At 35.6% G+C, this 57671-nt stretch carries 38 protein-coding genes, 2 tRNA genes and 1 rRNA gene (1 of these 41 running past the window's edge); 21 read left to right on the top strand and 20 right to left on the bottom strand.

Annotated elements, in window-relative coordinates; all coding sequences use genetic code 11:
• The 4 genes from RQM59_RS04215 to RQM59_RS04200 all read left to right on the top strand — a co-directional run.
• A protein-coding gene (locus tag RQM59_RS04215; RefSeq protein WP_349240829.1) for a SusE domain-containing protein crosses the window boundary here: on the top strand, window positions 1-1642 show its 3' portion. It extends 41 nt beyond the left edge of the window; the window shows 1642 of its 1683 coding nt (coding positions 42-1683); the start codon falls outside the window, past its left edge; its stop codon occupies window positions 1640-1642.
• A 61-nt stretch (window positions 1643-1703) separates the two neighbouring features.
• On the top strand, window positions 1704-4493 hold the full coding sequence (locus tag RQM59_RS04210; RefSeq protein WP_349240828.1) for an alpha-amylase family glycosyl hydrolase: 2790 nt from the start codon (window positions 1704-1706) through the stop codon (window positions 4491-4493).
• Between the two features lie 179 nt (window positions 4494-4672).
• Window positions 4673-13693, top strand: a complete 9021-nt coding sequence (locus RQM59_RS04205) for a DUF8202 domain-containing protein (protein WP_349240827.1) — start codon at window positions 4673-4675, stop codon at window positions 13691-13693.
• Window positions 13694-13843: 150 nt separating this feature from the next.
• A complete protein-coding gene (locus tag RQM59_RS04200; protein WP_349240826.1) occupies window positions 13844-22609 on the top strand; it encodes a DUF8202 domain-containing protein in 8766 nt (2921 codons plus the stop codon).
• A gap of 38 nt (window positions 22610-22647) precedes the next feature.
• On the opposite strand, the gene RQM59_RS04195 is transcribed toward RQM59_RS04200, so the two are convergent.
• Window positions 22648-23781: a cysteine desulfurase family protein gene (locus RQM59_RS04195; protein WP_349240825.1), complete on the bottom strand. Its 1134-nt coding sequence runs from the start codon at window positions 23779-23781 to the stop codon at window positions 22648-22650.
• A gap of 20 nt (window positions 23782-23801) precedes the next feature.
• Entirely contained in the window at window positions 23802-24350 is a 549-nt protein-coding gene (locus RQM59_RS04190; RefSeq protein WP_349240824.1) for a DUF8465 domain-containing protein, read from the bottom strand.
• Window positions 24351-24409: 59 nt separating this feature from the next.
• On the opposite strand from RQM59_RS04190, the gene RQM59_RS04185 reads away from it, so the two are divergent.
• A complete protein-coding gene (locus tag RQM59_RS04185) occupies window positions 24410-25045 on the top strand; it encodes a low molecular weight phosphatase family protein (RefSeq protein ID WP_349240823.1) in 636 nt (211 codons plus the stop codon).
• On the opposite strand, the gene ppk2 (RQM59_RS04180) is transcribed toward RQM59_RS04185, so the two are convergent.
• A complete protein-coding gene (gene ppk2 / locus RQM59_RS04180; RefSeq protein ID WP_349240822.1) occupies window positions 25042-25827 on the bottom strand; it encodes a polyphosphate kinase 2 in 786 nt (261 codons plus the stop codon). The two genes, RQM59_RS04185 and ppk2 (RQM59_RS04180), sit on opposite strands and share 4 nt — an antisense overlap.
• A gap of 2 nt (window positions 25828-25829) precedes the next feature.
• On the bottom strand, window positions 25830-26687 hold the full coding sequence (gene ppk2, locus RQM59_RS04175; RefSeq protein WP_349240821.1) for a polyphosphate kinase 2: 858 nt from the start codon (window positions 26685-26687) through the stop codon (window positions 25830-25832).
• A 95-nt stretch (window positions 26688-26782) separates the two neighbouring features.
• On the opposite strand from ppk2 (RQM59_RS04175), the gene RQM59_RS04170 reads away from it, so the two are divergent.
• Complete coding sequence (locus tag RQM59_RS04170) at window positions 26783-27733, top strand: lipid A deacylase LpxR family protein (protein ID WP_349240820.1); 951 nt, start codon at window positions 26783-26785, stop codon at window positions 27731-27733.
• Between the two features lie 7 nt (window positions 27734-27740).
• Here the strand turns inward: RQM59_RS04170 and RQM59_RS04165 are convergent, their stop codons facing one another.
• Window positions 27741-29165, bottom strand: a complete 1425-nt coding sequence (locus RQM59_RS04165) for an ATP-dependent DNA helicase (RefSeq protein ID WP_349240819.1) — start codon at window positions 29163-29165, stop codon at window positions 27741-27743.
• 105 nt (window positions 29166-29270) lie between these two features.
• On the opposite strand from RQM59_RS04165, the gene RQM59_RS04160 reads away from it, so the two are divergent.
• From RQM59_RS04160 to RQM59_RS04150, 3 genes are read left to right on the top strand one after another with little or no spacing between them, the layout of a single operon-like run.
• The gene (locus tag RQM59_RS04160) at window positions 29271-30020 is read left to right on the top strand and encodes a hypothetical protein (RefSeq protein ID WP_349240818.1); all 750 of its coding nucleotides are present in this window, start codon (window positions 29271-29273) and stop codon (window positions 30018-30020) included.
• On the top strand, window positions 29983-30807 hold the full coding sequence (locus RQM59_RS04155) for a DUF3822 family protein (RefSeq protein ID WP_349240817.1): 825 nt from the start codon (window positions 29983-29985) through the stop codon (window positions 30805-30807). The genes RQM59_RS04160 and RQM59_RS04155 overlap by 38 nt, the downstream gene beginning before the upstream one ends.
• 1 nt (window position 30808) lies before the next feature.
• Entirely contained in the window at window positions 30809-31357 is a 549-nt protein-coding gene (locus tag RQM59_RS04150; protein WP_349240816.1) for an RsmD family RNA methyltransferase, read from the top strand.
• Here the strand turns inward: RQM59_RS04150 and RQM59_RS04145 are convergent.
• From RQM59_RS04145 to RQM59_RS04125, 5 genes are read right to left on the bottom strand one after another with little or no spacing between them, the layout of a single operon-like run.
• Window positions 31349-32302 carry an AAA family ATPase gene (locus RQM59_RS04145; protein ID WP_349240815.1) on the bottom strand — a complete coding sequence of 318 codons (954 nt, stop codon included), beginning with the start codon at window positions 32300-32302 and terminating at the stop codon, window positions 31349-31351. The genes RQM59_RS04150 and RQM59_RS04145 overlap by 9 nt on opposite strands.
• A complete protein-coding gene (locus tag RQM59_RS04140; RefSeq protein ID WP_349240814.1) occupies window positions 32302-33681 on the bottom strand; it encodes a peptidylprolyl isomerase in 1380 nt (459 codons plus the stop codon). Before RQM59_RS04140 ends, RQM59_RS04145 begins: the two co-directional genes overlap by 1 nt.
• Window positions 33647-34495: a hypothetical protein gene (locus tag RQM59_RS04135; protein WP_349240813.1), complete on the bottom strand. Its 849-nt coding sequence runs from the start codon at window positions 34493-34495 to the stop codon at window positions 33647-33649. Before RQM59_RS04135 ends, RQM59_RS04140 begins: the two co-directional genes overlap by 35 nt.
• The gene (locus tag RQM59_RS04130; RefSeq protein WP_349240812.1) at window positions 34492-36111 is read right to left on the bottom strand and encodes a peptidylprolyl isomerase; all 1620 of its coding nucleotides are present in this window, start codon (window positions 36109-36111) and stop codon (window positions 34492-34494) included. The genes RQM59_RS04135 and RQM59_RS04130 overlap by 4 nt, the downstream gene beginning before the upstream one ends.
• Window positions 36112-36122: 11 nt before the next feature.
• Window positions 36123-36407, bottom strand: a complete 285-nt coding sequence (locus RQM59_RS04125) for a DUF493 family protein (protein WP_349240811.1) — start codon at window positions 36405-36407, stop codon at window positions 36123-36125.
• An 85-nt stretch (window positions 36408-36492) separates the two neighbouring features.
• On the opposite strand from RQM59_RS04125, the gene RQM59_RS04120 reads away from it, so the two are divergent.
• The 5 genes from RQM59_RS04120 (at window position 36493) to RQM59_RS04100 (ending at window position 40974) form a co-directional block, all read left to right on the top strand.
• Window positions 36493-37035, top strand: a complete 543-nt coding sequence (locus RQM59_RS04120) for an AAA family ATPase (protein ID WP_349240810.1) — start codon at window positions 36493-36495, stop codon at window positions 37033-37035.
• A complete protein-coding gene (locus RQM59_RS04115; RefSeq protein ID WP_349240809.1) occupies window positions 37032-38918 on the top strand; it encodes a RecQ family ATP-dependent DNA helicase in 1887 nt (628 codons plus the stop codon). The genes RQM59_RS04120 and RQM59_RS04115 overlap by 4 nt, the downstream gene beginning before the upstream one ends.
• Window positions 38915-39859, top strand: coding sequence for a methionyl-tRNA formyltransferase (gene fmt, locus RQM59_RS04110; RefSeq protein WP_349240808.1), 945 nt, complete (start codon window positions 38915-38917; stop codon window positions 39857-39859). Before RQM59_RS04115 ends, fmt begins: the two co-directional genes overlap by 4 nt.
• A 187-nt stretch (window positions 39860-40046) precedes the next feature.
• On the top strand, window positions 40047-40319 hold the full coding sequence (locus tag RQM59_RS04105; RefSeq protein WP_349240807.1) for an HU family DNA-binding protein: 273 nt from the start codon (window positions 40047-40049) through the stop codon (window positions 40317-40319).
• A 97-nt stretch (window positions 40320-40416) separates the two neighbouring features.
• Entirely contained in the window at window positions 40417-40974 is a 558-nt protein-coding gene (locus RQM59_RS04100; protein WP_349240806.1) for a YqgE/AlgH family protein, read from the top strand.
• On the opposite strand, the gene RQM59_RS04095 is transcribed toward RQM59_RS04100, so the two are convergent.
• Together RQM59_RS04095 and RQM59_RS04090 are read right to left on the bottom strand one after the other, a co-directional pair.
• A complete protein-coding gene (locus tag RQM59_RS04095; protein WP_349241455.1) occupies window positions 40971-41807 on the bottom strand; it encodes an aminotransferase class IV in 837 nt (278 codons plus the stop codon). The two genes, RQM59_RS04100 and RQM59_RS04095, sit on opposite strands and share 4 nt — an antisense overlap.
• 102 nt (window positions 41808-41909) lie before the next feature.
• Window positions 41910-42290 (bottom strand): START-like domain-containing protein, encoded by a 381-nt coding sequence (locus RQM59_RS04090; protein WP_349240805.1) that lies wholly within the window; start codon window positions 42288-42290, stop codon window positions 41910-41912.
• Window positions 42291-42431: 141 nt separating this feature from the next.
• Between RQM59_RS04090 and RQM59_RS04085 the strand changes: the two genes are divergently transcribed.
• Window positions 42432-42505: transfer RNA gene (locus RQM59_RS04085), tRNA-Met, on the top strand.
• Between the two features lie 61 nt (window positions 42506-42566).
• On the opposite strand, the gene RQM59_RS04080 is transcribed toward RQM59_RS04085, so the two are convergent.
• Window positions 42567-43457, bottom strand: a complete 891-nt coding sequence (locus RQM59_RS04080) for an MBL fold metallo-hydrolase (RefSeq protein WP_349240804.1) — start codon at window positions 43455-43457, stop codon at window positions 42567-42569.
• A 175-nt stretch (window positions 43458-43632) separates the two neighbouring features.
• Here RQM59_RS04080 and RQM59_RS04075 point away from each other — a divergent pair.
• A tRNA-Gly gene (locus RQM59_RS04075) sits at window positions 43633-43705 on the top strand.
• 33 nt (window positions 43706-43738) lie between these two features.
• Here RQM59_RS04075 and RQM59_RS04070 read toward each other — a convergent pair.
• Entirely contained in the window at window positions 43739-44392 is a 654-nt protein-coding gene (locus RQM59_RS04070) for a rhomboid family intramembrane serine protease (RefSeq protein ID WP_349240803.1), read from the bottom strand.
• A gap of 72 nt (window positions 44393-44464) precedes the next feature.
• Between RQM59_RS04070 and RQM59_RS04065 the strand changes: the two genes are divergently transcribed.
• On the top strand, window positions 44465-45355 hold the full coding sequence (locus RQM59_RS04065) for a lysophospholipid acyltransferase family protein (protein WP_349240802.1): 891 nt from the start codon (window positions 44465-44467) through the stop codon (window positions 45353-45355).
• Here the strand turns inward: RQM59_RS04065 and RQM59_RS04060 are convergent, their stop codons facing one another.
• Both RQM59_RS04060 and glmM read right to left on the bottom strand, forming a co-directional pair.
• A complete protein-coding gene (locus RQM59_RS04060) occupies window positions 45356-46825 on the bottom strand; it encodes an aminotransferase class V-fold PLP-dependent enzyme (RefSeq protein ID WP_349240801.1) in 1470 nt (489 codons plus the stop codon).
• A 1-nt stretch (window position 46826) separates the two neighbouring features.
• Window positions 46827-48218, bottom strand: a complete 1392-nt coding sequence (glmM, locus tag RQM59_RS04055; protein WP_349240800.1) for a phosphoglucosamine mutase — start codon at window positions 48216-48218, stop codon at window positions 46827-46829.
• 161 nt (window positions 48219-48379) lie between these two features.
• On the opposite strand from glmM, the gene RQM59_RS04050 reads away from it, so the two are divergent.
• Complete coding sequence (locus RQM59_RS04050; protein ID WP_349240799.1) at window positions 48380-51643, top strand: S41 family peptidase; 3264 nt, start codon at window positions 48380-48382, stop codon at window positions 51641-51643.
• Window positions 51644-51769: 126 nt separating this feature from the next.
• Window positions 51770-52549, top strand: a complete 780-nt coding sequence (locus RQM59_RS04045; protein ID WP_349240798.1) for a DUF6090 family protein — start codon at window positions 51770-51772, stop codon at window positions 52547-52549.
• Between the two features lie 64 nt (window positions 52550-52613).
• Here RQM59_RS04045 and rpsA read toward each other — a convergent pair whose 3' ends face one another.
• Window positions 52614-54431, bottom strand: coding sequence for a 30S ribosomal protein S1 (gene rpsA, locus RQM59_RS04040; protein WP_349240797.1), 1818 nt, complete (start codon window positions 54429-54431; stop codon window positions 52614-52616).
• A 211-nt stretch (window positions 54432-54642) separates the two neighbouring features.
• Here rpsA and RQM59_RS04035 point away from each other — a divergent pair, with 211 nt between their 5' ends.
• Together RQM59_RS04035 and RQM59_RS04030 are read left to right on the top strand one after the other, a co-directional pair.
• Window positions 54643-55101 carry a RidA family protein gene (locus tag RQM59_RS04035; protein ID WP_349240796.1) on the top strand — a complete coding sequence of 153 codons (459 nt, stop codon included), beginning with the start codon at window positions 54643-54645 and terminating at the stop codon, window positions 55099-55101.
• The gene (locus tag RQM59_RS04030; protein WP_349240795.1) at window positions 55098-55727 is read left to right on the top strand and encodes a 7-carboxy-7-deazaguanine synthase QueE; all 630 of its coding nucleotides are present in this window, start codon (window positions 55098-55100) and stop codon (window positions 55725-55727) included. The genes RQM59_RS04035 and RQM59_RS04030 overlap by 4 nt, the downstream gene beginning before the upstream one ends.
• 31 nt (window positions 55728-55758) lie before the next feature.
• On the opposite strand, the gene cmk is transcribed toward RQM59_RS04030, so the two are convergent.
• The 3 genes from cmk to rrf form a co-directional block, all read right to left on the bottom strand.
• Entirely contained in the window at window positions 55759-56448 is a 690-nt protein-coding gene (gene cmk, locus RQM59_RS04025) for a (d)CMP kinase (RefSeq protein WP_349240794.1), read from the bottom strand.
• Window positions 56448-57470 (bottom strand): type IX secretion system protein PorQ, encoded by a 1023-nt coding sequence (porQ, locus tag RQM59_RS04020; RefSeq protein ID WP_349240793.1) that lies wholly within the window; start codon window positions 57468-57470, stop codon window positions 56448-56450. The genes cmk and porQ overlap by 1 nt, the downstream gene beginning before the upstream one ends.
• Before the next feature lie 112 nt (window positions 57471-57582).
• Window positions 57583-57671, bottom strand: a 5S ribosomal RNA gene (gene rrf / locus RQM59_RS04015); the annotation flags it as partial.

The raw sequence follows: 57671 nt of genomic DNA, 5'->3' as shown, positions 1-57671 counted from the left end.
ACTCACCTTACTTATGGGTGCATGTCAGCCAGAAGAGACACTGATCATAACGCCTCCAAATGCAGAGTTTACATTGGACGCACCTGGTATTAGCAATGTGTACTTAAACTTCGCTTTACCAAATAATCCAGCGTTTACCATCACATGGAAAGATGATATTACTGGGAGTTCTGACTATACCGTAGAAATGTCAACAGATGATGCTTTTACATCACCAGTTACGCTAGGGACATCTACTACCGATAATTTTTCGATGACAGTTTCAGACTTCAATGATGCTATTGTAAGCACAGGAGTTACAAACTTTAGTGATATAGCCGTATACATGAGAGTAAATGGTGGGGGTACGTATACAAATAGTATTCTTTTTTTAGTAACAAGCTACCCTGTTAATGCTCCCACTTTTGGAGCTGGTGGAGCTGCGAATGGAGATTCATTCTCTTTATCGCTTGCAAATAATGATCAGATAGCAATTACTATCGCATGGGAAGATCCTATTTTGGCTTCTAACCTTGTTGACGTAGATTATTATGTTGAGGGAGCGGCACCAAGCACGAACTTTATTACACCGATAGAGGCAGCAATGGTAACGAATCAAACTTCGGTTACCCTTACCAATGCAGAGTTAAATGCTTTAGCAATTGAAAGTGGTATTGCTGTTGATGCAACAGGCGATTTAGAAATTCGTGTGCGATCTGTTATTACAGATGCTGCATCAGGTAGTGTTTTAGAAAGAATCTCTACATCCATCACTATTTCAGTAACCACGTATCTTACGGTGTTAGATTTATCAACAACATGGGGAGTGGTAGGTTCTGCTGCAAATAACTGGGGAGCAACTCCAGACTTACCCTTCTACAAAACAGATGTAGATGGTGTAATAGCAGCGTACGTGACATTAACAGACGGTGAAATCAAGTTTAGAGAGAACAACGATTGGGCCAATAACTATGGAAGTAATAGCTCTACTGGTGGTGCTTTAGTAGCTGGTGGTGGAAACCTAACAGTGAGTGCAGGTGCTTATAAAATCGTTATGGATTTGAATAATCTAACCTATACCATTGAAAGCTTCTCTCTTGGTATTGTGGGAAGTTCTTATAACAATTGGGGTGCAACTCCAGATTTTATGTTAGAATATGATCCTTATTCGGATGTGTTTAGAGGTATTGCTACATTACTTACTGGTGAAATGAAGTTCAGAATGAACAATGACTGGACGGTGAATTATGGCGACAATGGTAACGATGGAACTTTAGACGCAGGTGGTGCTAATATTGTTACAACGGCAGGAATTTATATTGTTACTGTGAATATGAACGATATGACCTACACTTTAGAGCCCATAGACTACGTGTGGGGATTAGTGGGAAGTGCATATAATAACTGGGGAGCAACTCCAGATGCGCAATTCACCAGAGATTGGTCACAACCTTTTGGCGATGTTTGGATATTAAGAGATGTAGATCTTTTAGCAGGTGAATATAAATTTAGAGCAAATAACGATTGGGCCGTAAACTATGGAGATAATGGATCAAATGGTACATTAGAAGCAGGTGGAGCGAATATTGTTTCTACAGCTGGCACGTATACCATTACACTGGATTTTACCGATCCAGCGAATCCAACATATACTGTTAACTAGCAATCTATTAAATATAAAAAAGGCTGATGTTATATCAGCCTTTTTTCAATAAACATATACTATGAAAAAACGAGTACTCTTCTTATTTATGGTGATGATAAGCCTTCTTGGTTTTTCTCAGGTGCAGGATGTTACCTATACCATTAGTCCTAATACATTTGAAGAAGATGATTCTATTACCATAACGGTAGACGGAACCACCTTAAATGAGGCATCTTGGGGTATTACAGACAACGCGCTATATATTTGGTCTTGGTCATATGATCTAAATGACGAAAATTCTATGGATTGTCCAACCAATGGAAGTTGGACAAATTCAAATGAAGCAAATAAATTAAGCTACAATAGTACGAACGATGAATATAGCATCACCTTTACTCCTTCTACTTTTTATGCCAGAACTGACATTGGAAGAATCGGTTTTTTGTTTAAGGCAAAAGATGGATCAGGAGACAAAAAAACACCCGATTATTATGCAGAAGTAGGTTCTTTTCAATTAACAAGAACGGCGCCTACAGACCAAACAACAATTATTACATCGGGACAAGTAGTTCCAATAACCGCAACTACCACATTAGCTGCTGATTTTGTTTTAAAAGCAAATGGTAATGTAGTGAACAGCTCTAGCAGTAGTTCTACTTCCTATAGCTATTCACCTACCCTTACAGAAAGTACCTTTTATGAACTAGAAGCAACAAATGGAAGTACTACATTAACCTCTTCATTTCAAATAATTGTAACCCCAACAGTCACTGAAGCCCCGGTTCCTGCCAATATGAAAGATGGTATAAACTATGACACAGGAGATAATACAAAAGCAACATTAGTTTTGTACGCACCTGCTAAGAACTATATTCATATAATAAGTAGTTTGAACAATTGGTTGGTAAACGACAACTATCTACTAAAAAAAGATAGTACTAAAGATCGTTTTTGGATTGAACTAACGGGGCTAACTCCTCAAACAGATATTACTTTTCAATACCTTATTGATGGAACCCTGAGAGTAGCAGATCCTTATTCTACAACAGTACTAACAGAATCGAACGATCAATTTATAGATAGTACCACCTATCCCAATCTACCCGCTTACCCTACAGGACAGACAAATCATTCTGTTAGTCTTATAAGAACCGGAGAAATTCCGTACAACTGGCAAATAACTAATTTTACACCTCCTGCAAAGGAAGATCTAGTAATCTATGAATTGTTAGTTAGAGATTTTGATGCATTACATAGCTTCGATGCAGTAAAAGCGAGATTAGATTACCTGCAAGACTTGGGTATTAACGCTATTGAATTGATGCCTGTTAGTGAATTTGATGGAAATAGCTCATGGGGATACAACCCATCCTTCCACATGGCGTTAGACAAATATTATGGAACCACAAATGCATTTAAACAATTGATTGATGAATGTCATTCAAGAGGAATTGCAGTAATTATAGATGTGGTATATAATCACGGTACAGGACAGCATCCTTTCTATAGGATGTGGAATACCGACAACGGTGGTTATGGCGGTCAAGCTAGCGTAGACTCGCCATTCTTTAATGCAGTAGCAACCCATCCTTTCAATGTTTTCAATGACTTCAATCATGAAAATCAAGCTACTAAAGATTACGTAAAACGAACCGTGCAATATTGGATAGAAGAATATAAAATAGATGGTATGAGATGGGACCTTTCAAAAGGTTTTACACAAGTATCTACAACAGATGTAGGTGTTTGGAGTTCTTATCAGGCGGGTAGAATTGCCATTTTAAAAGAATATGCAGATTATCAATGGGAAGTAGATGCTGATTCTTATGTAATTCTAGAGCATTTTGCTGACAACTCAGAAGAAACAGAATTAATTAACTATCGCGTTGGAGAAGGCTCCAAAGGTATGATGGTATGGGGTAACCACAATCATACTTATAATGAGGCAACCATGGGGTATCATGAAAATGGTAAATCTGACTTCTCTTGGATATCCTACAAAAACCGAGGCTGGACCGTTCCCGCTAACGTAAGTTTTATGGAAAGTCATGATGAACAACGTCTCATGTATAAGAATCTACAGTTTGGAAATTCAAACAGTGGTTACGATATTACAAATCTAGCGACGGCATTAGACAGAGAGGAATTGGCTGGAGCATTCTATTTTACCATCCCAGGCCCGAAAATGATCTGGCAGTTCGGAGAACTAGGATATGACATTGATATTAATTTCAATGGAAGAACAGGAGAAAAACCGATACTTTGGAATTATTTCAACGAAACAGATCGAAAGGACATTTACGATACCTGGGCTACCTTGATAGCACTTAAGAAAGAATACGACGTATTCAGAACAAATGACTTTACATTAGATGTTGCCAACACAAATGGATTAAAAACCATTCATTTGACAGACCCGAATGGAAGTTCTAGCTTAAAGTATGTAACAATTATTGGAAACTTTGGCGTTACTACACAAGACATCACTCCTGCATTTCAACAAGTAGGTACCTGGTATGATCTATTGGATAATAATACTACCATAAATGTGACAAATGTGAATAGTGTAATATCGCTACAACCTGGAGAGTATAAAGTATACGGAAGCAGCCCTTCAACATTGAGTACCGAAGATAATTCTATTTCTAGGTTTACAGTATATCCAAATCCATCAAGAGATTATATACACATAAATGTAAACGTAACAGAAATGATTATTTATAATATGCTTGGTAAGAAAGTGTTAGCCTATAAAGGAAACTATAGGCCTGACCATCCTTTTCATATTGGTTCTTTACCAAAAGGAATGTATATATTGAAAATGAAAGAAGCACATAAAACGACAACAACAAAACTGATTATAAATTAATATTGTTTTTCATTGATTTATTAAGGTCATGCTGTAAGGTGTGGCCTTTTTGTTGATTTAGAATTTCCGCAACAAAGTTTATCTTGATAATTCACTATAAATCAACTATATTTGCGAGACATAAAAAAATAAGGGTTTTAATGGGGGTTATAAACTTTATTTTTTATCTGTTTGGGGGAATGGGTAAAAAAACTACACGTACAAGAATATTTACATGTTTAATTTTAATGGTGTTTATTGCTGTTAATAGTAATAAGCTTTCTGCGCAAGAAACAATTCCTAGCACGGGTTCTGAAGCTACCACTTGTGGTAATTGTGCTCCAACCGGCTGGTTAGATAATGGAGGTACACCTGATATCTCTAATAGAGATAGCGCAGGTGGACAAGGAAGCTTGGGAGGTGGAGATACTTGGGTTAATGCACCGCTTGCATTGCCTCCAACAGGAGATTTAACATGGATTACCATGAGAGATATTGGAGACTATAACGCTTCTCCAGTTGAGTCTGTTCGAACAACTATGGGTGGTCTTGTCAGTGGTAACGTATACATTCTTAACATGTATATAAATACATCCATTAGTAATGGAGATGGAGGGGATTATTACTCAGGACAATATATAGATCGCTTTTTATATCAGATCTATAAAGATGGAGACACTCCTGTAGATCAGACGATTATAGTAACTTCAGATGCTCATGACAAATGGACAAAGGTTTCAGTTATCTTTATTGGAGATCCAAATGGTTCTGGCGAAATGAACCTAGCACTTTCTCCCGATGACAACGCTGTAACAAGTGGAGACGATCAAAACTTTGAAAGCATTAACATTGCTGTAGAATTAAATGATCTTTCAAAACTGGATACGGATGGAGACGGTGTTCCTGATAAAGACGATATCGACGATGATAATGATGGTATATTAGATACAGTAGAAGCGACATTAAGTGGTACAGCTTATGCACCAATTGGCGATGAGGATGGTGATGGTTTACCAAATTACCTGGATGTTTTTGATAATAATTTAGCAGGAGGCGATAGTTCAAATACAAGTTATGTAGATGCCAACTCGGACGGAATACCTGATGTCTTTGATTTTGATAATGATGGTATTCCGAATCATCTAGACCTAGACAGTGATAATGACGGGATTCCAGATAATATAGAAGCACAAACCACAGCGGGGTATATTGCTCCTGCTGCTGACAATGCCGCTACATATACCACAAATAATGGTTTAAACTCTGCCTATGTAGGTCAAGCTTTTATTTCTTCACCTACCAATACTGACGGTACGGACGAGGCAGACTATAGAGATCTTAATTCAGATAACGATGCTACAAGTGATACCACAGAGGCAAATTTGATACTTAATGGTACTGTAGGTGATAATGGACTAGATAATAGTTATGACAATGGAGATGATTACACCGATGTCAATGGTGTTTTTGACAATACTCAAACGGATAACTTCCCTGATACTGGACCAGGGTCCGATGTGAATTGGAGAGATTCAGGGATAGATGGTACTTTAGACACAGATGGCGACGGTGTGCCAAATGATGTGGACATTGATGATGATAATGATGGTATTTTAGATGTAGATGAACAATCTGTATGCGCAGGTACGTTGTCTTATGAATTCTATGATGCAAATTATGCTCCTTCTGTAGACAATATTCCTACAACAGGAGCTTTAGCTACAGGTGTGGTAAGTGCTTTTGATGTAGACGCATTGTATTTGTTACATACACCGGCAGATGAGGAAACTTTTGGAATTCGTTACACAGGATACATCAACATAGAAACCTCAGAGACCTATACTTTTTATACCAATTCAGATGACGGATCAAAATTATTTATTAATGGTATTCAAGTAGTCGATAATGATGGAGATCATGGTCCACAGGAACGATCTGGAACCATACCATTAACTCCAGGAGCCTACCCTATTACCGTACTTTTTTATGAAAACGGTGGAGGAGAAAGTTTATCTGTCGAATACTCAAGTCCATTAATTACAAGAACTACACTTCCTTTTACTCCTTTATTCTGTACAATTGATGAACAAAGAGATACGGATGGAGACGGTATTCCAAATCATTTAGATCTAGATTCAGACGGAGATGGAATTCCTGATAACATAGAAGCACAATCTACAACAGGATATACGGCACCAAGTGGAGCAGTTGGTGCTGGATTTACAGATTTTGATGGAGATGGTTTAGATGATAACTATGACCCAGTTGTTGTAGGTGGTACAGCTGGTGGGGCTATTACCTTAATAGATACAGACGGAGATGGCACTGACGACTACCTGGATACAGATTCTGATGACGATGGTGCTGATGATAGAGTTGAAGCAAATTCTTCATTAACTGGATTTGTTGGGATAAACGGTTTGGATAGTAGTCGTGATAATGGAGATAATTACACTGATGTTAACGGAACTTTTGATACCACACAAACAGATAATTTTCCAGACGCAGACGGAGATGTAAACTCAGGAGGAAATGTAGACTATAGGGATGCCGATTCTGTATTCATTGATAATGACAACGATGGTGTTCCAGATGAAACAGACCTCGATGATGATAATGATGGGATTCTGGATTCCGTAGAAACAGCAGTATGTGTAAACGGACTAACCTACCAATTCTTTAATAGTACACCTTCTGGAGATACAGTGGCAAACATACCTACTACGGGAGCAGATTTCACTGGAACTGCAACAGATTTTGATGTCAATGGATTGGCAAATACCTTAACAGGAGATACAGAAACCTATAGTATTCGATATAATGGAACCATCAATATTAACACTGCAGAAACGTATACATTTTACATAAACTCTGATGACGGATCTAGATTGTATATTGACGGTCAACAAGTAGTTGATTATGATGGACTGCATGGAGCTAGTGGTCACCAAAGTGGAAGTGTAGCCTTAGCGATAGGAGTGCATTCCATAGAGATTTTATTCTTCGAAAACACAGGAGGAGATTCATTAGACGTAGAATATTCGAGCACAAGTGTTACAAGACAAGATTTACCTTTTTCAGTACTGTCTGCGGTATGTGATTCAGATAATGATGGTATCCCTGATTATAAAGATTTAGATTCTGACAACGATGGTATTCCAGATAATATTGAAGCACAACCAACCGCTGGTTACGATGTCCCAGATGGAGTCTATGATGCAAATGGTGTTGATACTGCATATACTGGCGGAATTACACCTCAAGATACCGATATTGATCTAACACCAGATTACTTGGATACGGATTCTGATGACGATGGTGTACTAGATAATACCGAAGCTGGTGTAACGCTAACAGGAGTTTACGGAAATAACGGATTAGATAATGCATATGATAATGGTGATAGTTATGTAGATGTCAATGGTAGTTTTGATAATTCTCAAACAGATAATTTCCCAGATGCCGATGGAGATGTCTTCAATGGTGGAGATGTAGATTATAGAGATGACACCTTTACCGTAGATACCGATGGCGATAGTGTAAATGATGAAGTGGATTTAGATGATGACAACGATGGTATTTTAGATAGTGTAGAAATGGGAACCTGTACACCAGGAGCATCCACCTTAGATTGGGATAGCCAATTTAGTATCAATGATGATCCTACAGATAGTCCGGCAAATGCATTTACCATTGATCATGTTGGATTTACTATTACGAGAACTTCGAACGTGAGTTCAGGTAGTACCTATCAGATCAATAGCAATACCGCTACAGGAGCATATAACTTATTACAGTTAGCAACTCAGAATGCTGTTTCAAGACAGATATTAAACTTCGACACCCCAATTTATGGAATGAGTTTTACCCTTGCCGATATAGATCAGGATACGGGGACTGCTACGGATAATATTCAGATAATCATTACCAAACAAGATGGAACTTCATACAGCTTAGTCGCTGGAGTAGACTATACAGTACCTGCTGGAATTACCGATTTAACAAATAACACCTTTCAAGGAAACAATGGTAACGATGGATCAAATCTTACCATTAACGCTATTCCAGAATTTATTACACAAATTCAGATCGTATATTCAAACACGGGGACAGGTAGCTTAACTGGTACACAGGTTGTAGCGTTAGGAGATTTATCTTTCTGTACGCCATTAGATACTGACGGTGATGGAGTATTTGATTTTAGAGATTTGGATGCCGATAATGATGGTATTCCAGATAATATAGAAGCACAAACAACAGGAGGTTACATCCCTCCTACTGGAAACTATAATGTATTTGGTATCGACTTAGCCTATGGATCGGGTCTTACAGCAGTGAATACCGATGAATTTGCTACCGTTGGAGCGGATACCATTCCGGACTATTTAGATCCAGATTCTGATGGTGATGGCACTAATGATGTCTTGGAGGCCTTAGACACTCCGTTGGCTAATGACGGAACAATGGTTACTGGAACGGTTGGAACAAATGGTTTAATTGATGATGTTGAAACTGGTGATACAGATCAGGGGTATACAGATATCAATGGGGAATATGTAGACCCAGAAACTGATGGTCTTTTAAGCGATATTGATAATGACGTAAATATAGGTGGGGATTTAGAGTATAGAGATATTGTTGTAGGAGTCGACACAGATGGAGACGGTATAGCCAACACTGCTGATATTGATGATGACGGCGATGGAATTCCAGACACTGTGGAGCTAGCAAATTTTGCCAGTACATGTAATATCACCTACGAATTTATAGGTACCATAGACGGTGATAGAGATCGAGGTGCTCCAGATGACTTAAATAAGGATTTTGTATTTGGCGACAATTATACTTTTAGAGTAACTTTTGATTCTGCAATGGCTGTTATTACCGAAACCACCATTGGAGATCAAAGCGTAGCAAGAAATGGTACAGTTACAGTAGATGGTACCGTGAAAAATATTAGTACCAGTGCTGGTAGCTTTCAAACAGTTAGACATACATCTGCAAGTGCTACGGTACATGACATTCTTATTGTAGGTCCAGATATGTCGGTTACTACAATTTCTATATACGATTCGAATAGTAATCTAATTGCTCGATTTGATTTTGGAACATCAACAAGTACTGTAGTGAGCGGATATATTGGTGTGGATAGTTCTTTATCACAAACAATGACAACCTATACCTGTTATCCAACTTCCGCTGATTCAGATGGTGATGGTGTTAATAATAATTTAGACATTGATGCAGATAATGATGGGATTCCAGATAATGTAGAAGCACAAACGACATCAGGTTATGTAGCTCCAACTGCCGTAGATACTGACGGTGATGGTTTGGCTGATGTATACGACCCAGATTGTACAGGTGCAAACTGCAGTGGTGTTACTGGAGTGGATTTATCAACACCAAATGATCATGATGGTACTGGGGAACCAGATTATCTAGATACAGATTCAGATGACGATGGCACACCAGACATTCAGGAAAACGGAGATTCAGATAATACACTTAGCGGGACTGATACCGATGGTGATGGTTTAGATGATAATTTTGAAGGATCAAATAATGACGATGGATATGATGTAAACGACGAGATTAACACACCTTCAACAGATTTACCAGACGAAGATTCAGATCTAGGTGCAGGAGGTGATGTTGATTTTAGAGATGATACAAGCGATCCCGTAACTCCAGGAGTTGCTGGAAATACACTATGGTTAAGAGCAGATTTAGATGTTACTGGAACTACCAACGTAACCTTATGGGAAGATCAAACATCAAGTTTAGATTTTACCGGTAGCGGTTCTCCAGACGCGACTGCAAATTTGTTAAACTTCAATCCGACCATTACGTTCGTTTCTGCAGATTTAGATCATTTTACACATACAGGAAATCTGAATCCAAGAACAATGTATATTGTCTATAATGATACATCAACCGCATCCTGGATTACACCTTTCACCAATAATGATGGGGATGGTATTGGTCATGGGCACACAGATGATACGCAGATATATAACGGAACCTTTACACCTGCCGCAGTAAGAGATGGTAGTGAATATGTGAGTGGGCTAGCTGCTGACTTTTTAACGATAGCAAGGCCAGATAATTTTGAAATGCATTCAAGAGTATTTACTTCTAATATTTCCAATGCTTCTCATATCTATTCTGTTGGTAGAGATCGTACACAAGCCCGATATTTAGATGGCAGTATCGCAGAAGTCATGTTATTTAGTGACGCACATTCCGATGCAGAAAGACAGCGTATAGAAAGCTATTTAGCTGTCAAATATGGATTTACATTAGACCCTACGGATGCTAGCGGTAGTATCATAGAAGGAGATTACTTTTTAGGCGATGGAACCACCAAAGTTTGGGATTATACCTCCAATAGTGCATATCATAATAATGTAGCCGGAATTGGTAGAGATGATGTAATGGCGCTCAATCAAAAACAATCTTCTTCGGTAGAATCTGGTACACTTATAACTATGGGGTTAACGGCTATTGAAACATCTAATGCACTAAACTCAAGTACCTTTGTAACCAATAAGGATTTCTTAATTTGGGGAAACAACGATGGTAGTGTTCTCGTGGGAGATGTTACATCATCTACATTGATTTGTGCTCCCGAAACTACCATGGCCAGAACCTGGAAAGTAATCGAAAATGGCGCAGTAGGTACTGTAGAAGTTGGTGTAGTGCAAGCTACTATTGACGCCGCATTGGTGACTGCCAATACTATTAAAGTATTTAAAGTGGCAGACGATGCTTCTTTTACAACCAATGTTGAATATATTCCTTTATCAACCACACAAACCATCAATGGTGTGGTAAACTATGTATTCGATTATGATTTTAACGGAACCAAATACTTCACCTTTAGTGAGATCAATGGTATCTTCTGGAATGGGGATAGTAACGCTTGGTCGGGGGGAAATAGTTCTGGAGTTACAAACGGACCTAGTACAAACTCTCAGGATCGTGATAAAGTGATGATCATTGACGCCGAAACCTCTTTAACGAATGCTGTTCTAGCAGAAAGTGTGGAAGTAGAATGTGTTTGGGTAAAAGAAAACTCTAAGTTGGTGATCCCAACGGATGCGTATTTAGAATTTGATGAAGACTTTATCTTAGATGGAGAAATTAGATTGGTAGGTGATGCCCAATTAGTGCAAACGCATACTGGACTTTCTAATGTACAAGGGACAGGTAAGATCTATAAAGATCAACAAGCATTAGTACCTAACGTATATAGATATCATTACTGGTCTTCTCCAGTAAGAGAAACTGGATTAGATAGTTATAGAGTAGGACAGGTATTATACGATGGGAATATTCCTACGTCAGAGACCTCTACCCTAACCCCTATTACTTGGACCACGGGGTATGATGGTGCTCCAGGTACTGCTGGAGTTACTCCGATTACGCTTTCCAAATATTGGATTTACACCAACTTAAATGACCCTGGAGATGGTTCTGCATGGGTGCAACAAGAAGACACGGGAGTGATTCAAAGAGGGCAAGGTTTCTCTATGAAAAGTACAGGTGTGGTAGGTCAGAACCTTACTTTTGCAGGAACCCCAAACGATGGATCTTTGGTGTTTAATTTCACTGGAGCAGGCGAGACAAGCTTATTAGGTAACCCATACCCTAGTGCCTTAGACATTACAGATTTCATAAATGCAAATATTAGTTCGATTGACGGTACTTTATACTTCTGGGAGCATACAGGAGAAGATGCCGCCTCAGCAGGATCAGAAGGACATAACCAAGCGGGTTATCAAGGAGGATATTCGCAAAGAAACATTTCCATGGGTGTAGCTGCTAATGGAGTGGCTGCTATAGAAAGTGAAACCTACGATTGGGAGAATAATACCACTCAAAATGCAGCGAGTGTTACACAAGTAGTAACAGAAGCAGCTTCATCTACGGATGTAACCGTTACGTATACTGTATCTAGTGGTGTTGCGAACCTAAATACAAGCTATGGTGATGCAAATGGTACTACTGGGAATGTGTTAAACAATACTGCTGGCCTATCAGTATATACAGTTGATTTAAGCTTTGACGAAAAAATAGATATATCTTCTATATATATTGTAAATGATAACCCATCTGCGGGAGATGTCTTATTTACATTCAATGCCAACAATCAAGGGACCTCCAATAACGCCGAAAGAACAATTACCTTGAATAATGATACAGGGAACACAGTGTCTCTAAATTGGAACGACATAGATTCTTTTATTATTAGTGGTCCGAGTGCAACAAGCATCAACCTAATAATAGATGATATTAACTGGTCTTTAGGAGGTGATATTTCATTAGGACAAGGAACTTATCATGCACCTAGTAGATATATGGCAGTTGGACAAGGTTTCTTTGCTTCTTCTTCAGCAACAGGCGGAACTGTACGTTTCGAAAATAGCATGCGTAATTATCGAAGCAGCTCTGCTTCAAGTGAGGCAACTTTCTTTTTTAGAAATGGAAATAACAGTCGAACAGCAGAAGAAGATGAAGAAGATTTATTACCAATTATCAAACTAGGTTTAGGATACTACAACGAAAATGATTATTCACTACACAGACAAATTGGTATTTCATTTAGAGCTGCGAATAGTTTTGGTTTTGAAAATGGATATGACAGTGAAATGTTTGATGTTGGTGGTACAGATATGTATTGGGAGTTTGACCAAATACCCGATAAAAAATATGTCATTGCCGGGGTACAAGGTATCTCAGAAGATTTAGCAGTTCCATTAACCATTGAAATTAATACAGATAAAACAACGGTAATACGAGTAGATGAGCAATATAATATCAATGTCCCTTTCTATTTAGAAGACCGTGTTACTGGAGTATTTCATGATCTAAGTGATGGAGTACAACTAGATTTACCGAACGGTACATATAAGGATAGATTCTTCCTAAGCTTTAGTAATACAGCTTTATCTACGGATGAAAACGATATACTAAATAAAGATGTACACCTTTTCGTTGATCAAAATACAAATGAGATCGTTATCAAAAACTTTACAAACCTGAATATCGAAAAAGTGGAACTTTATGATATTTTAGGACAAAAAATTAAAACTTGGAAATCTTTGGATAGTTCCCCAGAAAATAGACTTAAAACTACGAGCTTATCAGCAGGTGTATACATTGTTAATGTAATATCGGAAAAAGGTAAGTCCTCCAAGAAAATCGTATTTGACTAATATTTTCTACTAGACAAAGTGCCAAAAAGAGCTGCTGCACAGCAGCTCTTTTATTTTTTACTTGTACGCCTATATAGTATCTGAACACTTCATTTTGACTAATTGCCTAAAAATCACTACATTTGTGCTTTACTAAAAAATTAAGTTTAAATGGGGGATATAAACTTTAATTTTCATCTGTTTGGGGAAACAGGTAAAATTACTACGTACAAAAAATTATATACTATTTTTTTTGCAATACTATGTTTTGCTATAAGCAATACGGAATTGTATGCACAAACTATTCCTAGCACGGGTTCAGAATCTACTACGTGTGGTAACTGTACACCTACTGGCTGGACAGATAATGGAGGAACACCCGATATTTCTAATAGAGATAGTGCTGGGGGTCAAGGAAGTGTTGGTGGAGGCGCTACCTGGGTATCGCAATTACCAATACCTCCAACTGGAGATATCACTTGGATTACCATGAAAGATTTAGGATCTTCTGGTATTGCGGAAGAATCCGTAACTACTACCATGGGAGGATTGGTTTCAGGAAAAGTATATGTTCTTACATTATATACGTTATCTGCAATAAGTAATGCAGACGGCGGTGGTGGAGGTACCGATTATTATTCTGGTGAGGCGAAAACTCAATTTGATTATCAAATTGGCTCTAACCCTAAGCAAACTTCTACTTCAATTGCAACAGGTACTTGGACCAAAACTAAATTCTATTTTATTGGAGATCCAAATGGTTCTGGCGAAATGTCACTTATTGTATTTCCAGGAACATATGCTTCATATGATGGGACAGGTTCTAATCTTACTGTAAGTTCTTTAAATTTTGCTGTTGAGTTAAATGCATTAGAAGAACTAGATACCGATGGAGATGGCGTTCCTGATACGGATGATATTGATGATGATAATGATGGTATCTTAGATACGGTAGAAACCACTTTAAGCGGCACGGAATATGATCCTTTAGGGGATGAAGATGGAGATAAATTACCCAACTTTTTAGATACCAATGATAATAATGGTACATCTGATGGTTCTACAACAAGTTATGTAGATGCAAACTCTGATGGTGTTCCTGATGTATATGATTTTGACAATGATGGAATTCCTAATCACTTAGATTTAGATTCTGATAATGATGGTATTCCCGATAATATAGAAGCACAAACGACAGCAGGATATATTGGACTAGCAGCAGATAATGCAGCTACATATACCGCTAATAATGGTTTAAATTCAGCCTATGTGGGACAAGCTTTTATTTCTGCTCCTACAAATACGGATGGAACTGGCGAAGCGGATTATAGAGATCTAAACTCTGATGATGATGCTACTGATGATACTACAGAGGCTAATTTAATTCTTAGTGGCACCGTAGGTGAAAATGGGTTAGACAATAGCTATGATAATGGCGATACCTATGCTGATGTGAATGGAATATTTGACAACACACAGACAGATAACTTCCCAGATACAGGGCCAGGCCCTGATGTGAACTGGAGAGATTCAGGTATCGATGGCACATTGGATACAGATGGTGATGGTGTTCCTAATTCAACGGATGTAGATGATGATAATGATGGAATTCCTGATTCCGTTGAAGGTACAGGTGATACTGATGGTGATGGGGTTCCAAACTATTTGGATCTAGATTCAGATGGCGATGGTATTCCAGATATTATTGAAGCACAAACTACTGCGGGATATGTGGCACCTGATGCTGCTGGAACCATAGATACTGATGGAGATGGTCTCAATGATGCGTTCGATCCCGATTGTACAGGTGCGAACTGTGAAGGTGTTACTGGGGTTGATTTGTCTTCTCCTCTCAACACAAACTCAGGTTCAGATTCTGTACCTGACTATTTAGACACGGATTCTGATGGAGATGGGACTTTAGACAGAATTGAAGCTAATTTATCCTTAAGTGGAAACGCTGGTGTAAACGGATTAGACAGCAATTATGACAATGGGGATGATTATACGGATGTAAACGGAAGTTTCGACGATACACAATCTGATAACTTCCCAGATACAATAGTCGGAGGTGATGTAGATTGGAGAGATGCAGCGACGGCTTTTGCAGATAATGATAATGACGGAATTGTGGATAGCGTAGACCTTGATGATGATAATGATGGAATCTTGGATAATCAGGAGCTCTGTAATAATAGTGCCACAACAAGTAATACATCTACTATAAATGTATATATTGATTTAGGAGGTTTTGAGAATGAAAATACCTGGACACTAACAGGTCCTAGTGGATTCTCCGAAAGTGGAGGCCCCTATGCAGATGGAGACGATATTATTGACCTAAATTATAATGTAACTACTTCTGGAACCTATGTCTTTACACTTTTTGATTCTGCAAATGACGGTTTAGATACTGCTGGAGGATCTAATGAAAATGGAGGATCCTTTTACAGGATTTCTCTTGATGGAAGCACCGTTTTTGAAAGTGGTCAATTTCCAGATTTCGGAGATGGATCGACCGAGGCAGCTGCAGTTGTAAATACGGTGGTTACGCTACCAAGATCTGCTCCTTTTTTATGCTTAACGGCCGATCCTTCAGCAGATTCTGATGGAGATGGGATTGTAAATTATGCAGACCCAGATTATGCCACAGCTAACGGAACTACCATTGTAAATGGGGTGTGTGCAAGTTTAGATACAGATGGAGATGGAATTATTGATAGTTTTGATCTTGATTCCGATAACGACGGTATTCCTGATAATATTGAAGCACAAAGTACAGGAGGTTATGCCGTACCCGATGGTGTTTATGATAGTAATGGAGTAGATACTGCCTATACAGGAGGATTAACTCCTGAAGATACCGATAGCGACGGAACTGATGATTACAAAGATACAGACACGGATAACGATGGTATCTTAGACAATACGGAAGCTGGGTTAATTCTTACAGGTATTTATGGAAATAATGGTCTAGACAATGCTTACGATAATGGAGACAATTATGTTGATGTAAATGGTAGTTTTGATAATTCTCAAACGGATAACTTCCCTGATGCGGATGGGGATGTATTTAATAGCGGGGATGTAGATTATAGAGATGATACATTTACCGTAGATACAGATGGTGATGGGGTAAATGATGAAGTAGATCTCGATGACGATAATGATGGAATTGTAGATAGTATAGAGATTGGATCATGTACACCTGGAGCAGCAAATTTTGTATGGGGTACACAGTTTAGCACCAATGATGATCCGACAACCAGTCCTGGCAACTCTTTTACCATTGATAATGTAGGCATTACCATTACCAGAACTTCAAATGTTACGTCTAGTAGTACCTTTGGTGTAAGCAATGGAACAGGTGATGGAACTTTTTACAGCTTGCTACAATTAGCAACAGAAAATGGAAGATCAAGACACATATTTAATTTTGATGCACCAGTCTATGGACTTGGTTTTACCTTATACGATCTTGATGTAGATACTGGAACAGCGACAGATAATGTGCAGGTTATCATTACAAAACAAGATGGAACAACATATACCATGGTGGCTGGTGTGGATTATACCGTACCTGCTGGAATCACCGATTTAACCAACAATACCTTCCAAGGGAATAATGGTAATGATGGTTCAGACCTGACAATTTCTTCTATTCCTGAATGGATTACTCAGATACAAATTGTATATGAAAACTCGGGAACAGGAAGTTTAACAGGTACTCAAATAATGGCAATTGGTGATTTCGCTTTCTGTACTCCTTTAGATTCAGACAGTGATGGTGTATTTGATTTTAGAGATTTAGATGCAGATAATGATGGTATTCCAGATAATATAGAAGCACAATCCACACAAAATTATGTGGCTCCTACTGGTAACTTTAGTTTATCAGGAATTGACTTAGCATATGACACTGGTTTAACACCTATAAATACCGACGAAATGGCCGTTGTAGGTGCAGATGCTATTGCAGATTACTTAGATACAGATTCGGATGGAGATGGTACTAATGATGTCTTAGAAGCTTTAGACACACCTCTTGCGAATGACGGAACCAGAGTAACCGGTACCGTCGGAACAAATGGATTAATAGATGATGTTGAAACTGGAGATACCGATCAAGGCTATACAGATATTAATGGAGAATATGTAGACCCTGAAACTGATGGATTATTTAGCGATACCGATGCTGATGTTTCTATAGGTGGAGATCTACAATATAGAGATACTGTAGTAGGAGTAGATACAGACGGAGATGGTATAGCAAATACAGTAGATATTGACGATGATGGTGATGGAATTCCGGATGAAGTAGAATTAATGTGTAACACCATAACGCCGCCTACTCCAACATTAGATGATTTTAATAGTGTTGCCGGAGGCTCGGTGGATGAAACAGAATGTGTTGACGGTATTTTAACTTTTAACAATGGAGCTAGATTGAATAGACCAGATGAGTTTGTTCGTGTAGATTTTGGTAGTGAATTACCAACAGGTACGGTCATATTTGTCTATTTAGCCGTTAATAATATTAACAATAAATCCGTCAACATATATCAAACCGATACAGATGGAAGTACACAAGTTAATCTAGTCACTCAAACAGATACACAGATTAATGCTGCGGCCGGAGGTAATAATTTGGTAACCATATACAATTATACCTTGTCAGCTCCTACCCAATTTTTTGAAGTGTATATGACTTCTAGAGGTGGTGGTAGAATTGAAGTAAATGAAATTGTTCCACAATCCTATACAAATCCTGCTTGTAATCTATCTTTAGATTCTGATAGCGACGGTATCATTGATAGTTTGGACATCGATGCTGATGGAGATGGTATTCCAGATAATATAGAAGCGCAAACTACTTTAGGATATGTAGCACCAACAACAGCAGATACAGATGGGGATGGTTTGGCAGATGTATACGATCCTGATTGTACGGGTGCAAACTGTAGTGGTATTACAGGAGTCGATCTATCTATTCCCAACGATGATGATGGAGATACTACTCCAGATTATCTAGATACAGATTCAGATGAGGATGGAACTCCAGATATTCAAGAAAATGGAGATTCGGATAATGTAGCCAGTGGCACAGATTCCGATGGAGATGGATTAGATGACAATTTTGAAGGATCTGACGTCAACGACGGCTATGATGTTAATGACGAGATCAATACACCTTCTACAGATCTACCGGATGCAGATTCTGATGTAAACGCCGGCGTCGATGGCAATAGTGATGTAGATTTTAGAGATGCTGTAACAGGTACCGTGACACCAGGGGCTACAGGTAATATTTTATGGCTACGTGCCGATATTGATATTTCAGAAACGACCAATGAGGTAACCAGTTGGACAGATCAAACTAGTACTCCTTTCAACGCATCTAATTCAGGCGTTACAGGACCAGACCTTATTCCTGGTACAGATGCTTCTGCTTTGAACTTTAATCCTGTGCTACGATTTGAGAATTCTAACGAAAGTTTAGTAATTACGAATGGAATACTAGGAACCGGAACAGCAAGTGATAATGTATGGGTGTATGGTGTAAGTATGTCTAATTCAGCTACCGCAAACAATTATATTGTCGACCAGAATGGTGCAGGTGCCGATGTAATTTCTTTACAAGCCCCTAATGGCGGTAGTAGTCAGGTGGCTTTTCAATCGGGTAATGGAACCATATTAACGAATACCTGGGGAGGCACAACTGGTGTATTTAGTATTTGGAATGGATTCAATTCTACCACGGCCGGATCGACTCCTACAACGACCAATAAAGGAGTCTACAGAGATGGGTTATTATTAAACACCAATAATTCAGGAGATAGCTTTACAAGTGACAATTCAGACCTTACCATTGGTACAGATGGAGCTTCTTTCTTCAATGGAGATATCGCTGAGATCATGGTCTTTACTTCTATTCCATCGGATCTAGAACAACAAAATATACAATCTTACCTAGCGGTTAAATATGGTATTACGCTAAATAGTACTGATACCGACGGAGACATCGTAGAAGGTGACTATATTTTAAATGATCTTAGTACTAAGGTTTGGGATTATACGGCAAATACAACAGGTACTGACTTTCATAACGATGTTGCTGGTATTGGTAGAGATGATGCCCTAGCTTTAGCACAATATCAATCAAAGTCTATCAACTCAGATGCTATTATTACCATGGGACTTACCGAGATAGCAACATCTAATGCAACTAACTCTAACTTTCCTGTTTCAGAACCTTATGGCACAGGATTCTCTTCCAATAAAGATTTCTTAATGTGGGGAAATAATGATGGTAGTGTCTTAGTTGGAGGTGTTAGTGTAGATGTTCTTGTTTGTGCTCCTGAAACGACATTAGCAAGGACTTGGAAAGTAGTAGAAACAGGAACTATGGGAACTGTAGAAGTAGGTGTCGTTCAATCTACTATTGATGCAGCATTGGTAACAGCCAACACTATCAAAGTTTTTAAAGTAGCAGATGACGAATCATTTACAACTAATGTAGAATATATTCCATTAACAACAACACAAGATATTAATGGGGTTACCAATTACGTATTTAATTACGATTTTAATGGAACTAAGTACTTTACCTTTAGTGAAATCAACGGTATCTTCTGGAATGGAGATAGTGCTTCATGGACAGGAGGAAATAGTTCAGGAGTTACGGGTGGCCCTAGTACGAATTCTGAGGATCGTGATAAAGTATTGGTGATAGATTCAGAAACTTCTTTAACCAATGCGATCCTGGCAGAAAGCGTAGAAGTTGAGTGTGTTTGGGTAAAAGAAAACTCTAAGTTGGTGATCCCTTCAGATTACTACTTAGAATTTGATGAAGACTTTATCTTAGATGGAGAAATTAGATTGGTAGGTGATGCTCAATTGGTGCAAACACATACTGGACTCTCTAATGTACAAGGAACAGGTAAGATCTATAAGGATCAACAAGCCTTAGTACCTAACGTATATAGATATCACTACTGGTCTTCACCTGTAAGAGAAACAGGACTAAATAGTTTTAGAGTAGGACAAGTAATGTATGATGGAAATCAGGCAACAGCAGAGAACTCAACTTTAACAGCAATAACCTGGAATTCTTCAGGGTTTGACGGAGCTCCAGGAACAGCGGGAGTCACTCCTATCACCATTGCTAATTATTGGATCTATTCTAATTTGAATGACCCAGGTGATGGATCGGCTTGGGTACAACAAACCGAAACTGGTGTGCTCCAAAGAGGGCAAGGATACTCTATGAAGAGTACTGGAGTAGTTGGGCAAAACTACACCTTCTATGGAACACCTAATGATGGTTCTTTAGTATTTAATTTTACGGGGGCTGGAGAAACTAGTTTATTAGGTAATCCATACCCTAGTGCATTGGATATTACAGACTTTATCAATACCAATATTAACTCCATTGACGGAACATTGTACTTTTGGGAACATACAGGGGAAGATTCTGATTCGACCACAATAGAAGGACATACTCAAGCAGGGTATCAAGGTGGGTACTCGCAAAGAAACATCTCTATGGGTGTTGCAGCAAATGGTGTAGCTGCTATAGAAAGTGAAACCTATGATTGGGAAAACGCAACTCAAAATGCGGCTAGTGTTACACAAGTAGTTACAGAAGCAGCATCCTCAACAGAGGTAACCGTTACATATACAGTGTCTAGTGGTGTTGCTAACCTAAATACAAGTTATGGTGATGCCAATGGTACTTCAGGAAATGTATTAAATAATTCGACAGGTTTATCAGAGTATGTAGCAACCTTTACTTTTAGTGAAGATGTTGATCTTTCATCTATATATATAGTGAATGATAATCCTTCTGCGGGGAATGTGCTTTTTAAATTGAACCCTAACAATGCTTCATCCACTAATAATAGTGAGGTTGAAGTTACTTTAAACAATGATACAGGAAACACCGTAAACTTAAATTGGAATGATGTAGCTTCTTTTACTATTGCAGGACCAAGTGGTATTGACATCAATCTTGTGATCGACAATATTCTATGGTCGATTGGTGGTGAAATTTCTTTGGGACAGGGTACGTATCATGCACCTAGTAGATACATGGCAGTGGCACAAGGTTTCTTTGTTTCTTCGTCTGCAACAGGAGGTGATGTACGATTCGAGAATAGTATGCGAAATTATAGAAGTAGTACTGCTCCTAGCGAACCTACGTTTTTCTTTAGAAATGGCGACAGACAAGAACAAGAAGAGGAGGATTTGTTACCTGTTTTAAAACTCGGTATGGGGTATGAAAATGAAAACGCTTATGACCTCCATAGACAAATAGGAATCTCCTTTAGAGCGTCCAATAGTTTTGGATTTGAAAACGGTTATGATAGCGAGATCTTTGATGTAGGAAATATTGATATGTACTGGGAGTTTGATGAAATTCCTGACAAAAAATTCATTATCGCTGGGGTACAACCAATCTCGGATAACTTAGAAGTACCGCTATCTATTGAATTGGATTCTGACGAACCTGTTTATATCATGATTGATGAAATAATAAATATTGATGTACCTGTTTACTTACTAGATAAGATTACCGGAGTGTATCACGATCTTAAAGATCCTATAGAGCTTCAAATACCAAATGGTTCTTATAAAGATCGTTTCTATATAACTTTTGGATCTACCTTATCGGTTGATGATAATAACGTGTTAAATACAGACCTTAACTTGTTTGTTGACCAAAATACGGACGAGATCGTTATCAAGAACTTTACAAACTTGAATATCGAAAAAGTAGAACTTTATGATATTCTAGGACAAAAAATTAAAACTTGGAAATCTTTGGATAGTTCCCCAGAAAATAGACTTAAAACTACGAGCTTATCTGCTGGAGTATACATTGTTAATGTAACTTCAGAAAAAGGTAAGTCCTCCAAGAAAATCGTATTTGACTAATATTTTCTTCTAGACAAAGTACCAAAAAAAGAGCTGCTCTAGAGCAGCTCTTTTAGTTTTTCTATGGTATAGTCCAATTCTTCCTTAGTAGTATGTTTGCTAAATGAAAAGCGAATAGACGTATGCATTTCTTGTTCTTCGTACTGTATTTCTGCCAATACATGAGATCCATTTGAACTTCCACTCTGACAAGCACTTCCTCCTGAAACAGCAATTCCTTGAAGATCTAAACTAAATAACAACATATCATTACTAAACGGAAAAAGAACGTTTAGGATCGTGCAGCTACTCTTTGTAAGGTCACTGGATAGTCCATTAAAGGAAACTCCTGGAACCAACTCTCGAAAAGCGCTTATAAAGTATCTTTTTAGTGTATTCATATATATTTCATCTTCTTTAGAAGATTCATACGATAGTGAAAGTGCCTTTTCCATACCTACAATGGCATGTACGTTTTCTGTACTAGATCTAGCTCCTTTCTCTTGGTCTCCTCCATGGAGCATCGGTTTTATTCCAAACCCCTTTTTAAAATACGCAAAACCAACTCCTTTAGGTCCGTTAAATTTATGTGCACTTGCAGCGATAAAATCTATTGGAGTTTCTTGTAAGTCTAATGCATAATGCCCAATGGCCTGTACTGTATCTGAATGAAATAAAGCATTAGAAGCATCACATAAAGAAATTACTTCTTTTAAGGGTAACATATTGCCAATTTCATTATTGACATACATTAAACTAACCAACGTTTTTTCTTCCGAACTGTCTAGTCTTTCTTTTAAATCTTTAAGGTCGATGGACCCATCGGAAAGAACTCCTACAAATTCTACATTAATCTTGAATTCATCTTTCAAAAAATCAACCGTATGTAATACAGCATGATGTTCTATTTTAGAAGTAATAATTCGTTTCACTCCCAAATTCGTGATTGCATTTTGTAAGATGAGATTATCTGCTTCCGTACCTCCAGCAGTGAAAATAATTTCACTGGCCGTTATATTAAAATGACTTGCAATATTTTTTCTGGCTGTTTCCACTAAAGCTTTCGCCTTTCTACCGAATTGATGGGTAGATGACGGGTTTCCAAAAACCGACTCCATAGATTCACTCATTACCTGAATGACCTCTGTACGAATAGGAGTGGTTGCAGCATTATCTAAATAGGCTTTCATCATGGTGCAAAAGTAGCTATTAATTATGAATTGGGATTCTGATAAATGTAGACTTCTGTTGCTCCTAGCCCATACTTCTGATACGAAGCATCATAGTACTTTACAGGGTATTTATTGAATAAGTACGTTAATTCACTTTTTAATACGCCTTCCCCTACTCCATGAATAAAAACAATTTTAGATATTCTTTTACGAATTGCAAACTCTAACTTTAATCTTGCCGTATCTAATTGTAACGAAAGCATATCGAAATTATCCATTCCTTTAGTTGTCTTCTTTAATTTATGAATATGAAGATCAACCTCAAGAATGACTTCTGATTTTATCTTTTTAAAGGCACTCTTTTTTGGTGTTGTCTCTTTCATTTTTTCTTTTAAAAGAGGATTATGAATATCACTATATTTTGACAATTGAAATTGAGAATCTTTAATCAATACCAGTTCTGAAGGATGGTAACTATATACCATTCCTTCCGAATCTTTAAGTGAGACCAGATCATTCGTAACGGCAACGACATCCCCTTTCAAGGTGTCATCCACAACAGCTACATAATCTCCAATCTTAAAGTGCATTTAACTTTAATTTAATTTTAAAAATGATTTAAGTCGTATTTTTGTACAAAAGTAACAACATGATAAAAACTGTGGCAGTAAATACGAAAGAATTCTTCATAAAATCTTCAAAAGATACTTTTATTTCAGAAGAAAGAAAAGGACTTCTGATTAGGATTGTAGACGCTATTGCAACTGTTTATAAACAAGATAAAATAGTTCGTTTAAACTTTATATGTACACATAATTCTAGAAGAAGTCAGTTTGGACAGGTTTGGAGTCACTTTGCATCTGAGCATTTTGACCTGAACATCCATTCATATTCGGGAGGTACTGAGGTAACAGCATTTCACAAAAACACGGTAAAGGCGCTACAAGAAGTAGGTTATGTTTTCAAAATAACTGAGTTTTCCCATCAAAACCCTGTCTACAACATTTCGTTCGATCAAGCCCAAAAAAACATTGTTGGATTTTCAAAAATTTACGACAACCCTGAAAACGAATCTCCTTTTATTGCAATTACTACTTGTGGCAGTGCAGATGAAAATTGTCCTTTTATTCCTCAAGCATTAAAGAGATTTCATTTACCATATGTAGATCCTAAATTTTCTGATGGAACGGATGGACAGCAAAAGGCATACTTTGCTACCAACAAACAAGTAGCAGCAGAAATGTTTTATATCTTCTCTTCTTTAAAGAAAGAACTATCGCATTAAACTTGAATATTCTTGTCGTAAGGAATACTCTTTAAAATGTGATTCATAGCATTTACTCTAGCTTCGGTCTTTCTGTTTGCTCGAATTACTTTCCAGGGCGAAATTTCTGTATTTGTTTTGGTAAACATGGCACGCTTGTACTCCGTATAATCATCCCATAGTTCTTGTGCACGTTTATCAACATCAGTCATTTTCCATTGTTTTAAGGGATCATTTTTAATCTCTTCAAACCTTTTAAACTGTTCTTTTTTAGAGATAGACATATAAATTTTAACTAGATACACTCCTGACTCCAAAATCATCCGTTCAAATTCGTTTACTTGATTCATAAATGTCAAGTACTGCTCTTGTGTACAAAAATCATTTACTGGTTCAACCACTGCTCTATTATACCAACTTCTATTAAAGAAAACCATTTCCCCTGCTTTCGGAAGTTGCTGAACATATCGTTGAAAATACCACTGTGTTTGCTCATCTTCCGTCGGTTTTGGTAGTGCTATAATGCGCGTATGTCTTGGGTTAATACGTTCGGTAATCCTTCTAATTGCCCCCCCTTTACCAGCTGCATCTCTTCCTTCGAACAACACAACAATCTTTTTATTCTCTTGAATTGCCCAGTTCTGAACCTTAATAATCTCTAACTGTAGTTTTTTTAGCTTTTTCTCATAATCAACATATCTAATGGCACGTTCGTAATTGAGCTGATCTCTAGATAAAAGTGCTATCAGTCCCTTATTAGAGTTCAATTTGTTGATCTGTGTTTCTGTAAGTTCAATACTCATTCTTAGTCAATTTTAAATGATGATCTATAATAGCGCATTACTACGTTAGGATCGGGTGTTAAAATAGTTAAGGCATCTTCCTTTCCATCATAATCAAAACTAGATAAAACATGCCTCATTGCTTCCAATCTGGCTACCTTCTTATTGTTTGTTTTAATGATCATCCATGGACTATAACTCGTATGTGTTTTACTAAACATTTCGTCCTTATAGTATGTATATGTATCCCAGAGCTGCTGTCCTTTTTTATCTACAGGGCTAAACTTCCATCGTTTTAATGGATTTGCATTCCTACTGTCAAATCTTCTTGACTGCTCTTCTTTAGAAATAGATAACCAAAATTTAATAATGATTAAACCATCTTCGTATAGCATATGTTCAAACTCTGGCACCTGTACCATAAACTCATTATACTCTTTTTTTGAACAAAAATCCATTACAGGTTCTACAACGGCTCTGTTATACCAACTACGATCAAAAAAAACAATCTCGCCAGGATTGGGTAACTCCTTAATATATCTTTGAAAATACCATTGCCCTCGTTCTACATTGGTTGGTTTATTTAAAGCTACCAGTCTTGAGGAACGTGGATTTAAATGTTCCATAAACCTTCTAATGTTTCCTCCTTTACCAGCGGCATCTCTACCTTCAAAAATAACAGCTACTCTTTTCTGATGTTTTAATATCCATTGCTGAAGCTTTACCAACTCTATCTGTAACAACCGAATCTCTTCATTATACAGTAATATTTCCTCTACCTTTTGGAATGGAATATCTTTCTGTTTAATAATAGAAAGTAATTCATTTTTAGTAGTGGAATTATTAAAATCTTCTACTTGTAATTTGGGTTTCTCGTTCATTCAATAAAAAATCTATGGAAGCTCTAAAATAACACCTTTTTTTCAATACTACTATTACCATTTAGTTATAAAACATATTTTATATTTGCCTTTATATGACTATACGCATTTTCCTTATTTTTTTTTGTATTTCTTTCGTCTCTATTGCACAGCAAAAGCTGTCTAAGGAATTTAGTTTTGTAAATGATAATGATCTATTTGTTTCTTATAAAAAAGATAGATATTATACAAACGGAATGTTTTTCACCTATAGAAATTTAGCTAAAACAAAAGACCAAAAACTCGAAAAGAAGATCCATGAATGGCAATTGGGACATTTAATGTTCACGCCTCATAAACCAACCATTTTAAGTGTTACTGAGCACGACCGTCCTTTTGCTTCTTATTTATATGGAAGTTTTGGTATCAAAAAAGTGTACAAAAATCAACAGATCTTAAAAGGAGAAGTTCAACTTGGTGTTATAGGCCCTTCTGCGCTGGGAGAAAGTCTTCAAAATTTTATACATGATATTTATGGATTCGCGAGACCAATTGGTTGGAAGTATCAGATACGAAACGCAGTTGGTATTAATGTAAATGCACATTATACTAGGAATCTAAGTACTGATAAAGACAATCGAAACGATATCAATTTTATCAATAGTCTTAGAATAGGAACTGTTTTTACGGATGTTACAACTGGGATTCATGGAAGACTGGGGTTTCTAAACTTAGAACCCATTACGAATTCTGTTGCATTTAATACAAGTTTAAACAATGAACAGACAAGTGGAGTTCGGGGTGTAGAGTCTATGTTTTACTATAAAACAACTTTAACCTATGTGCTTTATGACGCAACCATACAAGGGAGTTTTTTAAATACATCTAGCCCTGTAACATATAGTATTAACCCTTTTAGATTTGACTTTGAAATGGGACTCTTGTTTACAGCTAACAGAGTTAATTTTGGGTATTCTTACCACTTCTACACAGATAAAATGAAAAATTTAAAATTTTCTAAAGGGAACTCATATGGAAGTCTTCGATTAAACTACCTCTTTAATTGATCTTAGTTTATTCTTCAAAATATTCATCTTTAAATCCGATTAAGAACAACTTCTCCTGCGCCCTGGTAACAGCAGTGTATAACCACCTCAAATACTCTTTATTAACGCCCTCTGGAAGATAAGGCTGTTCTATGAAAATATTCTTCCATTGCCCTCCTTGTGATTTATGACAGGTCATGGCATAAGAGAACTTTACCTGTAATGCGTTAAAATATTTGTTCTTCTTTATAGATAATAGTTGTTTGTATTTCGATTTTTCATGCGCAAAATCCTCTTTAACAGCTTCATATAATTTATTCGACTCTTCGTAGGATAATGACGGGCTTTCACTGGTGAGTGTATCCAGCAATAAAACTGTATCGAACGGTTTTTGATCTGGGTAATCGATCATTCGTATTTCTACCTCCGCAAATCTGAATCCATACAGCTCTTTTATGGTTCTGATCCTAAGCACTTCACAAATATCTCCATTCGCAATAAACCCAGCCGCCGATGAATCTTTCAACCAGAAATAGTTATTCTTAACAACCATAACATAATCGCCTACAGAGATCTCATTCTCTTGTCCTCTAATCTTAGTTCGTATTTGCTGATTATATTGATTAGCTCTTTTATTAGATCGTACTATAAAGGCAGTATCTTCGACCCCTTCATTATTATATGCTGATATAATCGCATCCTGAATATCATACCCATCAACAAGTCTCACAATATCTGGGTAACCAAGATCAAACATAAAATGCTTTGCATCATTTTGAATAAGCAATCTCAATACTGTAGCATTTGCTAAAATACCCGAGTTCTCTTGTTGACGCATTACTTCATCTAGTTCGATTTCCGTTACTTCTTTATGATAGTCCACCTCGAGCCTGTCTGCTTCCAATGCCGGACTCAATGTAAGTTTTACTGGTGGTAGTTGAGCCGTATCTCCAATAAAAATAATTTTGCAGTTATGTCCAGAGTATACATAGGAAATCAAATCATCTAATAAGGAACCATTTTCAAATAATTTAGCATTCTGAGGTCTATCAGGAATCATTGAAGCCTCATCAACAATAAATAATGTATCTGTGTGCTTATTAGGTTGTAAGACAAAGTCTACTGAACCGTTCTTTTGCTTTTTAGGAAAATATATTTTCTTATGAATTGTTAGCGCCTGTCTTTTAGAATATCCAGAAATAACTTTAGCCGCTCTTCCTGTTGGTGCAAGCAGAACTGCCTTCTTCCCAGCTCTCCATAAATTATTTACTACCGTACTAATTGTAGATGTTTTTCCAGTACCTGCATATCCTTTTAATAGAAAAATGGAATGATTCTTGCCGTCAAATATAAAATTCACTAACAGATGAAACAGTTCTGACTGTCTATTTGTAGGTGAATGTGGGTACTTTTTTAAAAGATCCTTATAAAAATCTGTAGGGTTTTTTAGCATAAAAAGAATAAAGCATCAAAGATACGTCGATTTGTGTTTAAAAATTTTTATCGTTAAAAAAAAATTGTAGATTTGCTAATAACGTATAAACAAAAAATAATATAAATGGGATCATATATAATGATGATAGCAGCTGTAGTAGTTGCCTTTGTGATTGCTTACTTAATTGTAAAGTTTTTACCACTTAAATTAAGACCTGTAGCTTCAATAGTTTTATTAATACTTGCTGGTTTTCTTGTATACAAAATTTATGATGGGATTATGAAACCTATCAATTTTGACAAGAAAAAAGTGACTAAATATTCTGAAGTAATCAAGAATTTAAAGATTATTAGAGATGCAGAAATTGCCTATAAAGAGGTAAATGGAAATTATACTAAGGATAGAGCTGCTCTAATCAGATTTATAGATACTGCGCAATTTGCAATTACTGAATCTAGAGATACAGTAATTAGAGTAAATGAAGGAACTAGATGGCAACCATTGTGGATAGACAAAGAGAAAAGAGTTATTGACACCACTGGTTATGAGCCTGTTTTAAAGAGTTTTGAAAATAAAGACTATAAAAACATGTTTAAGGTACCTGGTTTAGAAGGAAAAGAATTTGAGCTTGAAATAGGCATGGTAGAAAAAGTGCAAGGTTTAGAGGTTCCTGTTTTTGAAGCGCGAATTGATAAAGCTTCTATTTTAAAAGGCATGGATATTTCCTTAGTTAAACAGGAAAAAGAAGCTATTGCCACTGATCAAGTAAAAGGAGAATATGTATCTGTTGGTTCTTTAAGTGAAGTAACAACTGGTGGTAACTGGCCTCCGTCATATGATAAAAACGATCGTGCAAAAGAAAACGATAAGTAAACATATACAAGAAATAATAGTAAGAAACCTATCCATCCAATTTAGTTTGGATGGATTTTCTTTTTGTATTTCAAATCAGGACAACGAAGTTTACTTTTTTAAAAGCTTTGAATTTCCTATTACTACGTCTGTCGATAATTGCCTAGAAGAGATTATATCCGTCTTTAAAACGGAAGAACAACTGCAAACTGATTTTAACTCCATTTTTGTAATACACCAAAATTATCTGAACACGATTGTTCCTGATAAATTATTCAATGAAAAGGAATTAGCTACTTATTTAAAATTTTCTGTAAAAACATTAGCAACGGATGCTTTTGATTTTGACTCAATAACTGATATTAGTGCAAAGAATGTGTACATTCCCTATACGAATATCAATAACTTTTTGTTTCAAAATTTTGGCGCCTTTGAGTTTAAGCATCATACAACCGTTTTAATTGAAAAACTTCTTGGTAAAAATAAAGGTTCGCAATTCTATCTGCATGTATCAAAACATCATATTGACATTATTTTACTCAAAGAGAATGATTTACACTTCTACAACTCTTTCAAGTATAATTCTAAAGAAGATATAATCTATTATGTTTTGTTTATCGCAGAGCAGCTTAAAATGGATACTGAAGAATTTATGTTAGTACTTTTAGGCGATATTAAACAAGAGTCAGAACTATATGATATTCTTTATAAATATATCCGTAATATTTCTTTCCTAGAGAATGACAACGCTTTATTAAAAAAATCTGATGAGTTTTCAAATCACTCAAATTTTATCTTATTAGGATAGTATGAGAATTATATCTGGAAAATACAAAGGGCGAAGAATTACCGCTCCCAAGAACCTTCCTGTGAGACCAACCACAGATATGGCTAAAGAGGCACTCTTTAACATACTAAATAACAACTTTTATTTTGATGCGATCTCTGTCATAGATCTTTTCGCAGGAACAGGGAATATTAGTTATGAGTTTGCTTCTAGAGGTACAAAAGAAATATATGCAATTGATAAACATTTTGGATGTACTAGATTTATCTATGATACCGCCAAGGAATTTGACCTTTCTATTAATCCTTATAAAAGTGATGTCTACAAGTTTTTAGAAAAGACTCCCTTGAAAGCTGATATTATTTTTGCTGATCCCCCTTATGATTTTGAAACTGCACAGTTTGAAAAAATTGTAGACCTTGTTTTTGCTAACAACATTTTAAATGAAGAAGGAATGCTTATTGTAGAGCATTCAAAACATACGAGTTTAGAGAAGCATCCAAACTTTAATTATTCTAAAAAATATGGTGGAAACGTATTTAGCTTTTTTGAGAATAAAGAATTACAATAAAGAATTAATAATATCCGTTAGTGTTACTCCTTCCGCTTCTGCCTTATAATTCTTCACAATCCTATGTGATAAGATTGGAATGGCTACTGCTTTAACATCTTCGATATCTGGTGAGTATTTGCCGCTAATAACCGCATGAGCCTTAGCCGCTAATATGAGGTTTTGAGAGGCTCTCGGCCCAGCGCCCCAATCTAAATACTTTTGTACCATTTCGGTAGCTTCTTTAGATTTCGGTCTTGTTTTTCCAACTAATGAAACAGCATATTCAATAACATTATCGGTTACCGGTATTTTTCTCACCAATTTTTGTACTTCTAGGATCTCCTGTGCAGAAAAATAAGAATCAACTATGGTTTCTTCATTCGAAGTGGTATTCTTCACAACTTGAACTTCTTCGTTAAAAGAAGGGTAATCCAAATGAATGGAAAACATAAATCTATCCAGCTGCGCTTCTGGTAACGGATACGTTCCTTCTTGCTCTATAGGGTTTTGTGTAGCTAATACATAAAAAGGTAAATCTAGCTTATAATGAGAGCCTGAAATGGTCACAGAACGCTCTTGCATTGCTTCCAATAAGGCTGCCTGTGTCTTGGGCGGTGTCCTATTAATTTCATCAGCCAAAATAATATTAGAGAATATAGGTCCTTTAATAAATTTAAACTGGCGATTCTCGTCTAATATTTCGCTACCTAAAATATCAGATGGCATCAAATCTGGTGTAAACTGAATACGTTTAAAATGTAATCCTAAAGCATCAGAAACAGTGTTAACCAATAATGTTTTTGCCAGACCTGGTACACCAATTAGTAGTGAATGACCTCCACAAAAGATCGATAATAATACCAAGTTAACAGCTTCGTCCTGTCCTACTATTACCTTCCCTATTTCCGATTTTAGTTTCTGGTATTTAGAAACCAGTTGATCTACAGCTACTACGTCAGACATTATTTACTAGCTAGTTTTTTCCAATTTCTTTCAAAAGTACATTTCGCATAGTTCGGACTAATCTTAATATACGTATCAACAATGTTCTCTTTAGACCACTTTGCAATGGTTTCTTCTTTCTTCTTCTGCAATGCTAAACTCTGTACTTTTACGTAATCATTAACAAGATCAGCAATATGTGTATCTGTACGGTCTTTCATGATAATAACCTTGAACATTTTCTCTCCTGTTCTTGTTTCATCATAAAACGGTTCTGTCATTTTTCCTTTGGTCAAATCGCTAACTCTAGCATATAATGCAGGATCCATTCTAGTAAGATCAAAAGTTGACTCCCCTGTGTATTGGTTAATAATGAGTCCTCCGTTGTTCTTAGTATCCTTGTCTTCAGAATATTGATCAACTGCCTCTTTAAATGTCATTTTACCCTCTTCAACATCTTTCTTTATTTGACTGACCAATGTTTGAGCCGCAGTAACTTTATTATCATCAATTTGTGGTCTCATTAAAATATGTGACGCTATTCTCATATTTCCTTTTATTTCGTGCAATTGGATAATATGATATCCAAAATCAGATTTAAATGGATCTGAGATCTCACCTATTTCTAAGGTAAAAACAACTTCCTTAAATTCTTTAATGAACTGACTGTCTTTTGTAATCTCATATTTCCCCCCATTGTTAACCACTGCAGGGTCTTCAGAGTTAATAATCGCCTTCATTCGGATACTAGCCCCTTCTTCTATTTCCTTTTTGATCTTGGTCAATTCATTCACAACTCGCTTTTCTTCAGCTTCTGTGGGCTTCGCATACACAACAATTTGTGCCAACTGAATCTCTGCTGGGAATTCAGGGAGTTCATTTTTCTCTTTTAAACCATTATAGTACAAGCGTACTTCCTCTGGAGTAACATCAACCTTCTCTGTCAGTTTTTGTTGTTCTTTTCTAATCAGTGCGTTCTCCTTTTCAATATTAAAAAGTTCTGCTTTTAATTCTGGTAAAGTGCTAAATCCATATACCGATGGTACTTTTTCTATACCGCCATATTGTTGTGCGAAATACTGCACATTTCTATCAACAGCAGCGTTCACTTCACCATCTGTTACTACAATACTATCTATTACAGCATGATGCGCTAACAACTTCTGTAACATCAATTGCTCTAACATTTCACAGTCAGATATTTTAATTTTTCGTTCACTGTTATTTTGCAGTTCTAATTTGAACTTGGCAATATCAGAATCTAATACAATGTTCTTTCCAACGACTACACCTACTCCATCGATCTTTACCTTCTGAGCTTGGATACTGATTGCTCCTAAGCAAAAAATAAATAGGATAGTTAGACTAATAAACTTTGAAGCTTTTATTTTGTGTGGCATCTTTTAAAATGATTTTTTCTATTTCTCTAATTAACTCTAACTTTCTCTTGTGCAAAATCATCTGCTTTATAGTTGGAGTTATGTAGTTTTTAGGTGCTATTTGGTTCCTTAATAACACATCTTTTACAGCCACCAAATATAAGCCTAATGAGTCTTCTTTTTGAAGGTATTTTGTTTTTTTTAACAATTTTTCCTTAGAAAATGGTGTTTTTAACAAAACATTTTCTAATGGAACCCAAATTGAGTCATTAAGTTGATATGATTTGAAACTTAACTGTTGCTGCTCCAGTGCTTCTAGATCTTCCTGATTCATCGATCTAAACAATTGTATAATATCATCTTTATCAACGACATCATTTCCAAAGTGAACATACCTTGCCTTTACAAGTTCTTCATTTAACCTAAAATTCAAACTGTTCGTATTGTAATATTCGTCAACTTCTTCTTCGGAAATAACTGTGTCTAATTGTTGTTTGATCAACCTCTCTTTGTAGTTATTGATTAAAAGGCTTTTTCTATAATCAGAAACTAGCTTATTAATTTCCTTATTGTTCTCAAGAGTACTATTCTCTTCAGCCTTCTTTAAAAGTAATTTTTGAGTAGCCCAGCTTGTAATAATACTCCTTAATAATACAAGACTATCTTCTTTTGAGATGTTTTTCGGAAATAGATTTTGGATATCTTCTTTAACCAGTTCTTCATTATAAATACTAGCAATGACATCCTTTTTTACAGGTTCTTTCTTTTGCAAATCAAAATAATCGCAAGAGGAAAAAAATACACATACTAATATCCAAATGTAGCTCTGTTTCATTCTTCTTTTCTATAATATTTAATTAGCTTTTTAAGCTCTCTTTTGTTGACCTTAACCGCATTTTTCTTCTTCAACTCGGCTATCCAGCTTTTCTCTAAATAATTTTGATAATCACTAATTACCTTTCCTCTGATCTTACTAAGATCTTTTTCAGAATACTTAGCCATGTTCTTATCAAAATATGTTTGGAGCCCTAAAGTATCTTTAGATGATTTATCCCAAATTTTTTTGTTCATCAATTCAAACAACAAGATTCCATCCTTATATTCCTGTAAACTAGTGGCGTACTCAGGTTCTGTATGTACTAAATTTTCTTTAAAGTATTCTAATACCTGGTAATCTATAAACGCATTAAAAAGAAAGGGAATAGATTTATTTCTTCTATTTCTAATATACAACACAAATGCCTCTTGTTTGATTTCCTTTTCATTAATACTAATTAGTATGGCCTGCAATGAATCTTTAGGAATACCTCTGATGTCTTTTCTTTTTAAGATACTTTTTGCATCTTCAAATTCCACTATCTTATATTGCTTTTTCAGCTTGTTTAAAACCGCATTGTCCGATAGTTTAGCTCTTCCGCTTCTTTTCACCTTAGTTCTAATTCCTGCTTTTGTCTTTTCAAAAGATTCTACTGGATATTTTTTATATAATTGTAAGATGTGCCATCCAAATCTTGTTTCAAAAGGTTTGCTGTAATCACCTTTGTTCTCAAGAGAAAACGCTGCAATTTCAAAAGGCTTCACCATTCTACCAGATCCAAACTTACTCAGTCTCCCTCCTTTGTTTTTAGTATTTACATCATTTGAATACTTTTTTGCTAACTCCTTAAATGATTCCCCAGCAATCAGTTTACGATAGACAGTATCTATTTTCTTTTTTCCTGTCTCCGTCTTATCAGTAATCAAAATATGAGCTACTTGAACTTCTCCCTTAGAGGGTCTTTCTGCTACTTTTTTAACGATATGATATCCAAATCTTGTTTTAAATGGCATAGACACTTCTCCTATTTTTGTTTTAAAGGCAGCATCTTCAAAATCAAAGACCATTTTAAATGCTCCGAAATAACCCAAATCTCCACCGTTAGTTTTAGCAGATCTATCATCAGAATATTTTCTGGCCATTTCAGAAAAATCAACGTCATGGTTTACAATACTATCTCTAAGATTCATGATCTTTTTGTAAATAGCCAATGTATCTCCCGATGTATAATTTGCTGGAAAACGAACCAAGATATGACTCGCTCTTATTTCTGTCTTTGTTCTATCGTATGCATCTTTGATTAATTTCTCAAGGAATTTCTTGTCTTGGAGATAAGGTGCCGTAAGTTGATTCTTATACGTTTCTATCTCTCTTTTATAAGACCTTGAAGTATCTAGCTTAAGGCGGTAAGCTTCATCTACTTTTAGTTTATAATTTATAAACAGATCTAAGTTCTTTGCTACATCTTTACCTTCTTCCGATTCAATAGAACTTAAATTTTTTTCAAATACTCTTTTGAATTCAGAAACTTTAACTTTTTGATCGTTAATCGTTACCAAGGTCTTATCCTTTTTTTGAGCAAAAGAATATCCCGACACCAATAGAATACTTACTAAGAATAATACTTTTTTCATTTCTTTTTTATTTATAATGATATAATCCCTTTAATATTTTCTGCTTTCTTATAATAGCTGATCACCTCATCAGAACTAGACAAATTAATAACTATAGAAACGCTAATATATTTCCCTGTTTTAGATTTTTTGGTATTGATAACAGCACCACCTTTGTCGAATAATTCCTGCACCTCCGCTACCTGATTACCATCAGTTGGAACAATAAACTTATACATATAGTCTGCCGGAAACGTTGTAGTATCGTCTAATTGTCCTTTTAACTTTTTATAAAATGCTTCTTCCTTACCATTCATATCTTAACTATCAAATTGTTTTTAAAATGAACACAAAATTACACTAAATATTATTTTAATGAATTGAATACTATATTTTTGTTTCATGCAACAAAAAATTGTCTTAATAGGCGGACCAGGCACAGGGAAATCTTCTGTGTTAAATGAATTAATAGTGCAAAATTATTATTGCATGCCTGAAGTATCTAGAGAGGTTACCTTGAAGGCGCAGCAAGACGGTATAGATCAACTTTTCCTTACGGACCCAATTCTTTTTAGCAAACTGCTGTTAGAAGGCAGAGAGCAACAATTTATCACAGCAAGTGAAACGTCCAATAAGTTTGTGTTTTTTGACCGGGGCTTACCCGATGTATATGCATATCTCAAATTTAGTAATACGGAATACCCGTCTTATTTTAAGGAAAAATGTATTCAATATAAATATGATAAGGTTTTTCAGTTTTCACCCTGGGAAGAAATTTACATAACAGACAATGAGCGTTATGAAACATTTGAAGAATCTAAAAATATCGATATTTTTTTGAAAAAAGCATATAAAGAATTAGGATACAGTCTGATAAATGTACCTTTTGGTACGATAAAAGAAAGAACTAACTTCATTATTAACTCGCTTAAAAGCGATGTATGATAAATCCTCTAAACATACTTACTAAATATTGGGGGCATACGGAATTTATATCCCCACAAGAAGAGATAATTTCATCTGTATTAAATAAGGAAAATACAATTGCTTTGTTACCAACAGGAGGCGGAAAGTCCATCTGCTTTCAGGTTCCTGCGCTATTACTAGATGGTATTTGTATTGTAATATCTCCAATGGTCTCTTTGATCAAAGATCAAGTTGAAAATCTCAAGAAAAAGGGAATAAAAGCCGCAACTATTGAAGCCGGAACTAGCAAAGATGATATTATAACGCTCTTCGATAACTTAAAATTTGGAGGGTATAAATTTTTATATCTTTCTCCTGAGCGTCTTTCATCCAGTTTTATCAAAGAAAAGGTCAAAGAATTGAATGTTTCTATGATCGCTGTTGATGAAGCGCATTGTATTTCTGAATGGGGACACGATTTCCGGCCTTCCTATAGACACATTAGTGTTTTACAAGAAATACATCCACATGCCAATTTCATCGCCCTAACGGCCACCGCAACAAAAGATGTATTATCCGATATTTCAAAGAACCTAAAGATAGATGCGGCAACTGTCTTTAAAAAGTCCTTTTTAAGAAATGAGTTGGCATATCAAATTTTTCATGTAGAGGATAAACTTACACGTCTTTTGCAAACATGTACGAGATTTAAAAATTCGGCTATTGTCTATGTAAGATCAAGAAAACGGACAGAAGAAATAGCTGCTTTTTTAAACGCAAATAACTTTAAAGCTTCCTATTACCATGGGGGTTTGACACCTACAGAGAAAAAAGAAGCATTTAATAATTGGATGACCGAAAGCACTAGGATTATGGTAGCGACCAATGCCTTTGGTATGGGTATAGACAAATCCAATGTGACAGTTGTTATTCATTTAGACCTTCCTTATAGTATAGAAAATTATGTTCAAGAGGCTGGTCGGGCAGGAAGGAATGGAGAACAGTCGTTTTCGGTAGTTTTGCAAAATAATAATGATATACAAGCCTTAAGATCACAATTCAATGTAGGAACCCCCACTTTAGAGGAGATCAAAAAAATATATAGAAATCTGGTCCAATATTATTCCATTGCTATCGGGGAATTACCTATAGATTCATATCCGTTTAAGTTATCCGAGTTTTGTCAACGGTATAATTTGACTTATGTAAAGACCAATACTATCTTAAAAATACTGGCTAACAATGGGGTTATAGAGTTAAATACTTCTTTAAAGAGAAGGTCATCTCTTCAATTTATCCTAAATTCAAAACAGCTCATACAGTACAAGAATCGATCTGAAATAACATATAAGGTTGTCAATACTATACTTAGAAATTATGTGGGCATTTATGACCATGAGGTATACATTAATGAATACATGATTGCTAAGAAAGCGGGAGTGACATCAGAAAAAATTAAGGAAGTTTTACAGAAATTGAATACTGACCAAGTGGTACGTTATATTGAAGCCACAGACTATGATCAGTTGATGTTTTTGGTTCCTCGAGAAGACAATAGGACAATTAACAGTATTGCTAAGAACATCAAAATCTACCTAAAGCAGCAGCAACGAAAGATTACTGACTTAGTCGATTTTATTACAAATAATGAAACGTGTAGGAGTACCCAATTACTATCCTATTTTGGAGAAGAGAATGTCGAAGATTGTGGTATATGCGATGTATGTTTAAGAAGGCAAAATACTATTGTTGATTTTAGATCGGATATTTTGAACCTATTAAAGAAACATGATACACTATCTTCAATCGAAATTCAAACATTTTTAAAAGCGAATGAAAGGGACATTTTAATACATTTGCGAAACCTTCTATCAGAAGACAAAATAGCCATTAATAGTACAAACAAATATTATATAGTATGAGAAACCTGAGGATTGTATTTATGGGAACCCCAGACTTTGCAGTGACTATTCTAAAGGGTCTTTTAGATAATGGTCATAAGGTTGTTGCTGTAATTACGGCTCCAGATAGGCCTTCAGGTAGAGGAAGAAAATTGAACGAGTCTGCGGTAAAAAAATATGCCAGCTATAAAAATTTACCAATTCTTCAACCTACAAATCTTAAGAATGAAGACTTTATAAAAGAACTAGAGAGTTACAAAGCAAATGTGCAAGTGGTGGTTGCCTTTAGAATGCTTCCAAAAGTTGTTTGGAATATGCCAGAATATGGAACTTTTAACTTACATGCTTCGTTACTTCCAGATTATAGAGGTGCAGCTCCTATTCATTGGGCGATTATTAATGGTGAGAAAAAAACTGGAGTAACTACATTTTTTATAGATGATAAAATAGACACAGGGGAAATCATTTTGCAAAAAGAAACACCTATTGGTGAAGATGAGACTGTAGGTCAGTTACATGATACACTTATGCATTTGGGTGCTGATCTCGTTAATGAAACGATCCATTTAATTGCTAATAATACTGTTACCACGTATAAACAACCAGATGTTGAAGAGAAGGTAGCTCCAAAGTTATATCCCGAAAATTGTAAAATAGATTGGACAGAAGATATACATACGATCTATAATAAAATTAGAGGTTTAAATCCGTTTCCTGCTGCCTGGACCATTTTAACGAACGGTGATCAGGAGGTTACAGTCAAAGTATATGCGGTTTCTAAGATTGAAGAAAGTCATGACTTTTCTTTAGGGAAGGTCGTAACCTCGAAGAAAGAAATAAGGATTGCGGTAAAAGGAGGTTATATAAATGTTTTAGAAATTAAGCTATCTGGGAAGAAAAAAATGGATGCTGTTAGTTTATTAAATGGTTTTACTTTTGAGAAAGACGCAATACTGTCTTAACCCCTTTATGGGTGGGCAATACGAGCATTTTACTCAAAAATCTACTGGCTTTATTAACAATTTACCTACATTTATTAACAAAACAGTGCTTTTTTAGTGCCCAAACTTGCATGAAGCCTTAATCCGTCTATATTTGTTAAGCTTTTATAGCAAAAATATATTCAATTAATTTTAAATTCTATTTATTATGAACAAATCAGATTTAATCGATGCAATGGCTGCTGACGCAGGAATCTCTAAAGTAGCAGCTAAAGCAGCTTTAGAATCTTTAACTTCTAATGTAACTTCAACTTTAAAAGGTGGCGGAAAAGTTGCTTTAGTAGGATGGGGTACTTGGTCTGTATCTAAGAGAGCGGCTAGAAATGGTAGAAACCCTCAAACTGGAGCAGAAATTAAAATTGCTGCTAAAAACGTTGTAAAGTTTAAAGCAGGAGCTGGATTAAGCGGTTCTGTGAACTAATCATACTTTAAAAATAGTATATGAAAAACTCTCTTTTTTAAGAGAGTTTTTTATTACCTATATTTTAACTACATTTAAAGAAGATTAATATCCCGGGATGAATATGATTAAGCCTAATAAAGGAAAACTGTTAATCGCAGAACCTTCTATTTTAACTGATGACTCTTTTAATAGATCTATAATTCTATTGACAGAACATACTGAAAATAGTACTGTGGGCTTTATTCTTAATAGACCTTTAGATTATACTATTAAAGATATTATCCCAGAAATTGATTGTGATTTCTTAGTTTATCAAGGAGGGCCTGTCGAACAAGATAATTTGTACTTTGTCCATAAATCTCCTGATTTGATTCCAAATAGTATAGAGGTTTCCAATGGTATTTTTTGGGGTGGTAATTTCGATTCCTTAAAAAATGTACTGATTAATAAGCAAATTCAACCTTCACAAATTCGATTTTTCCTAGGGTATTCGGGATGGTCTGCAAATCAATTAGAAGATGAAATAGAAACCAATTCCTGGTTCGTTTCAGAAAATGACTTCTCAAATATATTTTCTGTAGATAATAAAAGTTTATGGAAAAATAAGTTGTTACAACGTGGCGGTGAATATAAAATTTGGGCCAACGCTCCTGGTGACATTCATTTAAACTAGGCCTTACCCGTAATTTCAAGGATTCGAAGACTCTTCGATAATTTATCAGATACGTCTGTTACAAATGTCTTTTTCCTGTAATTCGTAACAGCCTGAATTCCTACAATAGCATTTGTAATAAATACCTCATCTGCTTTTTGGATTTCAAAAGGACTAATTACCGTCTCTTCAATCGTAAAAAGATCATTAGATTCAATAATTTCTATAATTTTCTTTCTTAGTACACCTTTTAAACAACCTTCAGTAAGTGCTGGAGTTTTAATAGTGTTTCCTTTGATAACAAAAATATTTCCATTAGTGACTTCGACCACGCCTTTTCTTTCGTTCAATAAAACGCAATTGTCAAGGTCATTTTCTTCTGCATAAACAGATGCCACGGTAGATAGCATCTTGTTATTCGTTTTTAGCGTAGATAGCAATCCTGAATAATTGTAAAAATCTTTAAACAGATCTATACGATAGGCCTCTTTCTTTTCTACCTTCAGTTCCGAAATTTCAATAAGAAAATCGACTTCGTTTGTTGCAGGAGTGTATAAACCGCCATCTTTTCTAAATACAGATAATCTTCCTCTACATGTAGTATTTGTTGTTTCCGGCGGAATCGTTTTTAAAATCTCTTTTTCTAAGTTTTCCAAAGTAAAATCCATTGGAATCTTCATTCTAAGCATGCGCATGGAAGCCATTAACCTAAAATAATGATCCTCCCAGAAAATAACTTTACCATTGGCAATCTTCATTGTCTCAAAAAGAGCATCTCCAAATTTAAAACCTCGATTATTTACAGATAATAACCGTTCTGTATCTGAAACTAGTGTACCGTTGAAATTCAATATTCTTACTTTGAAAATTATGCTTGCAAATTTAAGGCAAAATGAAGGATAAAAGCATAAAAAAACCTTAACAAAAGTTAAGGTTAATTCTTTTATATTATTTGATTAGGCTCCTATCCTATGTTTTAACTCATCAATTTGATTTTCCCAAAGCATTTTTGATTCTTCCAATTCATCTTCATCAGAAAAATCAGTGACAATTAACGAGACATCCTTAGTAATGGCATCAACCTGAACTCTAAATTCAAAATAGGTATCATCCCCTTCACTTTCTGTCCATTTATAACGAGCTCTTTCGTCTTGTTTTTTAGAAACTATCGTTGCTTCCTCTTCAGAATCATCCCACATAAAGGTCATTAGTTTTCCTCTAGAATTTACTCTATCAGCAAACCATTCTTCCAATCCAGACGGAGAAGAAAAATATTGATATAACATACTTGGAGATGCGTGAATCGGGAACTCTATTTCATATTTAATTTTGCTCATATAATTTTCCGAATTTGCCTAAAAAGAGTGGAGTTTTTTAGTATTATGAAAGCAATATAGGTAATAATTCTATTTAAAAAAAATTAAAGACACATCTTGCAGAAATATAAAAATCAACTATATTTGCAGCCGCATACGCATGGCGAGGTAGCTCAGTTGGTTAGAGCGTCGGATTCATAACCCGGAGGTCGGGAGTTCAAATCTCCCCTTCGCTACAAAAAACAAACCCAATCTACTTTAGATTGGGTTTTTTTGTAGACTAAAAAATACCTTAAATTATTTCTTCACTTCTTTCAAGCTTTTATAGATAGTTGTTCGAATTCTTTCTTCAGTAATCCATCCACTAAAAGAAGCGTATTCTTTAGTAAGTTCCTTATTGTTTTTCACCTCCTCGAAACTCTTCCCATTGTCGATTTCAGCCTGAACCTTTGTTTTCAAGTCTTCCAACATTTTTTTATAAGCAATCAACTCTTCTCTATTCGCGACGTTTCCATGACCTGGCATGATCTTCGTATTTTCATCAGCCAACATAATGATCTTTCCTATACCAGCAATGTAACCATCAATACTTCCCCCTGAATCTAGATCTATATAAGGGAATCTTCCTTGAAAATAGGTATCTCCCGTATGAATGACATTGTTTTTTGTAAAATACACAATAGCATCGCCATCTGTGTGTGCATCGTGCAAATGCGTAAACAAAATAGCATCATCATTATAATGGAACATCATATCTTCTGTAAAAGTAAGTACTGGTAGTGCATCTTTTGGTGAAGCTTTTTTTGTTCTGCCTCTCACTACCTGGTCTTTACTCATTCGCTTACGAACATTTTCATGAGATACGATGGTAGCTCCTTCCTTGCTCATATTTTGATTTCCTCCAGTATGATCTCCATGCCAATGTGTATTCAATAAATAGCTCACTGGTTTTGGGGTGATCTTTTTAATTGCCTCTAGTATTTTAGGAGTTAATGGAGCAAACTGATCATCGATCATTAACACGCCATCATTACCTATCAAAAGTCCAATATTACCTCCTCTTCCCTTTAACATATAATAGTTATCCGTAAGCTTTGTGCTGATAATTTTAATGTCATTTTTTTGGGCAGAAATATTCATTGCAGCACCAAATATGACAACAATTAAAAAGTACTTTATTTTTTTCATAAAACGCTAATATTATTTGAATTGTGATAAAGATATAAATTTCATCATTCTGTTAGTACGTCTGACTATCATCATCTTACAAAACTTACGGAAAATTTTTACAGATGTACCAAGATAAAATCCAATTTATTAATTGTAGAATTCAAAAATGATTTTATATTTGCAACCTCTATCGGCGAGAGTAGCTCAGTTGGTAGAGCGTCAGCCTTCCAAGCTGAATGTCGCCAGTTCGAACCTGGTCTCTCGCTCTAAAAGTCTTATCTTCATTGATGAGACTTTTTTTATACATTTAATTTTTTTCCGAAAAAAAGCAATATCAAAATTGGGATGGTTAATGCTACAACCATCATCGTATTTTCCTGGAAAACACGTGGATAAAAAACTAAGGTAAGTGCGAATCCACCAATAGCTCCACCTAAATGTGCGGAGTGACCAATATTTCCTAATTGTTTCTTCATTCCGTAAATGGAATACAGTAAATAGATGACACCGAAAATATATCCTTTGATAGGTATAGGAACAAAGAAAAGAAACAGTTCCATCTCTGGGTATAAAAGTATGGAGGCGTACACAATACCCGAAACAGCACCAGAAGCCCCTATAGCACTATAATAAGGTTCATGTTTATGATAAGACAATGAATATAAACTTCCGGCCAATAAACTTCCTAGATATATCACCAAAAACGGAATTATACCAAGACGGAAAACAACAATATCACCGAAAAGATATAAAGCATACATGTTAAACAACAAATGCATCCAATCTGCATGTAATAATCCTGAAGTGAACATTCTGAACTTCTCTCCATTTTGGATTCGAGTAATTTGAAATTTATACTTTTCAAAAAAGGAATAATCGTTAAACCCTTTGTATGAAAACAATGCCGTTGCTGCAATCACTAATAGCACTACTTTGTCTTGACTTTCTATCATAAAACAAACATAACGAAAGTTAGGTATAAGAATAAATATTTAAACACGATATTTGCCAAATAATTATATCGAATGCAATTTTTAGTTTTCATCATAGCGTATCCGTTTATATTCCTTCTTTCCATCTTACCGATGCGGGTATTGTATATTTTTTCCGATTTCTTCTATGTTATATTTTACCATATCATCGGCTATCGAAAAAAAGTGGTTTATGACAACCTCAAAACAGCTTTTCCTAATAAAACAGAAAAAGAATTAAAAACCATTCAAAAAAAGTTCTTCAGACACTTTACAGATATTTTTATGGAAAGCGTGAAAGCATTCACAATTACTCAGAAAACGATCCAAAAGAGGTATACATATAAGAATCCTGAAGTTGTGAATGATATTGTAAAAAAAGGCAAAAATATTGCTTTAGTTGGAGCGCATCAAGCTAATTGGGAATGGTCCACCAGTTTGCCTTTAGTATTAGATATTACTGTTTTTGGAGCGTATACTAAATTAGCAAATAAGTATTTCGAAAAAGTCGTAAAAGATTCTAGAATGAAATTCGGAGTAATCGGTTATAAAACTTCAGAGACCATTAAGTCCATGAAAAAGAATTATGATAATGGTGTGCGGGGACTGTATTTATTATTAAGCGACCAATCACCTCAAGTACATAAAACACATTATTGGTCAGAATTTTTTGGTGTAAAAGTACCCATTCATACAGGTGCAGAAATGTTAGCTAAAAAATTTGACTTAGTCGTTATCAACTACGTATCTAAAAAAATCAAAAGGGGGCATTACCAGGTTGAATTTGAATTAATTACTGAAACACCAAAAGAGTTTGAGAATTATCAAATCACGGATAAGTATTTAGAAATTACAGAAAGAAATATTCAAGCTCAACCAGAATACTATCTATGGTCTCATAAACGATTTAAGCATAGAGATAAGGTTCCTAAAGAGTGGCAGTAATTATATAGAGAACCAATCAGATACCAACTGCTTTTCTATTGGTTTAACTGAAATGTGTACATAGTCATTTTTAAGAGGGTCATATTCGTAATCCGATGACCAGTCATCAATATTTGCACATAGTTCTTTTAATGAGGCACATATAAAGTCTACCTCTTCGTTTTTAATTGTTGGATGCAAAGACAAACGAATCCACCCTGGCTTTTCTGTAGAACACCCTTCTAAAATCTGATCTTTAATCCTATTCGAAGTTTCCTGATCTACGTTCAGCAAAAAGTGCCCATATGTTCCCGCACAAGAACATCCACCTCTTGTTTGGATACCATATCGGTCATTTAACAATTTTACAACTAAATTAAAATGAACGTTCTCTACATAAAATGAAAAGATGCTCAATCTATTTCTATGGTTTGGAGCTAATATCTTAACATTGGGAATAGATTCTAACGTTTCAAAAAGCTTTTGATTCAATTCATCTTCCCGTTGTTTGATCTTTTCCGTATTCATTTGATCTTTCAATTGAATTGAAAGTGCAATTCGAATAGTTTGTAGAAAAGCAGGCGTCCCTCCATCCTCGCGAGTTTCAACATCATCAAAATAGTCATGCTCTCCCCAAGGGTTTGTATAAGAAACCGTTCCTCCACCAGGGTTATCCGGAATCATATTTTTATATAATTTCTTATTAAAAATCAATACCCCTGAACTCCCTGGGCCTCCTAAAAATTTGTGTGGAGAAAAGAAGATAGCATCCAAATATTCATCTTCTGCTTCCGGGTGAATATCTATATCCACATAAGGTCCAGAGCAAGCAAAATCAACAAAACAAAGTCCGTTGTACTTATGAATCAGTTTAGCTACCTTATGATATTCGGTTTTGATTCCAGTAACATTCGAACATGAGGTTACCGAAGCTATTTTCAACTTACGGTGTGCATGCCTTTGAATACACTCTTCAAATTTATGCAAACAAACCAATCCGGCATCATTACAAGGTACAACCTCTACATCTGCAATAGTTTCCAACCAGGATGTCTGATTGGAATGATGCTCCATATGAGATACGAAAACAATAGGTCTCAAGTCTTCAGGAACTTCTGTATGCTCCTTTAAGTTTTCCGAAACCTTCAAACCTAATATTCGTTGAAATTTGTTCACCACGCCAGTCATTCCAGATCCCTCCGTAATTAACGCATCATTTTCATTAGCATTTACATGCCTTTTAATAATCTTTCTAGCTTCGTGATATGCAAGCGTCATTGCTGCCCCTGAAGTAGAAGTTTCAGTATGTGTGTTTGCTACAAATGGCCCAAACTCATTCATCATTTTCTCTTCAATAGGACGATATAACCTCCCACTTGCCGTCCAATCTGTATAAATCAGTTTTTGTTCTCCATATGGCGATACAAACGTCTGATCAACACCAATTATCTGATCTCTGAACTGCTGAAAATAATGCTCTAGTGTAGACATGTTATGCTATAATTTCTTTTATTTCATCTATAAAACGAACGGCCAGTGCATCTGCAGTATCCTGAGACAAACTTTCCGTATAGATCCTGATAATAGGTTCCGTATTAGATTTGCGTAAATGTACCCATTCTTTTGCAAAATCTATCTTAACGCCATCAATAGTATTCACATTTTCAGTTTGATATTTATCGGCCATGGTGGCTAATATGGTATCTACATCTATCTGTGGTGTCAATTGTATTTTATTTTTACTCATAAAGTAAGAAGGATAACTTTCTCTTAAAGCTTTACAAGATACTTTCTGTCTTGCCAAATGCGATAGGAATAGTGCCGCACCAACTAAAGAATCTCTACCATAATGAGATGCTGGGTAAATAATTCCTCCGTTTCCTTCTCCTCCGATAACCGTATTAGTGTCTTTCATCATTTGGACAACATTTACCTCTCCTACTGCACTTGCCGTATATGTTCCGCCATGCTTCTCGGTGACATCTCGTAAAGCTCTTGACGATGATAGATTTGAGACTGTATTTCCTCCTCCTAATCTTCCAAGAACATAATCGGCGCAAGCTACTAACGTATACTCTTCACCAAACATAGATCCGTCTTCACAAATCAATGCTAAACGATCAACATCTGGGTCTACAACAATTCCAAAATCTGCTTGCTCCTTTACAACCAATTCAGAAATGTCCGTTAAATGCTCTTTTAGAGGTTCTGGGTTATGCGGGAAATGTCCATTTGGTTCACAATACAATTCAACACATGCGACGTTCAATTCTTTTAAAAGTGCAGGTATAAAAATACCTCCTGTTGAATTTACTCCATCAACAACCACTTTAAAATTGGCATTTCTAATAGCTTCTACATCTACCAATTCTAAATTCAATACCTCATGAATATGCTTTTCAACATAATCTTTGCGTTTTGCATAGGTTCCTAGGTCATCTACCTCAGCGAAATCAAAATCATCACTTTCAGCAGTTTGTAATATAATTTCTCCGTCTGCACCGCTCAAAAATTCACCCTTTTCATTTAATAGTTTTAAAGCGTTCCATTGCTTTGGATTATGGCTTGCGGTTAAGATAATTCCTCCGTCAGCATTTTCTAAAGGAACAGCAACTTCTACGGTTGGAGTTGTTGATAAGCCTAAATCAATTACATCAATTCCAAGGCCTACCAGGGTATTTGCTACCAGACTACTTATCATTTTCCCAGAAATACGAGCATCTCTACCTAAAACAACGGTGATCTGCTCTTTATTTGGGTTTCTATTTTTAATAAATGTTCCATACGCCGATGCAAATTTGACCGCATCTATAGGTGTCAAATTATCCGAAGTTTTCCCTCCAATAGTTCCTCTAATTCCAGAGATTGATTTAATTAATGTCATGCCCTAATTTTATACCTCACAAAGATAATTTATTTCAGCAAAAAACCTTTTAAAAATGAAATTGTGTTTTTTGGTAATTTTTAACAGTTATTAATTACTTGTGAAAATTATTTCTATCCATTTTTCGTTATATTTAGAATCCAAAAATTTCAAACCAAATTATGAAAACTCCCATCAAACTTGAACTTAAAACGTTCGCACAATCTATCTTTTTATGTATTGCTGTATTCTTATTAAATATTGAGAATAGCACAGCACAAGAAACAAGATTATTAAGACAACCCGATATAAATACTACTCATGTAGTTTTTACATATGGAGGTGATATTTGGATAAACAAACTAGGTACTAGCAATGCTAAACGAATAACAAGTACACCAGCTGTAGAATCTAACCCACATCTATCTCCTGATGGGAAATGGATTGCCTTTTCTTCTAATAGATCAGGTTCAAATTCAGTTTATATTGTTTCTACTAATGGAGGCGAGCCTAAAAGACTAACCTGGCATCCAAATGGATCAAGTGTTCGAGGATGGACAAATGATGGAAAATCTGTGCTCTATGCAAGTTCTAGAGAAACTGCACCAAGACCTTATAGTCGATTGTGGACAGTTCCTGTAAAAGGAGGGGCACCAACTTTAATAACTAAACAATGGAGTTATAGTGGTTCTTTTTCTCCAAATGCTAAAAAAATGGTACTTGATAAGATGAGTCGTTGGGATGGAGAATGGAGAGCTTACAGAGGTGGTCAGAATACACCATTGATCATTCTAGATGTAAAATCTTCTAGGGAGACATTACTACCACATACAAATACAACGGATGTTCAGCCATTATGGATGGGGGATGATATTTACTTCTTGTCTGATAGAGATTTGGTAATGAACATTTGGAGATATAATACAAAGAGTAAGAATCTTACGCAAGTAACTAAATTCAAAGGATCCGATGTAAAGTGGTTATCTGGAGATAAGAATAAATTAATATATGAACGAAATGGGTATTTACACACCTACGATCTTTCTTCAAATAAATCGAGAAGATTAAAGATTAACGTTGTTGGAGATTTTCCTTGGGCAGAAACTAAATGGGAGAATGTGACAAGAAGAGCTAGATCTGCAAGTTTATCACCTAACGGCAAAAGAGTCATAATGGAATCTAGAGGTGATGTTTTTACCGTTCCTTTAAAGTTTGGTGATGCTAGAAATATTACACAGAGTTCAGGAACTGCAGATAGAGCACCTTTATGGTCTCCTAAAGGAGATAAAATTGCGTGGTTTTCAGATAAGGATAGAAAGGGTTACGCCTTATTTACCGCGAGTCAAGATGGAATGTCAGATTTAACCAAAATAGCTATTGGTCAGTCTAAAATGGCCTGGAACCCTAGTTGGTCTCCTGATGGGAAACATATTGCTTTTGTAGATGATGATGTGCGTTTACGCGTTGTGAATTTAGAAACAAAAAAAATACAAACTATTGATGTTGGTGGTATTAATATTGAAAGAGGTTCCATTCAAATGCAATGGTCTCCAGATTCTAACTGGATCGCTTATGCAAAATCTGCCAGCAATAATTTTAGACAAGTGTTTATTTGGTCAGCTGAATCGCAAAAAACCACTGCCATTACCGATATCTTTGCTGACTCCTTTTCTCCTACCTGGGATTTAAACAAAAAGCAACTATACTTTTTAGCAAGCACAAATGTAGCATTAGGCTCTGGTTGGGCCAATACAAGCGCGATGACTTCGAATCCAAGTTACGCTGCGTATGTTGTTAACTTAGATAAAAATGATAATTCTCCTTTTAGACCCAAAAGTGATGAGGAATCTATAAAGAAGAAAGACGAGAAAAAGAAATCGAAACCTGACAAAAAAGAAGCTGGAGATAAAGCGATGACTATTGACTTTGATGGATTGGCAAGAAGAACTTTTGCATTGGGTATTCCTTCTAGGAATTATAGATACATTGTAGCAGGCCCTAAGGGAACTGCATTTATTGGAGAAAGAGTTTCAAATCAGAGAGGGTTAACAGTAAAAAAATACACGTTAAAAGATCAAAAAGCCAAGAACTTTATTTCTGGAGCTGGCAATATATCAATTACTGCGAATGGAAAACATATGTTGGCTAGAGTAAACGGTTCTTGGAAAGTGATTGGTACATCTGGACCAAACGGAAAGAGTGGAAAATCATTGAAAGTAAATCTTCAAATGAAACTAAACAGAATTGCTGAATGGGAGCAGATGTTTGAGGAGGCTTATAGATACGAAAGAGATTATTTCTATGACCCGAATATTCATGGAAGAGATTGGAAAGTGGTCTATAGGAGATATGCGCCGCTCGTACCTTTTATTAAACATCGTACAGATTTGACATATATATTGGATCAGGTAAATGGAGAACTATCCGTTGGACACAGTTTTGTTTTTGGTGGTGATTTCCCTAGAACAGAAAGATCTCAAGTTGGTATGTTAGGAGCAGATGTTATTGCCGATCAAGGAAGATGGAAAATTCAACGAATTTATACAACAGAAAGTTGGAATCCAGGATTATCTGGTCCTTTAGATGCGCCTGGATTAAATATTAATGAAGGAAATTATATCGTTGGAATCAATGGAAAAGAAATATCTACCAAGGATAACATCTATGAACATTTAGATGGTACTTCAGGAAAACAGACTATCTTACATATTAACAATAATGCCGATTTTAAAGGTTCGTGGAAAGAAACAGTGAAACCTATCCGTAGTGAAAATTCTTTACGTCAAAGAACTTGGGTAGAAGATAATAGACGTTTAGTTGATAAACTTTCTAATGGTCGTTTAGGTTATGTTTGGGTTCCGAATACTGGAGGTGGTGGCTATGTTTCTTTCAATCGCTATTACTTCGCACAGCAAGATAAGGATGGTGCCGTTATTGATGAGCGTTTTAATGGGGGTGGTCTCTTGGATGATTATATGGTGGATTTGATGACTCGAAGCATTAGAGCAGGAATAACAAACGAAGTTCCAAACGGTAAACCTATGCAACTGCCAGCGGGTATTTTAGGTCCTAAAGTATTATTGATCAACGAACTTGCAGGTTCTGGAGGTGATTTTTTCCCTTGGGTATTCCGTCAACAAAAAGCAGGGTTGCTTATTGGAATGACTACTTGGGGAGGGCTGGTAAAATCATCTGTTCATTATGGATTAATTGATGGAGGAGCACTTACCTCTCCAGATAATGCCGTATTCGACCCCGTTAAGAATGAATGGATTGGAGAAAATAAAGGAATTGCTCCAGATATTAAGGTGCGACAAGATGCACTATCATTATCGCAAGGAAGAGATCCTCAATTAGAGCGAGCCGTGAAGGAACTATTGAAACAGCTACCAGCGAAAAAGAAGGTAACGCCTCCACGTTATTCAAAACCCGCGAAAGGAAATTAGGACATTAATTAATGTACAAAAGACCTGGCTTTGCCAGGTCTTTTAATTTTTTAACATATGTAAACAAATGAATATTAATACACTAGCATAAATTTAATATCTTAGAGGGTCAACTAATCTCCCTTCATGATAAAACTTTTTAACAAGATTCGTAGCCAATTAATTGGTCAAGGTCGGATGCGCAAGTACCTATTCTATGCTATAGGAGAAGTGCTATTGGTTATGGTAGGTATACTTCTAGCGCTACAGTTCAATAATTGGAATACTGAAAAAGAAAACAAAAAAAAAGAGCACTGGTATTTGAATAATTTGGTAGAAGATATTCATTATCAGCAAGAAGACTTAAAAGACTTAAAGGCACATTACATAGAATGTATTAACATAGGGAAATCTATATTAATGGACTATAATAAAAGATATCATTTTTCCGATGTTGACAGCTTAGACTCTAAGTTGAATACTTTAATGATTACAGACAACTTTCCATATGTTAATAACACCTATGAAGAATTGGTTTCGTCAGGGCAGTTAGGGCTGATACAAAATAAAGACCTAAGTACAGATATTATAGATTATTATCTCTTCACTAAGGATAGTGAAATAGATGTTAAAAATAATATTGAGAATGTCTTTTACATGGTAATTTACCCTATTTTAAATGAACTGGTTCAAATAGAACTGGAAGAAGAAGGACTGGAGGAAAACGAATTAAGCCTTTTGAAAAACGATGAAAAAATACGTCAATTCGTCTTAAAAAAACTTGAAAATCATGATGTAAAATTGTCGTTGTTAAATGCAATTAAAACGAGGATTTTAATTAATCAAACACATTTAGAACTGGTTGATGAGACCTTAGAAATAGGTAATGATCTGGTTAAAAAAATTGATGCTGAATTACTAAAATAATAATATTATAAAAAAAGCCCTTGCAATTGCAAGGGCTTCTATATAGTTTGGAATTTGAAAATTACTATTTTCCTTCCATTTTCTTCTTTAATTCAGCTAATCCACCGATATCTCCTAATGTAGATTTTGGTGCATCTGCAGATTTCTTAGCAGCAGCTTTTACGTTGCGCTTCTCTTGCTCTTTAAAGATAGCAGTATGAGAAACAACCACTCTTCTGTACTCTTTACTAAACTCAAGTACTTTAAATTGTGCTGTATCTCCTTTACCTAACTTACCACCTTCTTCTTTGTCCAAATGACGACTAGGTGCAAAACCTTCAACTCCATCAGCGAAAGTTACTACAGCTCCTTTATCATTCTTCTCTTTAACGGTACCTTCGTGTACAGAATCAATTGTATATGTAGCTTCATGAGCATCCCAAGGGTTATCTTGTGTTTGCTTATGACCTAAGTTTAACTTACGTCCTTCTACATCTAATTCTAATACTTGAACTTCTAATGGGTCTCCAACAGTTACAAAATCTGATGGGTGTTTGATTTTCTTTGTCCAAGAAAGATCAGAGATGTATACTAAACCATCAATACCTTCTTCTAACTCAACAAACACACCAAAATTAGTGTAATTTCTTACGGTACCAGTATGTGTAGAACCTACAGGATACTTAGTAGTAATATCTGTCCAAGGATCTGGATGTAATTGTTTGATACCTAAAGACATCTTACGCTCTTCTCTGTCTAAAGTAAGAACTTGCGCCTCAACTTTATCACCAATCTGTACAAAATCCTGTGCAGATCTTAAATGCGTAGACCAAGACATTTCAGAAACGTGAATCAATCCTTCAACACCTTCCGATACTTCAACAAAAGCACCGTAATCAGCAAGTACAACAACTTTACCTTCTACTTTATCTCCTACTTTAATTTCAGAATCTAACGCATCCCATGGATGAGCAGATAATTGTTTTAATCCTAATTGGATTCTTGACTTGTTATCATCAAAATCTAAGATTACTACGTTTAATTTTTGATCTAATTCAACGATCTCATTTGGATGATTGATTCTAGACCAAGATAAATCTGTAATGTGAACTAAACCATCTACACCACCTAAATCAACAAATACACCATAAGAAGTAATGTTTTTAACAACACCTTCCAATACTTGTCCTTTTTCTAATTGGCCAATGATTTCTTTCTTTTGAATTTCAATATCAGCTTCAATAAGTGCTTTATGAGAAACAACAACATTTTTAAATTCGTGGTTGATTTTCACCACTTTAAATTCCATTGTTTTCTCTACATATTGATCGTAATCTCTAATTGGTTTAACATCGATCTGAGAACCTGGTAAAAACGCTTCAATTCCGAAAACGTCAACGATCATACCACCTCTAGTTCTACATTTTACAAATCCATTAACAACTTCACCTGTTTCATGTGCGTTGTTAACTCTTTCCCAAGCTTTGATTACTCTTGCTTTCTTATGAGACAATACTAATTGTCCTGTACTATCTTCTCTTTTATCTACAAGTACTTCAACCTTATCACCAACTGCTAAGTCAGGATTGTAACGAAACTCGTTTAAAGAAATTACACCTTCAGATTTAGAGTTGATATCAATGATGGCATCTCTATCAGTTTTTCTGATAACCGTTCCTTCAATTACATCACGCTCATTTACAAATCCTACTGTACCTTCTAAAGCTTTCTCAAAAGCTTTTAATTTAGATTCGTCAACAGCTTCAATACCTTCTTCGTATTTATGCCAGTTAAAGTTTGCTAAAAATTCTTGTGGATTTACTTCTGCTACAGTTTCTGTAGCTACTTCTTGAACTGCTGGAGCTTCTACTTGCTCTTCAGTTGCTTTTGTTTTTTCAGACATGCTGAAATAGTTTTGTATCTTTTTGTTATTCAGATTATTAACGATAATAACGCCAAGAGAAATTATACTTTAAAAATAATTTCCAAACCCTTTTTCTAATCTGTTCTCGTAAAAAGGAGTGCAAATGTACAAAATTCTATTGATTATTAAGTATTTAGGTCTTTTTAATTTGAGATTTCTTCTTGTTATATTTGTTTAAAATCTCAATTTCATGAAAGCATATAAATGGATTAGCTTACTTTTTTTCACGGTGATTATTTCCTCGTGTCAGCCTACTCAAAAATCAGCACCGAAATTTATCAAATCACAATATGAAAGTAGGCACAATGCTCCTTTCTCAGACGCCACGGAATATAATGGTTTGCTTTTTCTAACAGGTCAAATTGGAAAAGATCATAAAGCCGGTAAAATGGCCGAAGGTGGTATTACCGCAGAAACTAAGCAGGTACTAACGAATATAAAAGATGTCTTAGAGGCTAATGGATCAGATATGAATCATGTCTTAAAATGTACAGTCATCCTTTCGGATATTAATGATTTTACATCTATGAATGAAGTTTATCGTACTTTTTTTGCCGAAAATAAGCCAGCAAGAACTACATTTGCAGCCGATTTGGTCGCTGGAGCCAAAATTGAAATTGAAGTAGTAGCTGTTAAAAAAGAACTATGACCGAACAAACTAAAGCATTAATAGAAAAAGGAGAAATGCTTCCACTAATGGAAGAGTTCTATACCATTCAAGGAGAAGGGTACCATACTGGCACCGCTGCTTATTTTATAAGAGTTGGTGGTTGCGATGTAGGTTGCCATTGGTGTGATGTTAAAGAAAGTTGGGATGCCAATTTGCACCCACCCACATTAACCAACACTATTGTAAATAATGCTAAAAAACATGGAAACACTGTTGTGATCACTGGTGGAGAGCCTTTAATGTGGTCTATGGATTATATCACCAAGGAGCTTCAGAAAAATAAAATTCGAACGCATATTGAAACTTCAGGAGCCTATAGTTTTTCTGGGCAATGGGATTGGTTTTGCTTATCTCCTAAACGAACAAAACTACCATTAGAAGAAGTATATAAAGAAGCAGATGAACTAAAAATGATCATCTATAACAATGACGACTTTAAGTTTGCTGAAGAGCATGCAGCGAAGGTTTCTGACAAATGCGAATTATTCTTACAACCTGAATGGAGTAAAAGAGATAAAATGACACCAAAGATCGTTGATTATGTAATGGAGAACCCAAAATGGAAGATCTCCTTACAAACGCATAAATATTTGAACATCCCTTAATAAAAAAAGCATCCAAAAATGGATGCTTTTTTTATGATGATCTTTCTTTTACCAGTTTCAAAATAATTTCAAACTGCTCCTCTCTAGTTAGATTTGAATTATCTATTTCTATAGCATCTTCTGCTCTTACTAATGGCGAATCTTTACGAGTAGAATCTAATCGATCTCTTTCTACAACATTCTCGTATATCGCATCATAACTTACATCTTGCCCCTTATCTAGTAACTCTTTATATCTTCTTTTGGCCCGAGTATCTGCTGATGCATTCATAAATATTTTTAGTTCTGCATCTGTAAAGACAACAGTACCAATATCTCTTCCATCCATCACAACACCCTTATTTTTGCCAATATCCTTTTGAATAGAAACTAATTTCTTACGAACAACAGAAGCCGCAGCCACTTTACTCACTAAATTAGAGACCTCTAAGGTTCTTATTTCGTTTTCTACATTCATCCCATTCAAATACATGTCAGCATTACCTGTATCTTTGTTCAGTTCAAAAGACAAGTCGATTGAACTCAATTTCTCGGATAATGATGCCAGGTCGAAAAAGTCGGCACCCACAAAATTTTGTTTCATGGCAAACAACGTAACCGCTCTGTACATAGCACCAGAATCTACATATATATACCCTAAGGATTTCGCCAACTCTTTTGCTACCGTACTTTTTCCTGTTGATGAAAAACCATCTATAGCGATTGTAATTTTTTTATTCATTATCTTCTATCTAAATCTATATTGATGCTAAAAGTATTTGCACTGGAGGCTGCATGGTATTTAGAAAATGCATAATTAAACTTTAATTTGTTCATCTTAATTCCGAAACCAAATGAAATTCCACTAAACGAGCGCGCATTTTGAAGTCGCAGTTCGCTAGCTCTTCTAAAGTTATATCCAGCTCTCAAATTTATGGCACTCTCCGGAAATAATTCCGCTCCTATAACAAAATGTCTCATGGTATTTCCAATAAAAGAAACATCCTCATTAGTAACATTTCCCTCTAGATCCACGCTTTGATTTGAAGGATTTGCTACAGATACATTCCATTTTTGCAGGTTATCTAATGTTACATACCATCTCAAGGGTACATGGTCTAATTTATAATCAAATCCTAATGCAACTTTAAAAGGTAATCTCTCAGTTGTTCCGTTAAAAGATTTTATTTGTGCTCCTAAATTTCTTGCTACTAGTGTAATTCTGAAAGGTTTATATGGACTATTATATAAAATACTCACATCTGTCGCGACCCCATTTGAGGTAAAACTACTTATGGTCGAATTGATCAATTTCACATTAAAGCCCATATAAAAATTGGTCCAGGGCAAATTGAAAGCATACCCAATTGAAATTGCCACATCACTGGCATTGAAAGTACCTGTTTCATTTCCATTTTCATCGGCTCCAATAAGAGTTCCATAATTCAAATACTTTATGTTCCCATAAATGGTACCAAATCGTCTACTCAATACCTTTGCGTACGAAGCAGATCCAATATTAATACCAGCCAAATAACTCGTATAATTAACGGATAATTGCTTATCCAATTCTGCATTAATAGTAGACGGATTCCAAATAGGTTGATTCACATCATCTATTAATGTAAGTACTTCTCCTCCTAAGGCTACTTGTCTGGAAGATGTAGATAAGTTTAAAAACTGGTATACCTGTTCTCCTCCTACTTGTCCAGTAACAAATAATGAGTTTAACGCTAAAAAAATAAATACAATTTTACTTTTCATAAAGGTTTCACAAAGAAAACAGAAATATAAGTTATAACGTAATAATTACTAAATATTTTAAAATAATAGCAATAAAAAAACCTCATTCTATTAAAAGAATGAGGTTTAAAAAGAAAGGCAGCGACCTACTCTCCCACATAAATGCAGTACCATCGGCGCTATTGGGCTTAACTTCTCTGTTCGGGATGGGAAGAGGTGAGC

It is taken from the genome of Asprobacillus argus (genome assembly GCF_032248395.1).
Taxonomy (GTDB): Bacteria; Bacteroidota; Bacteroidia; order Flavobacteriales; family Flavobacteriaceae; genus Polaribacter; species Polaribacter argus.
The sequence above is the reverse complement of the archived record's forward strand: the minus strand, read 5'-3'. Positions and strand labels throughout refer to the sequence as shown.

Excerpts from the sequence above, each read along its gene's own strand:
- RQM59_RS04060 (WP_349240801.1), bottom strand. The coding sequence starts at position 46,825 with ATGTCTACACTAGAGCATTATTTTCAGCAGTTCAGAGATCAGATAATT.
- RQM59_RS04100 (WP_349240806.1), top strand. The coding sequence starts at position 40,417 with ATGAATATGATTAAGCCTAATAAAGGAAAACTGTTAATCGCAGAACCT.
- RQM59_RS04135 (WP_349240813.1), bottom strand. The coding sequence starts at position 34,495 with ATGAAACAGAGCTACATTTGGATATTAGTATGTGTATTTTTTTCCTCT.
- RQM59_RS04080 (WP_349240804.1), bottom strand. The coding sequence starts at position 43,457 with ATGAAAAAAATAAAGTACTTTTTAATTGTTGTCATATTTGGTGCTGCA.
- RQM59_RS04130 (WP_349240812.1), bottom strand. The coding sequence starts at position 36,111 with ATGAAAAAAGTATTATTCTTAGTAAGTATTCTATTGGTGTCGGGATAT.
- RQM59_RS04210 (WP_349240828.1), top strand. The coding sequence starts at position 1,704 with ATGAAAAAACGAGTACTCTTCTTATTTATGGTGATGATAAGCCTTCTT.
- RQM59_RS04070 (WP_349240803.1), bottom strand. The coding sequence starts at position 44,392 with ATGATAGAAAGTCAAGACAAAGTAGTGCTATTAGTGATTGCAGCAACG.
- RQM59_RS04195 (WP_349240825.1), bottom strand. The coding sequence starts at position 23,781 with ATGATGAAAGCCTATTTAGATAATGCTGCAACCACTCCTATTCGTACA.
- RQM59_RS04105 (WP_349240807.1), top strand. The coding sequence starts at position 40,047 with ATGAACAAATCAGATTTAATCGATGCAATGGCTGCTGACGCAGGAATC.
- RQM59_RS04140 (WP_349240814.1), bottom strand. The coding sequence starts at position 33,681 with ATGCCACACAAAATAAAAGCTTCAAAGTTTATTAGTCTAACTATCCTA.
- RQM59_RS04165 (WP_349240819.1), bottom strand. The coding sequence starts at position 29,165 with ATGCTAAAAAACCCTACAGATTTTTATAAGGATCTTTTAAAAAAGTAC.
- RQM59_RS04045 (WP_349240798.1), top strand. The coding sequence starts at position 51,770 with ATGATAAAACTTTTTAACAAGATTCGTAGCCAATTAATTGGTCAAGGT.
- porQ (WP_349240793.1), bottom strand. The coding sequence starts at position 57,470 with ATGAAAAGTAAAATTGTATTTATTTTTTTAGCGTTAAACTCATTATTT.
- ppk2 (WP_349240822.1), bottom strand. The coding sequence starts at position 25,827 with ATGAGTATTGAACTTACAGAAACACAGATCAACAAATTGAACTCTAAT.
- RQM59_RS04200 (WP_349240826.1), top strand. The coding sequence starts at position 13,844 with ATGGGGGATATAAACTTTAATTTTCATCTGTTTGGGGAAACAGGTAAA.
- RQM59_RS04035 (WP_349240796.1), top strand. The coding sequence starts at position 54,643 with ATGAAAGCATATAAATGGATTAGCTTACTTTTTTTCACGGTGATTATT.
- RQM59_RS04030 (WP_349240795.1), top strand. The coding sequence starts at position 55,098 with ATGACCGAACAAACTAAAGCATTAATAGAAAAAGGAGAAATGCTTCCA.
- RQM59_RS04090 (WP_349240805.1), bottom strand. The coding sequence starts at position 42,290 with ATGAGCAAAATTAAATATGAAATAGAGTTCCCGATTCACGCATCTCCA.
- glmM (WP_349240800.1), bottom strand. The coding sequence starts at position 48,218 with ATGACATTAATTAAATCAATCTCTGGAATTAGAGGAACTATTGGAGGG.
- RQM59_RS04160 (WP_349240818.1), top strand. The coding sequence starts at position 29,271 with ATGGGATCATATATAATGATGATAGCAGCTGTAGTAGTTGCCTTTGTG.
- RQM59_RS04120 (WP_349240810.1), top strand. The coding sequence starts at position 36,493 with ATGCAACAAAAAATTGTCTTAATAGGCGGACCAGGCACAGGGAAATCT.
- RQM59_RS04065 (WP_349240802.1), top strand. The coding sequence starts at position 44,465 with ATGCAATTTTTAGTTTTCATCATAGCGTATCCGTTTATATTCCTTCTT.
- ppk2 (WP_349240821.1), bottom strand. The coding sequence starts at position 26,687 with ATGAACGAGAAACCCAAATTACAAGTAGAAGATTTTAATAATTCCACT.
- RQM59_RS04125 (WP_349240811.1), bottom strand. The coding sequence starts at position 36,407 with ATGAATGGTAAGGAAGAAGCATTTTATAAAAAGTTAAAAGGACAATTA.
- RQM59_RS04150 (WP_349240816.1), top strand. The coding sequence starts at position 30,809 with ATGAGAATTATATCTGGAAAATACAAAGGGCGAAGAATTACCGCTCCC.
- RQM59_RS04170 (WP_349240820.1), top strand. The coding sequence starts at position 26,783 with ATGACTATACGCATTTTCCTTATTTTTTTTTGTATTTCTTTCGTCTCT.
- RQM59_RS04145 (WP_349240815.1), bottom strand. The coding sequence starts at position 32,302 with ATGTCTGACGTAGTAGCTGTAGATCAACTGGTTTCTAAATACCAGAAA.
- RQM59_RS04205 (WP_349240827.1), top strand. The coding sequence starts at position 4,673 with ATGGGTAAAAAAACTACACGTACAAGAATATTTACATGTTTAATTTTA.
- RQM59_RS04115 (WP_349240809.1), top strand. The coding sequence starts at position 37,032 with ATGATAAATCCTCTAAACATACTTACTAAATATTGGGGGCATACGGAA.
- RQM59_RS04050 (WP_349240799.1), top strand. The coding sequence starts at position 48,380 with ATGAAAACTCCCATCAAACTTGAACTTAAAACGTTCGCACAATCTATC.
- RQM59_RS04185 (WP_349240823.1), top strand. The coding sequence starts at position 24,410 with ATGATAAAAACTGTGGCAGTAAATACGAAAGAATTCTTCATAAAATCT.
- RQM59_RS04155 (WP_349240817.1), top strand. The coding sequence starts at position 29,983 with ATGATAAAAACGATCGTGCAAAAGAAAACGATAAGTAAACATATACAA.
- fmt (WP_349240808.1), top strand. The coding sequence starts at position 38,915 with ATGAGAAACCTGAGGATTGTATTTATGGGAACCCCAGACTTTGCAGTG.
- cmk (WP_349240794.1), bottom strand. The coding sequence starts at position 56,448 with ATGAATAAAAAAATTACAATCGCTATAGATGGTTTTTCATCAACAGGA.
- rpsA (WP_349240797.1), bottom strand. The coding sequence starts at position 54,431 with ATGTCTGAAAAAACAAAAGCAACTGAAGAGCAAGTAGAAGCTCCAGCA.
- RQM59_RS04190 (WP_349240824.1), bottom strand. The coding sequence starts at position 24,350 with ATGCACTTTAAGATTGGAGATTATGTAGCTGTTGTGGATGACACCTTG.